Annotated in this window: 39 protein-coding genes (2 of these 39 only partly in view); 20 read left to right on the top strand and 19 right to left on the bottom strand. The window is 45.6% G+C overall.

All coding sequences use genetic code 11. The annotated features are described in order from the left end of the window. Positions 1-177, bottom strand: the beginning of a protein-coding gene (locus HMPREF9448_RS08775; protein ID WP_008862251.1) for a DUF2971 domain-containing protein. Its footprint begins 579 nt before the window's first position; only the first 177 of its 756 coding nucleotides appear in the window; it begins with the start codon at positions 175-177; its stop codon lies beyond the left edge, outside the window. Positions 178-228: 51 nt separating this feature from the next. After that, on the bottom strand, positions 229-1,608 hold the full coding sequence (locus HMPREF9448_RS08770; RefSeq protein ID WP_008862250.1) for an aldehyde dehydrogenase: 1,380 nt from the start codon (positions 1,606-1,608) through the stop codon (positions 229-231). 277 nt (positions 1,609-1,885) lie between these two features. Between HMPREF9448_RS08770 and HMPREF9448_RS08765 the strand changes: the two genes are divergently transcribed. From HMPREF9448_RS08765 to HMPREF9448_RS08755, 3 genes are read left to right on the top strand one after another with little or no spacing between them, the layout of a single operon-like run. Next, positions 1,886-3,316, top strand: a complete 1,431-nt coding sequence (locus HMPREF9448_RS08765; RefSeq protein ID WP_008862249.1) for an efflux transporter outer membrane subunit — start codon at positions 1,886-1,888, stop codon at positions 3,314-3,316. Between the two features lie 18 nt (positions 3,317-3,334). Next, complete coding sequence (locus tag HMPREF9448_RS08760) at positions 3,335-4,471, top strand: efflux RND transporter periplasmic adaptor subunit (RefSeq protein WP_008862248.1); 1,137 nt, start codon at positions 3,335-3,337, stop codon at positions 4,469-4,471. 22 nt (positions 4,472-4,493) lie between these two features. Then, positions 4,494-7,646, top strand: coding sequence for an efflux RND transporter permease subunit (locus HMPREF9448_RS08755; RefSeq protein ID WP_008862247.1), 3,153 nt, complete (start codon positions 4,494-4,496; stop codon positions 7,644-7,646). Between the two features lie 716 nt (positions 7,647-8,362). On the opposite strand, the gene HMPREF9448_RS08750 is transcribed toward HMPREF9448_RS08755, so the two are convergent. The 5 genes from HMPREF9448_RS08750 to purL all read right to left on the bottom strand — a co-directional run bounded on the left by HMPREF9448_RS08750 (position 8,363) and on the right by purL (position 17,523). Continuing rightward, complete coding sequence (locus tag HMPREF9448_RS08750; protein WP_008862246.1) at positions 8,363-10,066, bottom strand: acyl-CoA dehydrogenase family protein; 1,704 nt, start codon at positions 10,064-10,066, stop codon at positions 8,363-8,365. A 90-nt stretch (positions 10,067-10,156) separates the two neighbouring features. Beyond that, the gene (locus HMPREF9448_RS08745) at positions 10,157-11,176 is read right to left on the bottom strand and encodes an electron transfer flavoprotein subunit alpha/FixB family protein (protein ID WP_008862245.1); all 1,020 of its coding nucleotides are present in this window, start codon (positions 11,174-11,176) and stop codon (positions 10,157-10,159) included. Between the two features lie 34 nt (positions 11,177-11,210). Next, positions 11,211-12,083: an electron transfer flavoprotein subunit beta/FixA family protein gene (locus HMPREF9448_RS08740; RefSeq protein ID WP_008862244.1), complete on the bottom strand. Its 873-nt coding sequence runs from the start codon at positions 12,081-12,083 to the stop codon at positions 11,211-11,213. 182 nt (positions 12,084-12,265) lie between these two features. Then, positions 12,266-13,669, bottom strand: a complete 1,404-nt coding sequence (locus HMPREF9448_RS08735) for an amidophosphoribosyltransferase (RefSeq protein ID WP_008862242.1) — start codon at positions 13,667-13,669, stop codon at positions 12,266-12,268. An 89-nt stretch (positions 13,670-13,758) separates the two neighbouring features. Continuing rightward, positions 13,759-17,523, bottom strand: a complete 3,765-nt coding sequence (gene purL, locus HMPREF9448_RS08730) for a phosphoribosylformylglycinamidine synthase (protein ID WP_083855857.1) — start codon at positions 17,521-17,523, stop codon at positions 13,759-13,761. A gap of 617 nt (positions 17,524-18,140) precedes the next feature. Here purL and HMPREF9448_RS08720 point away from each other — a divergent pair. Both HMPREF9448_RS08720 and HMPREF9448_RS08715 read left to right on the top strand, forming a co-directional pair. Continuing rightward, complete coding sequence (locus HMPREF9448_RS08720; protein ID WP_008862239.1) at positions 18,141-18,791, top strand: LysE family translocator; 651 nt, start codon at positions 18,141-18,143, stop codon at positions 18,789-18,791. A gap of 5 nt (positions 18,792-18,796) precedes the next feature. Then, positions 18,797-19,447 (top strand): carbohydrate-binding family 9-like protein, encoded by a 651-nt coding sequence (locus HMPREF9448_RS08715; protein ID WP_008862238.1) that lies wholly within the window; start codon positions 18,797-18,799, stop codon positions 19,445-19,447. Positions 19,448-20,068: 621 nt separating this feature from the next. On the opposite strand, the gene HMPREF9448_RS08710 is transcribed toward HMPREF9448_RS08715, so the two are convergent. The 11 genes from HMPREF9448_RS08710 to HMPREF9448_RS08660 form a co-directional block, all read right to left on the bottom strand. Continuing rightward, on the bottom strand, positions 20,069-22,909 hold the full coding sequence (locus HMPREF9448_RS08710; protein WP_008862237.1) for a M16 family metallopeptidase: 2,841 nt from the start codon (positions 22,907-22,909) through the stop codon (positions 20,069-20,071). Positions 22,910-22,930: 21 nt separating this feature from the next. Then, positions 22,931-23,149 carry a helix-turn-helix domain-containing protein gene (locus tag HMPREF9448_RS08705; RefSeq protein WP_008862236.1) on the bottom strand — a complete coding sequence of 73 codons (219 nt, stop codon included), beginning with the start codon at positions 23,147-23,149 and terminating at the stop codon, positions 22,931-22,933. A 9-nt stretch (positions 23,150-23,158) separates the two neighbouring features. After that, positions 23,159-23,797, bottom strand: coding sequence for a DUF2975 domain-containing protein (locus HMPREF9448_RS08700; RefSeq protein WP_040296053.1), 639 nt, complete (start codon positions 23,795-23,797; stop codon positions 23,159-23,161). 111 nt (positions 23,798-23,908) lie between these two features. After that, positions 23,909-24,463, bottom strand: a complete 555-nt coding sequence (locus tag HMPREF9448_RS08695; RefSeq protein WP_008862234.1) for a LuxR C-terminal-related transcriptional regulator — start codon at positions 24,461-24,463, stop codon at positions 23,909-23,911. A gap of 9 nt (positions 24,464-24,472) precedes the next feature. After that, the gene (locus HMPREF9448_RS08690) at positions 24,473-25,183 is read right to left on the bottom strand and encodes a hypothetical protein (RefSeq protein ID WP_008862233.1); all 711 of its coding nucleotides are present in this window, start codon (positions 25,181-25,183) and stop codon (positions 24,473-24,475) included. Continuing rightward, positions 25,174-25,737 (bottom strand): 5-formyltetrahydrofolate cyclo-ligase, encoded by a 564-nt coding sequence (locus HMPREF9448_RS08685; RefSeq protein WP_008862232.1) that lies wholly within the window; start codon positions 25,735-25,737, stop codon positions 25,174-25,176. The genes HMPREF9448_RS08690 and HMPREF9448_RS08685 overlap by 10 nt, the downstream gene beginning before the upstream one ends. Next, on the bottom strand, positions 25,734-27,371 hold the full coding sequence (locus tag HMPREF9448_RS08680; RefSeq protein ID WP_008862231.1) for a S41 family peptidase: 1,638 nt from the start codon (positions 27,369-27,371) through the stop codon (positions 25,734-25,736). The genes HMPREF9448_RS08685 and HMPREF9448_RS08680 overlap by 4 nt, the downstream gene beginning before the upstream one ends. A gap of 23 nt (positions 27,372-27,394) precedes the next feature. Further along, positions 27,395-27,853 (bottom strand): deoxycytidylate deaminase, encoded by a 459-nt coding sequence (locus HMPREF9448_RS08675; protein ID WP_008862230.1) that lies wholly within the window; start codon positions 27,851-27,853, stop codon positions 27,395-27,397. Positions 27,854-27,992: 139 nt separating this feature from the next. Next, positions 27,993-28,883 (bottom strand): carbon-nitrogen hydrolase, encoded by an 891-nt coding sequence (locus tag HMPREF9448_RS08670; RefSeq protein ID WP_008862229.1) that lies wholly within the window; start codon positions 28,881-28,883, stop codon positions 27,993-27,995. A gap of 12 nt (positions 28,884-28,895) precedes the next feature. Next, positions 28,896-29,927 carry an agmatine deiminase family protein gene (locus HMPREF9448_RS08665; RefSeq protein WP_008862228.1) on the bottom strand — a complete coding sequence of 344 codons (1,032 nt, stop codon included), beginning with the start codon at positions 29,925-29,927 and terminating at the stop codon, positions 28,896-28,898. Further along, a complete protein-coding gene (locus tag HMPREF9448_RS08660) occupies positions 29,924-30,463 on the bottom strand; it encodes a ferredoxin domain-containing protein (protein WP_008862227.1) in 540 nt (179 codons plus the stop codon). Before HMPREF9448_RS08660 ends, HMPREF9448_RS08665 begins: the two co-directional genes overlap by 4 nt. Before the next feature lie 344 nt (positions 30,464-30,807). Here HMPREF9448_RS08660 and HMPREF9448_RS08655 point away from each other — a divergent pair, with 344 nt between their 5' ends. The 13 genes from HMPREF9448_RS08655 to HMPREF9448_RS08590 all read left to right on the top strand — a co-directional run bounded on the left by HMPREF9448_RS08655 (position 30,808) and on the right by HMPREF9448_RS08590 (position 51,962). After that, a complete protein-coding gene (locus HMPREF9448_RS08655; RefSeq protein WP_008862226.1) occupies positions 30,808-31,044 on the top strand; it encodes a hypothetical protein in 237 nt (78 codons plus the stop codon). A 313-nt stretch (positions 31,045-31,357) separates the two neighbouring features. Continuing rightward, the gene (locus HMPREF9448_RS08645; RefSeq protein WP_229036909.1) at positions 31,358-32,290 is read left to right on the top strand and encodes a glycoside hydrolase family 5 protein; all 933 of its coding nucleotides are present in this window, start codon (positions 31,358-31,360) and stop codon (positions 32,288-32,290) included. 85 nt (positions 32,291-32,375) lie between these two features. Further along, the gene (locus HMPREF9448_RS08640; RefSeq protein WP_040296151.1) at positions 32,376-35,564 is read left to right on the top strand and encodes a SusC/RagA family TonB-linked outer membrane protein; all 3,189 of its coding nucleotides are present in this window, start codon (positions 32,376-32,378) and stop codon (positions 35,562-35,564) included. Positions 35,565-35,575: 11 nt separating this feature from the next. Beyond that, a complete protein-coding gene (locus HMPREF9448_RS08635; protein WP_008862223.1) occupies positions 35,576-37,342 on the top strand; it encodes a RagB/SusD family nutrient uptake outer membrane protein in 1,767 nt (588 codons plus the stop codon). 28 nt (positions 37,343-37,370) lie between these two features. Beyond that, positions 37,371-38,561 carry a glycan-binding surface protein gene (locus HMPREF9448_RS08630; protein ID WP_040296051.1) on the top strand — a complete coding sequence of 397 codons (1,191 nt, stop codon included), beginning with the start codon at positions 37,371-37,373 and terminating at the stop codon, positions 38,559-38,561. A gap of 79 nt (positions 38,562-38,640) precedes the next feature. After that, positions 38,641-39,735, top strand: a complete 1,095-nt coding sequence (locus HMPREF9448_RS08625; protein WP_008862221.1) for a glycoside hydrolase family 5 protein — start codon at positions 38,641-38,643, stop codon at positions 39,733-39,735. Positions 39,736-39,743: 8 nt separating this feature from the next. Next, a complete protein-coding gene (locus tag HMPREF9448_RS08620; RefSeq protein ID WP_008862220.1) occupies positions 39,744-42,314 on the top strand; it encodes a glycoside hydrolase family 2 protein in 2,571 nt (856 codons plus the stop codon). 15 nt (positions 42,315-42,329) lie between these two features. Beyond that, positions 42,330-43,355 (top strand): glycoside hydrolase family 5 protein, encoded by a 1,026-nt coding sequence (locus HMPREF9448_RS08615; RefSeq protein WP_008862219.1) that lies wholly within the window; start codon positions 42,330-42,332, stop codon positions 43,353-43,355. A gap of 7 nt (positions 43,356-43,362) precedes the next feature. Then, positions 43,363-44,718, top strand: a complete 1,356-nt coding sequence (locus HMPREF9448_RS08610) for a glycoside hydrolase family 140 protein (RefSeq protein WP_008862218.1) — start codon at positions 43,363-43,365, stop codon at positions 44,716-44,718. Positions 44,719-44,751: 33 nt separating this feature from the next. Further along, positions 44,752-45,915 carry a glycoside hydrolase family 130 protein gene (locus tag HMPREF9448_RS08605; protein WP_008862217.1) on the top strand — a complete coding sequence of 388 codons (1,164 nt, stop codon included), beginning with the start codon at positions 44,752-44,754 and terminating at the stop codon, positions 45,913-45,915. Positions 45,916-45,921: 6 nt separating this feature from the next. After that, positions 45,922-47,337 carry an MFS transporter gene (locus tag HMPREF9448_RS08600; RefSeq protein ID WP_008862216.1) on the top strand — a complete coding sequence of 472 codons (1,416 nt, stop codon included), beginning with the start codon at positions 45,922-45,924 and terminating at the stop codon, positions 47,335-47,337. A gap of 17 nt (positions 47,338-47,354) precedes the next feature. Next, positions 47,355-50,012 (top strand): alpha-L-rhamnosidase, encoded by a 2,658-nt coding sequence (locus HMPREF9448_RS08595; protein WP_008862215.1) that lies wholly within the window; start codon positions 47,355-47,357, stop codon positions 50,010-50,012. Positions 50,013-50,030: 18 nt separating this feature from the next. Beyond that, entirely contained in the window at positions 50,031-51,962 is a 1,932-nt protein-coding gene (locus HMPREF9448_RS08590; protein WP_008862214.1) for a sialate O-acetylesterase, read from the top strand. Positions 51,963-52,035: 73 nt separating this feature from the next. Here HMPREF9448_RS08590 and HMPREF9448_RS08585 read toward each other — a convergent pair whose 3' ends face one another. Further along, a complete protein-coding gene (locus HMPREF9448_RS08585) occupies positions 52,036-53,577 on the bottom strand; it encodes a sulfatase (protein ID WP_008862213.1) in 1,542 nt (513 codons plus the stop codon). Positions 53,578-53,743: 166 nt separating this feature from the next. Between HMPREF9448_RS08585 and HMPREF9448_RS08580 the strand changes: the two genes are divergently transcribed. Together HMPREF9448_RS08580 and HMPREF9448_RS08575 are read left to right on the top strand one after the other, a co-directional pair. Continuing rightward, the gene (locus HMPREF9448_RS08580; RefSeq protein ID WP_008862212.1) at positions 53,744-56,329 is read left to right on the top strand and encodes a glycoside hydrolase family 31 protein; all 2,586 of its coding nucleotides are present in this window, start codon (positions 53,744-53,746) and stop codon (positions 56,327-56,329) included. An 85-nt stretch (positions 56,330-56,414) separates the two neighbouring features. Beyond that, on the top strand, positions 56,415-57,671 hold the 5' portion of the coding sequence (locus HMPREF9448_RS08575) for a choice-of-anchor Q domain-containing protein (protein ID WP_008862211.1). 234 nt of this gene lie beyond the right edge of the window; the window shows 1,257 of its 1,491 coding nt (coding positions 1-1,257); the start codon lies at positions 56,415-56,417; its stop codon lies off the right edge, out of view.

Genomic DNA, 57,671 nt, shown 5'->3' with positions numbered 1-57,671 from the left:
TATATAATTCTTCGTTTGGGCTAATCTTCGTCCGTTGATGAAATAGTAGTGTGGTATATTATTTTCGTTTAAATCGTTAAGTTTTTTAAAATCGGATAATTTTAAACTCATGGTTTCTAAAATACGGATTAAGTTTTCCGATGATGTAAAATGATAGAGGTATTCGTTATTAATCATAGGAGATTTATACGATTATTAATTTGAATAGTAGAATTTTAATGTGGTTAATTATTTCATCAATCGTTTAAGCCATTTGAGTTTGTCGGCATATGGCGGGAATTTGAAATTGGGATAGAGGTGCAGAGAGGAGTTGACGATGCTGCGGCAATGACTGAATGTCTCGAAACTTTCGCGGCCGTGGTAGGCTCCCATTCCGCTGTTCCCGATTCCTCCGAAGGGGAGGTTTCCGTTGGCGGTTTGTACGATGGTGTCGTTGATACAGGCTCCGCCCGATGTGGTGTGTTGTATCATGTAGCGTGCCCGTTTTTTGCTGCGGGTAAAGTAGTAGAGGGCGAGGGGTTTTTCCCTGTCGTTGACGTATTCGACACAGTCGTCGATGTCGTCGAACGGGAGTACGGGGAGTATGGGGCCGAAGATTTCGTCGGTGAGCAGGGGGGATTGCGGGGGTATGTCGGTGAGCAGCGTGGGGGCCATGTATCGGTCGGAGGGATCGTTTGTGCCTCCGCAAAGCATCGTGCCGTGCGAGAGGAGCGCCGACAGGCGGTCGAAATGCCGAGCATTGACGATACGGGGATAATCGGGGCTTTGTTGTGGATTTTCGCCGTATTGACGGGTGATTTCGTCACGAATATGTTCTGTGAGTTTGTCTTGGACTTTGCGATGTACCATGAGGTAGTCGGGGGCTACGCAGGTTTGTCCGCAGTTGAGGAACTTGCCCCATACGATGCGGCGTGCGGCGGCTTTCAAATCGGCATCGTCATCGACGATACAGGGACTTTTTCCTCCCAGTTCGAGTGTGACGGGGGTGAGGTGGCGAGATGCGGCTTGCATGACGTGACGCCCGTATTCGACACTTCCTGTGTAGAAGATGTAATCGAATCGTTCTTGCAGGAGTAGCTCGGTGGTTTCCCGATCGGCATCGGTAACGGCGATGTACTCTTCCTCGAAACATTCGTCGATAAGTTCTTGCAGAGCGGCTGCCGTACGGGGTGCTTCGCCCGATGGTTTGACGATGGCACAGTTACCGGCCGCTATGGCTCCGATAAGGGGGGATAAAGCTAATTGTAGCGGGTAATTCCACGGGGCAATGATGAGTGTACAACCGTATGGCTCGTAGTGAATGCGACTTTTCGAGCCGAAAAGAAAGAGGGGGGTGGGACGATGTCGGTCGCGAGCCCAGCTTTGCAAGTGATTTTTTGTCGTCCGTATTTCGTGAAGTAGGAATCCGATTTCGGTGGCATAGCTTTCGAATGCAGATTTTCCCAAGTCGGCATGCAGGGCTTCACCGAGTTGTTTTTCCCGACTAACGAGAGCTTCGGCCAAGCGGTCGAGAGCACATAGCCGGAATGGAATTTCTCGTGTGATGTGTTCGTTGAAGAATGCTTTTTGAAGTTTTACCAAACGGGTGTATTTATCATTTGTCATCATTCGATTTTTTTGATAAAGATAGCGAATTGTTTCGTAGGAAGGAAAATTCGGAACTGAATCTTTGAGGAGGTCGATTTTCTATGGTGTGACTCGATAAGCGTTTTCCGCTTTCTCTTACAGGTGGGAGAGGTTCGATAAAGGCGGAAGGAGGCAGGAGTTTGGATTTTTGTAAACTATTTCGAATTACGACCGTTATAATTTATTATCGAAAAAGGCGTTGTCTCGAAAATTTATTTCGATTGAACGATATAAATCAATTAAGAAGCTGTTTAACGTTATGTGTAAAGTTTTTTTTATTCGAAGTCGGCTTGTTGCGTCGGTATTGATTCTCCTTTGCGGAGGGGCTGTTTATGCCCAGCAACCGGCTACTCGTTATTTGTCTGACGACATACCGAAGGCGTGGACTCCCGATACATTGTTTTCGCAGCAGTTGCCTCCTGAGGATTTATGGTGGAGCGAATTTAACGATGCTTGTCTCGACACGTTGATTCAAGAGGCGGTGGACAGTAACCATAATTTGTTGGCGGCCGCTGATCGCATACGTATGGCCAGAGCGGCTTGGCGTATGGAACAGAGTGGTTTCTATCCGTCGGTGAATTTTTCGGCCGGTTGGACGAAGACCCGTAATAGCGGTTATCTGGGGCGAGAGGCTGCCGATAACACTTATTCCCAATATGCTTCGGGTGATTTGTCGGTGAGTTGGGAAATCGATTTGTTCGGTTCGATACGTCAGAGGGCCAAAGCGAAGAAAGAGTTGTTCCGTGCTTCCCGGGACGAATATAACGGGACGATGGTGTCTCTGTGTGCCCAAGTGGCGACTGCTTATATGACATTGCGCACGTATCAGCAACAGTATATCGTGGCCGAGAGCAATATCCAATCGCAACGGAGTATCCTGCATATTACGGAGGTGAGGTACGAGACCGGATTGGCGTCGCAACTCGACGTTTCGCAAGCCAAGACGGTTTATTTCAATACAAAGGCTTCTTTGCCGTCTCTTGAAGCGGGTATAGAGAAACAGATCAATATTATCGCTATTTTGTTGGGGAAGTATCCCGATGAGTTGCGTCCGATGCTTCGGACGACAAAGCCGTTGCCCGATTATCAGAGGTTAGTGGGTATAGGTATTCCCATGAATTTGCTCCGCCGCCGTCCTGATGTGAGGCAGGCCGAACGGACGGTAGCATCGTATGCGGCTTCGGTGGGTGCAGCCAAGTCTGATTTTATGCCGAAATTGTATTTGAACGGCAGTATCGGATTCGCTTCCAGAGATATGGACCATTTTTTCAATAAGAGGAGTGTGACCTATCAGTTGGCTCCTACGGTCTCGTGGCCTTTGTTTCAAGGGACACAGCGCATACAGGCTTTGGCATCGGCGAGGGCTCAGCTCGATAGCGGCATAGAGCAGTATAACCAAACCGTGTTGACGGCTGTCCAAGAGGTGGAGAATGCCATGAACAGTTATACGCATATCGTCAAACAAATTTCGATGTTGAAAGAGCTGGTGGCCGAGGGTGAAAAGACGTTGTCGCTCTCGCTCGACTTGTATAAGCGAGGCTTGTCGGGGTTCCAAAATGTACTCGATGCGCAGCGCTCATTGCTTTCGTATCAAAATTCTTATGTGTCGGCGCAGGGAAACGCCATCAATGCGCTTATTCTTTTATATCAATCGCTGGGTGGCGGTTGGATAGATTCGAGTCAACCCTAAAATTAAAATTCATATTTTATGAGACGTTTGTTTTCTTATATGCCGATAGTGGCTGTGGCTGTATTGTTTTCGCTTTTTTCCTGCCAATCGAAAAAGGGGGAGAAGCAAAGTGGCGATGTTCGGCTGCCCGAAATATCGGTGGCTTATCCGGCGGTCGATTCGGTGGTTTTGATAAAGAGTTATCCGGGTTACCTTACTTCGTTACAAACCGTCGATCTGGTGGCTCGTGTAAACGGATATCTGCAACAGGTGGCCTATACGCCGGGTGAGATCGTAAAGAAGGGACAGTTGCTTTTCGTTATCGAACCTTCGCAATACGAGGATGCCGTGGAACAGGCCGAGGCAGCGTTGAAAACGGCTCAGGCACAGTATGATTATGCAGAGAATAATTACACCCGAATGAAAGAGGCGGCGCAAAGCGATGCCATCAGTACGATCGATTTGATACAGGCGGAGTCGAAATTGGAACAAAGTAGGGCCTCTGTTCGGAATGCCGAGGCTGCGTTGTCGACGGCTCGCATACAGTTGGGGTATTGTTATGTGAAAGCCCCGTTCGAGGGCCGGATATCACGCAATTTGTACGATGTGGGTAATTATATCAGCGGGTCTTTGCAATCGACGAAGTTGGCGACTATTTATCAGGATAAGAAAATGTATGCCTATTTCAATATCGAGGATAATCAATATTTGAAAATGTTGCTGAACCAGAGCAAAGGTAAACATTCCGTACCGAGCGACCGTGTGGAGATTCTTTTTCAGGAGCCTACCAGCCGCAGTTATTACGGCAGACTCGATTATTTGTCGCCGAATGTGGACTTGTCGACGGGAACGCTTTCGATACGGGCCGAGGTGGATAATCCTGCCGGCGAGTTGAAGAGTGGTTTGTATATTTCTATCCGGTTGCCGTATGGTAGCCGCGAGCATGCGATATTGGTGAGGGAGGCTTCTATTGCCACAGACCAACTTGGCAAGTATATGTATGTGGTGAGCGATTCTAATGTGGTGGAATATCGCCCTGTGGAGACGGGACAGTTGGTTAACGATACTTTGAGAGTGATCGACAAGGGGATTTCACCTACCGATCGTTATGTTACAAAGGCTTTGTTGAAAGTGAGAGCGGGCATGCCGGTTCGTCCGGTTTTGGAAAAGAATTAATGGTTCCTAAAAATGAATGGGTATGATTTCGAAATTTTTTATTAACAGGCCTATTTTCGCTACGGTCATCGCCATTGTTATGGTGCTGGTGGGATTGGTTACCATCTATACGCTCCCGGTCGCCCAGTTTCCCGATATAACACCTCCTACGGTACAGGTGACCGCTGTATATCCCGGGGCGAGTGCCGAGACGGTGGCGAAAACGGTAGGTGTACCTATCGAGGAGCAGGTGAACGGTGTGGACGGAATGATTTATATGAGTTCATCGTCTTCGTCGTCGGGGCAATATACGCTGACCGTTACTTTCGAGGTGGGAACCGATATAGATATGGCGACCGTGTTGGTACAGAACCGGGTGAACATAGCGCAGGGAAATTTACCGGAGGCTGTCATACAACAGGGAATTATCACGAAGAAGCAGTCTACCAACATCGTCATGTTCTTGGCGTTGGAATCGGATAACCCATTGTATAACAGTTTATATCTGTCGAATTATGCCAAGTTGAACATTACCGACGAGTTGTCCCGTTTGCCGGGAGTAGGCGGTGTGACGGTGTTCGGCGCCGATAATTACAGCATGCGTATCTGGCTCGACCCGGAGTTGATGCGTATACGGAGCCTTACGCCGGCCGATGTCTATTCGGCTATTCAGGCACAAAATATGGAGGTGTCGGCCGGTAGTGTGGGACAACCTCCTACGGATACGGACGAGGCTTTCCAGTTTACATTGGTTTCGAAAGGCCGCCTTTCTACGCCGGAGGAGTTCGGACGGATCATCATCAAGTCGTTGCCCGGCGGGGAATATCTGAGGTTGCGCGACATCGCTACCATAGATTTGGGAAGTGCGACTTACCATACGACATCGACTATTAACGGTAAGGAAACGGCGGCTATCGCCATTTATCAGTTGCCGGGGTCTAATTCTCTCGATGTGGCGAAAGCCGTGAAAGCGAAGATGATGGATTTGAGCCGTTATTTCCCGAACGATGTGCGATATAAGGTGGTGCTCGATACGACTCAATTCGTGAGTGCATCTATCGATGAGGTATTGGTTACGTTTGTGGAGACCTCTCTTATCGTGATGCTGGTCATTCTTATTTTCTTACAAAATTTCAGGGCGATGATTATTCCTTCTCTGACCATACCGGTTTCGCTTATCGCAACATTTGCCGTGATGAAGTTGATGGGATTTTCTATCAATACGCTTACTCTTTTCGGCCTTGTTTTGGCGATAGCTATCGTGGTGGACGATGCGATCGTAGTGGTCGAAAATTCGACCCGGCTTATCGATACGGGAAAGTATAGTCGCAAGGAGGCGGTCGAGAAGGCTATGGAGGAGATTACGAGTCCGGTTATCGGCGTGGTATTGGTGTTATTGGCCGTGTTTATCCCGACAGCTTTTATCGGTGGTATCACAGGAGAACTGTATAAACAATTCGCTTTGACGATCGCTGTCGCTACCGTATTCAGCGGGTTCAATTCGCTGACGTTTACTCCGGCTTTGTGCGCATTGTTTCTCCAACCGACCCGCGAACCTTCGTTTTTCTTGTACAAGTGGTTTAATAAGGGATATGGAGCGACTTTGAACGGATATGTGAAAGTTATCGGCTCGATGTTGCGTAAACCTTTGGTGTCGTTGTCGGCTTTTATCGTGTTGGCTTTGGTTGCTTTCTATGGATTTGCCAAGTGGCCGACTTCGTTTATTCCACAGGAAGATCAAGGTTATTTTATCGTGTCGGTGCAGTTGCCCAATGCCGCATCGATGGAACGGACCCGCAAGGTTTGCGATGATTTGAATCGAATTATACAGTCGTACCCCGAAGTGGAAAATGCCTTGAATATCGTGGGCTTTTCGGCGTTACAGGGTGGAAGTTCGTCCAATTCGGCAACGTTTTTCGTGGTGCTGAAACCCTGGGACGACCGGAAGGGGAAAGAACATAGCGTGTTTAATGTGGTGGAGCGGCTGAACCGGGATGCATCTGTTTTGCAAGAGGCTATCGTGTTTGCCGTCAATCCGCCGGCTATCAGCGGACTGGGTGTTTCGGGCGGTCTCGAAATGCAACTCGAAGATCGTAGCAATTTGGGGGCGGGCGAATTGGAATCCGCAGCGAATGCTTTGATCGGTAATATCGGTAGCGAGCCGGCCTTGATGCAGATAAACTCGATGTTTCAAGGGAATACCCCGCAATATGCATTGAATATAGATCGCGATAAGGTGGAGATGCAGGGGCTTACTCTCAGCAGTGTTTTCTCGGCTTTGTCGTATTATATGGGATCGGCTTATGTGAATGATTTCGTGGAGTTCGGCCGTATCTATCAGGTGAAGTTGGGCGCTCAGGCCGGAGCGAGGGCTCATATCGACGATGTGATGAAACTGAGCGTGCGAAACCGGGACGGTAACATGGTTCCGTTTTCTTCGTTTACACAGGTCGAGGAGACGATGGGACTGAATTTAGTAAGCCGGTACAATATGTATTCATCGGCTGCACTCACGGCGATACCGGCTCCGGGGATAAGTTCGTCGGAGGGTATGGCGGCTATGGAGCGATTGGTCCGGAATACACTGGGTACGAATTTCGGATATAGTTGGACGGGGGAGGCTTATCAAGAGAGTCAGAGCGGTTCTACGGTAGGGCTTATCTTCGGACTTGCGATATTGATCGTGATTCTGGTGCTGGCTGCCCAGTACGAAAGTTGGACTAACCCGATAGCCGTGATACTGAGTTTGCCCACTGCCATATTGGGGACGGTGCTGGGGTGTATTGTCATGAGTTTGTCTATCAGTATTTACAGTCAGATAGGGTTGATTTTGCTTATCGCTTTGTCGGCCAAAAATGCTATCCTCATTATCGAGTTTGCCATGGATTACCGCAAGCAGGGCGAGTCTATCCGGCAATCGGCGATGGAGGCGGGGAGGTTACGCCTGCGACCTATCTTGATGACTTCGTTCGCTTTTATCTTCGGGGTTCTTCCGCTGATGTTCGCGACAGGTGCGGGAGCCGAAAGTCGTATAGCTTTGGGTACGGCTGTCGTGTTCGGTATGGCGATGAATACGGTATTGGGTACGTTGTTTGTTCCTAATTTTTATGAATTGATGGAGACTGTTCAAGAGCGCTGGTTGTCGAAGGTATTCAAAGATAGTGGTGAAAAGGGAACGACTAATTCAGTAGATTAGGATACTATATCTTTATTCCTTTTTGTTATTCTTGCAACCCCTCCGTCTTTCGGACACTTTCTCTATCGGCAGGGGGAGGATTGTGCTACAAAGGACTTTCTTTCTCTGCCAAAGAAAGTCCTTGTTACACTAATTCACTTTATTTGTTCATTCTTCTCAACAGCGAGAAGAACGAACCAAGAAGCGCCGCCGCTGTTATCGGGCTTTTGGGTTCGTCGCTACGGTCGCCGTCGGGGTCTGCGGAACTCGCTTCGCTCGGACAGTCCTCGCCCTTTTTCCTCCGTCTTTCTTACGACTTCACCGACCGATAAAGGCGGGGATTTTGCTCGTGCTTTTGCTAGTCTTTTTAACCCCCTCGCCCTTCGGGCACTCCCCCTATATTCCTTTCAGGAACACAGAGGGAGAGGAGGGTTACCTCTATTATCTCTACTGAGGGTCTTTTTAAGACCTCTCCTCATCGCCATGCTCCTCGGCTCTCCCCTATATTTTGCTGCGCAAAAACACCCCGCCATGCTGCGGGACACAGGGGAGGAGGGTGAGATGTATTTCCCTTTCGCTTCTGCTCCGATTTTATGAGCCACACCCCGCAATGCAGCGGGGCACGGCAGGGAAGAAGTGGAATCATACTGAATTTTCGTTTGGCTTTATTTCCGATATAAAAAAGGAGGTATCCCAGATAAATGGGATACTTCCTCGAATGATATGAAATGTTGCGTTTATTTGCGATAAGCGGCTATCATTTCGGGATTGAAGCGTTCGATAAACGCGGCGTGTTTGGCAACTTCTGCTTCGCCGAAGTTAATGTATACTTCGGCCGACTGCCGGAACGATTCGTTACGAGTGGCATCGTTGAGCAGGAGGTGGCCCATGATGACATGGCCGGCCATTTCGACCATGCGGCGTGCTTGGAAGTCGATGTATTCGTTGTCTTTCGTTGCAGTGACGGTTTCGACAGCTTTTACGTAGGCGGCTTTCATAGCTTTGAGGCGGTCGCGCAGAGGTTCCAGTTCGGGCGCGATTTCAGCAGCTTCGTATGCTTCGATCTGATGCAGATATGTGCCGGTGGTGACGTGGCGAATAGCTGCCACGACTTGCAACTGGGTGGTTCCTTCGTAGATAGAAGTGATGCGGGCATCGCGGTAGATGCGTTCGCAAGCGTAGTCTTTCATGAAACCGGACCCTCCGTGTACTTGCACGCAGTCATAGGCGTTTTGATTGCAGAATTCGCTGGACATGCCTTTCGCCATAGGGGTGAATGCGTCGGCCAGTTTTTGGTAGGCTTTCATTTCGGCACGTTCTTCGGGTTCGAGCGAGCGTTCTTTGGCAATGTCTTCGTATGCTTTGTACATGTCTACGAATCGTGTCGTTTCGTAAAGCAGCGAGCGTGAAGCGTCGAGTTTGGCTTTCATCAAAGAGATCATTTCGAAAACGGCGGGGAACTCGATGATGGCTTGCCCGAATTGTTTGCGGTCGCGTGCATAGGCAATGGCTTCACGGTATGCCGCTTCGGAAACGCCGACAGATTGTGCGGCGATACCAAGACGGGCTCCGTTCATCAATGCCATGACGTATTTGATAAGACCCAATTTGCGGCTTCCGCAGAGTTCGGCTTTGGCATTTTTGAACACCAATTCGCAGGTGGGAGACCCTTTGATACCCATTTTGTTTTCGATACGGCGAACGGTTACACCGCCGTCGTTGCGGTCGTAGATGAACATGGAGAGTCCGCGTCCGTCTTTGGTTCCTTCTTCGGAACGGGCCAGCACGAGTGCAATGTGTCCGTCACCGTTGGTGATGAACCGTTTCACTCCGTTGAGATACCAGCAGCCGTCGGCCTCGCTGTATGTGGCTTTGAGCATGACGGCTTGCAAGTCGGAACCGGCATCGGGTTCGGTGAGGTCCATCGCCATAGTTTCGCCGGCACAAACGCGCGGCAGGTATTTTTGCTTTTGTTCTTCATTGGCAAATTCGTAAATGGTTTCGGCGCAGTCTTGCAATCCCCAGATGTTTACGAATCCGGCATCGGCGCGGCTTACCATGTCGGCAGCCATGATGTAGGGAACCAACGAGAAGTTGAGCCCGTTGTAGCGACGGGGGATAGAGATACCCATCAATCCGGCTTTTACCAGAGCGTCGAGGTTTTTTTGCGTGCCTTTGGCATATACGACATGTCCGTCGACAACGTGCGGACCTTCGTGGTCTACGTCTTCGGCATTGGCTGCAACGATTTCGCCGCTTATCTCGCCTGCTATTTCGAGCACTTTTTCATAACTATCCATGGCGTCTTCGAAATTGAAGGGCGCATAGTCGTATTTTTTGGCATCGGAGTAATTCCGTTCCCGTAAAGCCACCAGCTTCTTCATGAGCGGGTGGTTCAAGTGATGTTTGAGATCACTGTTATCTAAATAAAAATTAGCCATTGTTCTGTATTATTTATTGTATTATAATTTAACTCTCTATCTTTGATTTGTCACAAGACTTTGTCTTATCGACAGAATCGAAAATATGTTTTATTTGGAGTTTTTCTTATAATATTTGATCAGCTTCGGAATTACTTCTTCGACCGTACCCGTGATCACATAGTCGGCTATCGTATTGATAGGTGCGTTAGGATCGCTGTTGATAGAGATGATGATGGAGCTGTCTTGCATACCGGCGATGTGTTGTATCTGTCCAGAGATACCGCAGGCGATATAGAGCTTGGGGCGAACCGTGACACCGGTTTGTCCGATTTGACGTTCGTGCTCGATGTATCCGGCGTCGACCGCAGCGCGGGAAGCTCCTACCTCGGCTCCCAATGTAGCCGCCAAGTCGAACAGCATGTCGAAGTTTTCTTTCGATCCCATACCGTAACCGCCGGCTACGATGATGGATGCGCCTTTGACGTTGGCTTTGGATTTTTCCATCTGGCGATCGATGACTTCTACCACAAAGTCGGTGTCGGAAACGTATTTTTTCGGATCCAGTTTAACAACTTCTCCTTTGTAAGCGGGATCGTAAATTTCTTTTTTCATCACGCCTTCGCGAACCGTCGCCATTTGAGGACGGCATTCGGGGTTAACGATCGTCGCTACGATGTTGCCTCCGAAAGCGGGACGAATCTGATACAACAGATTTTCGTATGTCTTATTGTTCTTTTTGTCCTCGTGGGGACCTATTTCCAACGCGGTGCAGTCGGCCGTGAGTCCGCTGTGCAGCGAAGAGGAAACCCGCGGACCGAGGTCGCGACCGATACTGGTGGCTCCCATCAGGCAAACCTGAGGTTTCTGTTCTTTGAATAAATTTACCAATACCGAGGTATGTGGCAACGAGGTGTAGGGGTAGAGGCGAGGATCGTCTACGGTATAGACGGTATCGACTCCATAGGGGAATACTTGTTTTTCCACACCGTCGAGGTTGCTACCGATCACCAGTGCTTCGAGTTTACAATTCAGTTGATTGGCCAGCGAGCGACCTTTTGTGAGCAGTTCGAGGCTCACATCGGCGATGATGCCGTCTTCTATTTCGCAATATACAATCAGATTGTTCATAATCGTTAGTTTTTTAGTTCATAGTACACGGGCATTAACCAATCGTGTGGTTGGCGATCAATTCTTTGACAAGGTCTTCGATTTCGTTGTCGGCAGCCGTGAGTCGTTTGCTTTCCTTTGCTTGGAATACAACGTTTTGTACGGCTTTTACTTTGGTGGGAGAACCGGCAAGACCTACTTGATCGAGGTCGGCATCGACATCGTTTACACTCCATTCGTAAAGGTTGAGGGCCGGACGCTGTTCATAGAGTTTCAAGCATTCTTCGCTCAGTCCTTGTTTTTCGCTCGGTGTCTTGGCGTATTTGTAACGTTGTATGAGCTTCGCGTTGCGAGGACGGCATTCATCGGCCGAACCGTTGACCGTGATGACTGCGGGCAGGGGAACTACGACGGTTTCTATCCCGCGTTCGAGACGACGTTTCACGGTGGCTTTCCCGTTTTCTATGCTCAGAATTTGCTCGGCATAGGTGACTTGGGGGATTCCCAATTTTTCGGCGATTTGAGGGCCTACCTGAGCCGTGTCGCCATCGATGGCTTGACGACCTCCCAAGATAATATCATAATCTTTGATTTTGCGTACGGCACACGATAGTGCGTAAGACGTAGCCAATGTGTCGGCTCCGGCAAAGGCACGGTCGGTCAATACGATACCTCCGTCCGCTCCACGGAATAAACCTTCCCGAATAATTTCGGCGGCACGAGGAGGACCCATCGTAAGCAGGGTAATCGTCGATCCCGGGTTTTGTTCTTTCAGTTGCAGAGCCTGTTCCAAGGCGTTCAAATCTTCGGGGTTGAAGATAGCAGGCAAGGCGGCACGGTTGATCGTTCCGTCCTCTTTCATGGCATCCTTCCCCACATTTCTGGTATCGGGCACTTGTTTTGCCAATACTACGATTTTAAGACTCATAATTTAATGTGAGATTTATGATTTATAAATATTCGTATATTCTGTGTCGATTCATTGACTCGCAAAATTACAAAAATGATTGTTATTTTCAATCTTTTAGGCGAAAAAACCGTTATGCCGCCCGGCGAGAACAGATGATCGGACGGCATAACGAGCCGGGGTTTTATTCGGTTCTGACGGGCTTATTCGTAGCTGCTGCCGTCGAAACAGTGCGTGCAGATACATTCCTTAGGAAGCCCGATCGATTCGACTAGTGTTTCTAACGGGTTGAATTTTAATGAGGTAATGTTCAGCTTTTTACAAATGCAGTTTACCATACAATTGTATTGGGGCGACCCGGTGCGTGCATAAGCTGCGACATTTTTATCGGGGTTACCCTCTATCTCGGCGATGGTGCGACGGGTAATAAGCTCCATTTCGCTTTTGGAGGCCGTGAAGTTAAGAAACTTACACGGGTACAGGAGAGGGGGACAACTGATGCGCATGTGAACTTCTTTGGCTCCATAGCGGTAGAGATCGGATACATTGTCTCTCAGTTGCGTACCGCGGACGATGGAGTCGTCGCAGAATACGACCCGTTTTCCGTCGAGCATGCTTTTGTTGGGTATGAGTTTCATTTTGGCTACCAGCTCGCGCATGGCTTGATTGGAAGGGGTGAAGCTGCGAGGCCAAGTGGGGGTATATTTGACGATACCTCTCCGGTAGGGAATTTGTTTACCTACGGCATATCCGAGAGCCATGCCTACACCGGAATCGGGGATGCCGGAGACGAAATCGGCTTCGATGTCGTCTTTTTTACCCATTTCGAAGCCAGTGTGAAAGCGCATCTCTTCGACATTCTTCCCTTCGTATTCGCAGGCGGGATATCCGTAATATACCCATAGGAAGGAGCATATCTGCATTTTTTTACCGGGCTGGTTGAGCGATTCATAACCATCGGCTGTCAACCGGACGATTTCTCCGGGACGTATGTCGTAACAGAGTTCGTATCCGAGGTTCGGGAAGCTGCATGTTTCGGACGATACGGCGTAGCCGTTATCTCCCCGTCCGACGAGGATAGGCGAACGACCGTATTTGTCGCGAGCGGCGATAATGCCTTGCTCGGTGAGTAAAAGCATGGAACAAGACCCTTTGATTTTTTCCTGTACCAAGCGGATGCCGTCGACATAGTCTTTTCCTTGACTGATAATCATCGAAACCAATTCGGATTGGTTGATGATATTGTTACTGTGTTCGCTGAAATGGTTTCCGCTCGCCAGTAGTTCTTTTTCGAGTTCTTCTACGTTGTTTATTTTGGCGACGGTAACGATGGCGAATTTTCCCAAATGGCAACTGATGATGATGGGTTGTGCATCGGTATCGCTGATGACACCGATTCCCGAATTACCAGAGAATTCGGGCAGTTCGGCTTCGAATTTCGAGCGGAAGTAGGAGTTTTCTATATTGTGGATCGCCCGTTTGAAAACGCCATTTTCATACGTCACGATACCGGCACGTTTCGTACCTAAGTGCGAGTTGTAATCTACGCCATAAAAAAGGTCGGTAACGCAAGATTCTTTTTTTATGGTACCAAAAAATCCTCCCATAATGTAATGTTGTCGTGTTGATTATTATTTGATTAAACGAACAGAGCGAGAGGGACATTGTTTCCCTCCCGCCCTGCGGAATATACTTTTTATTTGGTGTGGTGTTCAACCCATTTGCGGGCATTGACAAAAGCCTCGATCCACGGGGTAATCTCGTCGGTTTTTCTGTCGGCAGGATAATGTCCGCACTGCCAGGGGAATATGGCTCGTTCGAGGTGGGGCATCATGGCCAAATGGCGGCCGTCGGCCGACGTGATACCGGCTATACCGTAAGGCGATCCGTTGGGATTTGCCGGATAAGCATCGTAGGTGTATTGGGCTACGATATTGTATCTTTCTTTGTCGTAAGGCAACTCGAATTTACCTTCTCCGTGGGCAACCCATATACCGAGTTTCGAACCCGATAACGAGCCGAACATGACAGAGTTGTTTTCGGGAATTGTCAATCCGATGAACTGAGATTCGAATTTGTGCGAATCGTTGTGTCGCATTTTGGGCTTTTGTTCGTGGTCGGGGGTGAGCAGTCCCAATTCTACCATGAGCTGGCAGCCGTTGCAAATACCGAGACTCAGGGTGTCGGGGCGGTTGTAGAAACGGTCGAGTGCAGCTTTGGCTTTTTCGTTCCAAAGGAATCCTCCTGCCCAGCCTTTTGCCGAACCGAGTACATCGGAATTTGAGAATCCACCGCAGTATACAATCATGTTGATATCGTCGAGCGTTTCGCGGCCACTGATGAGGTCGGTCATGTGCACGTCTTTCACATCGAATCCCGCCAAATAGAGCGAATAGGCCATTTCTCTATCTCCATTAACACCCTTCTCACGAATGATGGCTGCTTTCACACCGGATCGTGTGCGACGATCGGCCGAGATACCGTATTGGGCGAGCGTTCCCGTGAACGAATCGGGGAAATGGAATTGCAGCGGTTGTTCCTTGTAGTTGAGGAAGCGGTCTTTGGCTGCTTTTTCTCCGCTTTGTTTGCAGTCGAGCAGATAGGACGACTCGAACCATACGTCGCGCAAATGATCGATGAAGAATTGATAATCGGCTCCGTCTTTGTGTATGAGCAGATGGCGTTCGTCGCAGGGGCGAGCCAGACGAATAAACGCTACGCCGGCTTTTTTCAATATCTTTTCGACTTCGTCGGTTTTTTCTACTTGAATCAAGATACCCGGGTTTTCGCTGAACAATATCTTAACAAGGTCTTTTTCGGGGATTTCGTCCAACGAAACTTCCAAACCGCCTTCGGTATTGGCAAAATTCATTTCGAGCATCGTGGTTATCATACCACCGGCGGAGATATCGTGTCCTGCCAGAATCAACTCTTTGTTAATTAATTCTTGGACGGCATTGAACGCGTTGGCAAAGTATTCGCTGTCTTGTACGGTGGGAACTTCTTTTCCTATTTTGTCGAGCGATTGGGCGAACGCCGATCCTCCTAATTTGAGCTTGTCGAACGAGAAATCGATGTAGTAGACCGTACTGTCGATTCCCGTGCGGAGGACGGGAGATACGACTTTGCGTATATCCGAGACTTCAGCTCCTGCCGAGATGATGACCGTACCGGGCGAATAGACTTTGTCCTTTCCGTATTTCTGAGTCATGGACAGACTGTCTTTTCCGGTGGGGATATTGATTCCGAGCGAGCAGGCAAAATCGCTGCATGCTTCGACTGCCCGATATAGGCGGGCGTCTTCGCCTTCGTTTTTACAGGGCCACATCCAGTTGGCACTAAGCGAAACGCTGTCTAAACCTTCGGAGAGCGGAGCCCAAACGATATTGGTGAGGGCTTCGGCGATGGAGAGAATAGATCCTGCGGCGGGATCGACCAATGCCGCTTGCGGCGCATGGCCGATAGAGGTGGCGATACCGGCGCGTCCCCGATAGTCGAGGGCAACTACTCCGCAGTCGCTCAATGGGAGTTGTATCTCTCCCTGACATTGTTGGCGGGCAATTTTTCCGGTAACGGAACGGTCCACTTTGTTGGTGAGCCAGTCTTTACAAGCGACTGCTTCGAGTTGGAGCACTCGTTCTACGTATTCGTCGAGTTGCGTTTGATCGTATGTTACGTCTTCGTAAGTTTCTTCGACTGTTCTGTCTGTCATGACGGTACGGGGAGCTTTCCCGAACATGTCTTCCATCGCCAAGTCGATGGGCTTAACACCATCGGTCTGTTCGAATACGAAGCGATGGTCGCCTGTGGTTTCGCCAACTACATAGAACGGAGCCCGTTCACGGTCGGCGATTTGACGAATGTGCTCGATGTCTTCTTCCCGAATGACGATACCCATACGTTCCTGACTTTCGTTACCTACGATTTCTTTGGCCGATAGGGTGGGGTCGCCGACGGGCAGTTGATCCATGTGAATCAATCCGCCAGTTTCTTCTACCAACTCGGAAAGTGCGTTCAAATGGCCTCCGGCTCCGTGGTCGTGAATCGAGACGATGGGATTTTCCTCGGCTTCGGACATCGCCCGAATGACGTTGGATACTCGTTTTTGCATTTCAGGATTGGCTCGTTGTACGGCGTTCAGCTCAATGGCATTGTCGTATTGTCCGGTTTCTACCGATGAGACTGCTCCTCCACCCATACCGATACGATAGTTGTCACCACCCATTACCACTACTTTTTCCCCGGCTACGGGCGTGCCTTTAAGTGCGTCGCGCATGTTGGCGAATCCTACACCGCCGGCGAGCATAATGACTTTGTCGAAAGCAAATTTTTTACCGTTCTCGGCGTGCTCGAATGTGAGCAGGGAGCCGCAGATGAGGGGTTGTCCGAATTTGTTTCCGAAATCAGAAGCTCCGTTAGAGGCCTTAATCAATATTTGTTCGGGCGTTTGATAAAGCCACGGACGAGGTTGCATGGAACCTTCTTCCCATTCCCGTCCTTCTTCCGTACGGGGATAGGCCGTCATATAAACTGCCGTTCCTGCAATAGGTAGGCTGGCACGTCCGCCACCGAGTCGGTCGCGTATTTCACCTCCCGTACCGGTGGCAGCTCCGTTGAAGGGCTCTACGGTCGTGGGGAAATTGTGTGTCTCGGCTTTTAACGAGATGACTGTTTTGATATCTTTTATTTCGAAAAAGTCGGGTTGTTGGGGATTTATCGGAGCGAACTGCTCGACGGTAGGTCCGGCATTGAAAGCCACGTTATCTTTGTATGCCGAAACCAACCGATTGGGATTATATTCCGAGGTCTTTTTTATCAATTTAAAAAGAGAACTTTCTTTTTCTTGACCGTCGATGATGAAGACACCGTTGAAAATTTTATGACGGCAGTGCTCGGAATTGACTTGCGAGAATCCGAAAACTTCGCTGTCGGTTAGTTTCCGTCCGATTTTTTTACTTAGGTCGTTCAGATAGTTTATTTCGTCGGGGCTGAGGGCCAGACCTTCCTGTTCGTTATATGCGGCAAGATCGTCGATGTACACAATGGGATCGGGTTGTTTGTCGATGTCGAAAATTTTACCGTCGATACCGTTGTACAACCGTTGTAGCATTTTGTCGAATTCGGCAGAACCGTCTGTTACAGGGAAAAATTCCTCGATGCGAGAGATACCGGTGAGTCCCATGTTTTGAGTAATCTCTACGGCATTGGTGCTCCACGGGGTAATCATCTCTTTACGGGGCCCGATAAACCAGCCCTTCAACGTTGAAGCAGGGAGAAGCTCGGCATTGTCGAAAAGCCACGATAATTTTTTAGTCTCATCTGCCGAAAAGCTGTGATCGGCCTGAACTGCAATAATGTTTTGAACGGAGGTTTTGAAAAAAATGACCATTGTGTCTTGTTTTTTAGTGGCATGTCTGTTTTTCTTTTTCCCGACTGAAAAATCGAGACAAAGAAAACGTATTTATTTTCGTTGCAAAATTAAGGAAAAACCCTCGTCCACTCAAAAAAAATAGGACAAAACAGTTCCTAATTTTTGGATATTATTCCTTGATGTTCGATTTTTCGAGTATAGGGGAGGGGGTGACTCAACGAGACTCTCAAATGAGGGAAGAGGAGGACGAGTCTTTTCTCTGTATTTGGTACGGTCGAATATAGGGGCATTTTTGCGTTGTGGTTGATGTATGCCTTTTTGCTGTGTCCAACCTTGCCTATGTTCGATAAAATAAGATAGGCGGCTGTTCAACAGAACTAAAATAAATTTTGTTCTGTGTTCACCTTTCATTATCTTTGCACAGTATGCGAAAATAGGATGCGGTTCGGCATAGCCAAGTCGGAAATGCGATTTCCGTTTGTCTCTGCGCTCACCTTTCACTATCTTTGCTTCACGAATCGAGAATAGGTTGTGCATAGGCATCTTCAAGAAAATAGGGGTTTGCCTTTTTCTTATGCCGTTTTTGACGGACAATAGAGGTGAGCTTTTGTTTTACAGGAGCAAAAATGAAATTTATTTTGTGTCAATGTCATACTATTTTGTGATTTATACCGTATTTCAATAGAATAAGGTAGTTTTTAGACTTTATGGACTTAACGCTATATACTATAATTCGAGGCTTAGCCATAGGCATATTGGTGTCGGCGCCGATGGGACCGATAGGGATATTGTGTATACAGCGTACGTTGAATAAAGGGCGATGGTCGGGCTTCGTGACAGGATTGGGTGCTGCATTATCCGATTTGATATATGCATTGCTTACGGGCTTAGGCATGTCTATCGTCATCGATTTTATAGAGGCTAATCAAAATATTTTGCAGATTTTGGGCAGTTTGGTTTTGGTGGGGTTCGGGTTGTATCTGTATCGCCAGAATCCGGCCAAGAATATTCGTAAAGCCAATTCTTCCATCAATACGTTTACGCAGGATTTCATTACGGCGTTTTTATTGACTTTTTCCAATCCTCTGATATTATTTCTTTATATAGGCCTATTTGCCCGGTTTAATTTTTTCTTGCCCGAATCACAATTGGGGCATCATGTGGTGGGTTATCTGTCTATTTTGTTAGGAGCTGTCAGTTGGTGGTTCCTGATAACTTACGTCATCAATAAGGTTCGTGCCCGTTTTAATGTGCGTAGTATTTGGTTAATAAATAGGGGAATCGGGATTATCATCATTATTATGTCTATTGTGGGATTTGTTTGGGGAATAAAAGATTATTTTTTGTATAATTTATAAACATCATGAAAAAAGTTATTGAAGTTCCATTTGTTGCCGGATTGTGCGACAAACCTTTGTCGCAGGTTTCCGAGATTTTGGAGGCACAGGGTGTGCGGCAGGCGATAGATTGCGTCGATTGGCCGAACGAGTTTCCGTATAAGCCTATTACCTCTTTTTATATAGCTCGTGATAAGGAGTGTCTCTACATCAATTATTTTGTAAAGGGCAATTATTTGCGGGCTGTGAACAGTACCGATAATTCTCCTGTCTGGGAGGATAGCTGCGTAGAGTTTTTCGTGCAGATACCGGGTGAGAAGTATTATTATAATTTCGAGTTCAACTGTATAGGAACGGCTTTGGCTGCCCGTCGCACCGGGCGGGAAGATGCCGAGCACTTCTCAGCCGATAAAATGGCTAAAATCAAACGTTATTCGTCGGTCGGTAATAAACCGTTTTGTGAGATGGAGGGGCTTTTCTCGTGGAATTTATTGGTCGCCATACCTTTTGAACTTATAGGGCTTGACGGCGGGCAGTTGCCGGAGAGTCTCTCGGCTAATTTCTATAAATGTGCCGACGGATCGTCTTTGCCTCATTATTTGAGCTGGTCGCCGATACCTATCGAAAAGCCCGATTTTCACCGTCCCGATTATTTCGGTGAATTGAGATTCAGATAGAAAATCGATCGTAAATAAAAAAAGCCTCTGTATTCAGAGGCTTTTTTTATTTCGGAAGCCAATCGGGTAGCTATAAGGTTTAGCCATAAATTTCTTTTTAACAAACTCTCTCTGAAAAAACGATAGCTTTTTCGGTTTCTCTTCCATATTCCTTTGCTTGTCGAAGATTCAACAATTTCGATTTAACCCCTCCGTCCTTCGGACACCTCCCCTATATTTTGTGTTGCAAAACACCCCGTAATACTACGGGACACGGCAGGGAGGAGGGTGATAGTAACCTTCCGCTTAAACAGTCCTCGCCCTTTTCCCCCTATTGTTACCGCAACTTCCCGCAATGCTACGAGACACGGCAGGGGAGAGATTGAGGAGTATTTCACTTTTTTCTCTGCTTTGATTTTAAGTGCGATACCCCGCAATGCTATTCTTGCGGAAACATAAGGGGAGTGGTTAGATTAAAATTCGAGTGTAAAGGTGAGAAGAGGGTATCACAAACCAATTTTATCAAAGAAAGAGCCGTATCATTACTCCAAACAGAGTTTGATACGGCTCTTCCTTTTTAGGTTTAGCAGTTACAAGCTGCAATTTTTCGGAACGGTCATTTTAGTTTTGACATTCTCGTTTTTATTTCGTTTCGTCTTCGACAACTCCGGTCATCGTTACTTCGATGATGTTTTTACCGTTGAAGAGTTTCTTTGTGAATTTCTTCATATCGTCGAGCGTAATGCCGTTAACAATGTTTTCGTAATCGGTATTGTTGTCGCCGTAACCGAGAACATCGGATTTGATAATGTTCATCCAATAGGAGTTTTCGCGAAGGTTTTGAGCATGTTGTTTAAGCATATACTCTTTTACTTTGTTGAAGTCTTTTTCGCGAGGGCCTTCGGTAACAACTTTGTTTAGTTCGGCGTGAGCCCGTTCTGTCAAACGTTTTTCGTCTTGCGGGTTGGTATCGAATCCAAATAGGAATAACCATGAGTTGTTGACGGGCGATAAATTAGACGATGTCCCTACGCCGTAGGTTCCGCCTTCTTCTTCACGGATAGTTTCGGTATATACGATGTCCATGATTTGGTCGAGCATACTGAACATAATGTTACTGCGCAAGTCGTATTTTTGTTTTCCCGAATAGACGGCGTACACAGTGGATTTAGCCGTTTGCATGGGCAACGTGAAGTTGTTGTCGATAAGACCCGGTTGTATGGTGGATATTTTACCGATTTTGTCTCTATTCTTGTTTGCAGGCAGCGAAGCGATGTACTTTTCAACAACCGGTTTCAGAGAGTCGATATCGAAATTACCCACGAAGATGAAGGTATAATCGGCTGCATTGGCTGTGCGCTCTTTTGCAATTTCGAGAATGCGGTCGTAGTTAATCAGGTCGATATCTTCGGCTTTCAAGGGTTCCCGCATTATGTTATGATTGTAGAGCGTTGCTGAAAGCGAATCGCTGAAAATGAACTGAGGATCGTTCGCATAGTTTGTCAGTACCGCTTTCATTTGCTCTTTCCATGCGGCGAAGGCATCTTCGTCACGATGTATGTCGGTAAAGGTGAGGTATACCAATTGCATCATGGTTTTGAGGTCTTTGGTCGCGCAGGAGGCATTGATCATTTCCATAGGTTCTCCCAAAGAAAAATAGGTAGATACGGTTTTACCGGCTAATGCTTTCATCAAGTCTGTTCTTCCGTATTTCCCGAGTCCGCTCAATTCAACGATTTCATTGACGGCTTTCAGATTTTTAACCAAAGCACGATCTGTGTAATCATAAAGGGAAAGTCCTCCTTTGCTTACGGCTTGCATAGAGATTTCATCGCTCTTGAAGTCTGTCGGTTTGAGGATAACTTTCACTCCGTTGGAAAGGGTCCATTCGGTTGTTCCAAATTTCTTTCCGGCAGCACTTTTTACAATTTTACCCGCAACCGGTTCGTCGGAAATGAGCGGTTCGTTGGATACATTGTCGACATAGGGAGTAATTTCTTCTGCTTCGACTTCTTTGATAGCGGCAAGAACTTGGTCTTTGTCGGGATAGGATACTCCTTCTTTATCGGGACCGGTCAGTGAAATTACCATATTGTCTTCGCTAATAAGCGTTTTGATGTATTGGTTTACCATATCTACCGTAATGGCCGGAGATATTTGTTTGAGCAGGTTGTATTCCATTTCGATACCCGGAATATATCCGCCGTCGATGAAGTGTCTGATGTACTCTTCGGCGTAGTCGATGTTTTTGTGATTGTTGCGTTCTTTGTACATGTTTTCATACCGAGAAAGTAATGTAGCCCGGGCACGGTCGTATTCGGAAGCTGTGAATCCGAAACGGTCGATACGTTCTGCTTCGCGCATAATACCTTTTATGGCATCGATCGCTCCATTGTCTTTACCCAAAGCGATAAGAGTAAATGCATCTTTGGTTTTGGAAACGAAGAAATCTCCGTCGAAAATCGCTCCGGCAATGAAGGGAGCATCCGGTTTTTGAGTGATTTCGGAGATGCGGTCGTTAAACATGATACCGACAACTTGTCCCATATAGTCATTGATGGCCCCGTTGATAGTTCCTCTCATTTCGCGGGGCATGGGGTCGTGTTTCATATAGATATCCACCCGGGTGTATGTGGCTTCTTTGTCTTTGTGGAATGCAAAGATAGGTTCTTTGTTGTCGGGTACGGTGTAGTAGATACGCTCTGCCGCGTTTTCGGGCATTTTGATTTTACCGAACAGTTCTTTGATCTGAGCTTCCATTTTGTCGGCATCGAAGTCACCGATAACGATAATACCTTGTTGGTCGGGGCGATACCATTTGTGATAGTAGTCGCGTAGTGCCTGATAGGGGAAATTCATGACAACTTCCATTGTTCCGATGGGCATACGGTTGGCATATTGGCTACCGGCAAACATGACAGGAACCGAGACTTCCCATGTACGCCAGTTGGCATCGGCACGAGTTCTCCACTCTTCATGGATAACTCCGCGTTCTTCGTCGATGTCTTTGTCATTCAGAGAGATGGCACAAGCCCAATCGTACAGAACGAGTAGACAGGAGTCTACCAAATTTTGATTTTGAGTGGGGACATTGGATATACGATACACGGTTTCATCGAATCCGGTATAGGCATTGATGTCTACGCCGAATTTGATACCCTTGTTTTCGAGGTAGTTTAACATGTTTTTACCGGGAAAATGTTCTGTCCCGTTGAATGCCATGTGTTCGAGGAAGTGGGCCAATCCGCGTTGGTCTTCGTTTTCGAGAATTGAACCTACCTTTTGTGCAATGTGGAATTCTGCACGATTCTTCGGCGTTTCGTTGTGACGTACATAATAGGTGAGACCATTATCGAGGACTCCGTAGCGTACGTTGGGATCGATGGGCAATGCTTCCATCTGAGGAGCTTGTTGTGCCGATACCCATTGGGCAAGGGCTACACAGGCAAGCACTAATCCCGATTTTACCATTTTTAGATTCATTTTTGTTTGATTTAAAGTGAGTTATATTGTATTTTCTTCGTCTTGGTATTCTAGTATATCTCCCGGTTGGCAATTCAGTTCTTTGCAAATAGCTTCGAGAGTGGAGAAACGTATAGCTTTGGCTTTCCCTGTCTTTAAGATAGAGAGATTGGCCGGAGTGATATCTATTTTGCCCGAAAGTTCATTAAGCGAAATTTTTCGTTTCGCCATCATTACATCGAGATTGACAATAATAGGCATGGTCGTTATTTATATAGTGAGGTCTAATTCTTCGCGTTGTTTATAGGCTATATTCAAAATTTCGGCTAGTAACAGCAAAATAAATGCAATAGTGACCGAAGCGCTCAATTCGGGATAGCAAATTTGATTGTCTCCCAACGAGAGGTGCGAACGATAATAGCTCGTGGTGATAAAGGAATCTATATAGCTAACGAGGTAGAATGTAATCATGAAATAGGAGAGTAATCTCAATCGTTTGATGTTTCTACGGTTCATGAGTCCATCTGAGGCAACCGATTTTATCAATTGCACTAATTTAATAATCATACAAATAAGGGCGATGAAAGAAAGCCCAGTCAGTATTACGGAACTTATACTCAGTGCTACGGGTGTCGTCGATGCCGGAAGGTAGAGAATATTGTCGGACGAGAGATTGAGACTTGGGATCGTTCCTATGTGGTTTAATTGCAATGAGTCCGGTTTGACTGTGCAAATCTGAAAAGTCGATTCTTCCAGCCCATTTTGGAATCCGATGACAGAGGAATTGAGCCCCATCATAAATCCTTTGGAGAAATCGAGAAGTATGGGAATGAGAATGAGTAATGCGATTAGCAAATTCAATAATTGTATTTTTCTCTGTGTTCGTTTGTCGTAAAACATATACGTCATATTCTATATTGTCAGGACAAAGAAATAGAATATTTTCCGAACGAACAAGAAAAACAGTATATTTTTATCGAAAAACGATAAAAATAATTATATTCAAAAAATTGTACGGTGTTATTTATCGTCTATATCCGATATATAACCGTTCATCATTGCATAGAAGCTAAGCCCCGATACGGTCTTGATACCTAATTTGGCCGTTAGATTTTTTCGATGGCTGAGTACTGTGTTTATACTTATATTCAGGCGATCGGCTATTTCTTTATTCATGAGCCCTTTGGCTACCAGCCTCAATACTTCGGTTTCCCGAGGCGATAATTCGTGAGGCAGGATTTCGGATTGTTTGTCTAAATGCTCGATGAACTGTTGTATTTTTTCGAGCAGAGATTCTTCGCTTTCGTGTATGTCTAACGAAGTCATTGAAGTTTCGGGCAGGTGAGACCCTTCGGAGGCGAGGAGTATGATTTTGCTTTTGCGAGGGAGGAAAAAATCGCTGTATCCGATGATTGTATCGGCGAAAAGAATATAGGCATCGAATTGTTCGGGCGCGTTATCGAAAAACTCGGAAATCTCGTTGTATAATATAGGAGTGGTGTCGAAGTATTTTTGTAGTAAATGCTTCAATCCTAAGTTAAGTAACGTGTATGGTGTAACGATGGCGATACGCATGGACTTCGATTACTTGAAACTTTTGTTTCGGCAGGCTTCCAACATACCGTCGGCAATGGGACGGAGTATTCTGTTTCTTATCCGGTTGTGTTGTTTGATATCTTTTTCGAGGCTGTATATTGCGAATATGACACCGTGGCAAAGATTGAGATCGTATTCGCCTTTTAGATGAATAACAAACAGGCTTTTAAGATCGTCTAATTTTTCTTCCAAAGAATCGTTTTCTTCTGTATCGGGTTGAAATTTTTCTCCGTAATATTCCCCGTGCAGGGTTTCGGCAGCGACTTTGATAGAGGGAAACCAGCAATTCTTGTCATTTTCTATGCGCGACAACAATTCTTTTTTCAGTTCGTCGAAGAATTGCTTCATAAGTTCGAGATTGTTGTTCTCGCTGTCGCTTTGGTTTATCAAGAAATTGAAATGTCGTTCTATATTGGGTATCTGGAATTGTTCATAGTAGGCATTCGTTTGGGTGAGGTAGTTTACTATTTGTGTAGCGCAAAATGATTTGAGCCGGTTTTCCGGAAAATAGTCTTCGTTGATAAAGGTGTTGAGTATGGTCACGAAAAACTCGCAGTCTAGATTTTTTTCTTCGCATACGGTACGTATGCTTTTGTCGCCGACCCCCAGAATAATACCGAATCGATTGATAACCGGTATGACGGAGGGTTCGTGCAAGATAACGTCGCAAAGCTTTGTCTCGGCGTTTATTAGTGCCATAATTCGTCCTTTCTATGAATGATATTGTTTTCGGTAATTATAAAGTCCATTTTTATGTCGTGGGGCTCTGCCGGTATTTCGTCGAACAGTTGCAGTTCATAGCAGATTCCAATTTTTGTGGCGGAGGTCTGGACGAGCAGTTTGTCGTAATATCCTTTTCCTCGTCCCAATCGATTCAGCTTTTTGTCGAACGCTACTCCGGGTACGATTATCCAGTCTATCGAACCGGGATCGGTTTCCCGGGTGTTACCCGGTTCCCAAATACCGAAAGCCCCTTGTTTAAGGAACCGAGGATCGTAGGGGCTGACGATGAGATTGTCGCCGTTCACTATGGGTAGGTACAGTTGTTTTTTTTTGCTCCATCTGGATAACATTAAACCGGTATCGACCTCGTCAGTCAAGGCGTGATAAAGCAGTATGCGCGAGACTGTTTCGAAACCGGGTAGCTTTTCTATTGCCGAGCATATATTTTGTGATAAAGCTACTCGCTGTTCCGAGGAGATAGCCTGTTTCAACTGTTTGACCTGTTGCCGCAGTTGTTGTTTTTCGCTCATCGAGGAACTTGATTTTCTGCCGGCAATTCGGGATATCCTTCGCCTTTATTCACTATATCCCGAGCCTTTCGCAAGGTTTCGTCATCTCGTAGTAGCAGTTTGTAAAATGCTTCTTCTCCCAATATGTTCCGGGCTATGTATGCCTGCAACGTGTTTACGATTAATTTTCTTGAAATATTGATGTAAACGGGACGGGGGCGTATTCCTTTTTGGGCGGCGTATTGAACGAAACTGTTTAAGAGAGTGTTGGGTTCAAGTATACTCAATAGGGATTCGACATCTTTTGCTGTTGACAATTTGTCGCGGTATTTATCTGTGTAGTCGAATGCGTATTGATAGAGCAGACCTTCGTTGGCTACGTTGTTGAAGTAGGAGGTGACACCCGTCGTGTCTCGTGGAACGAATATGTCGGGCATAATTCCGCCTCCGCCGTATACTTCACGCCCGTTGACCGTGTGGAACACCAACTCTTTGTTCTGTTTGATACTGTCGGCATTGAAAAATTCACCGTGCATATATCTGTTTACGATATCCATGCTATAATCTTCGGATTTCCCTAATTGATATTCTTTTTGGATACAACGGCCGGAAGGTGTATAGTAACGAGCTACCGTCAGTCGAATGGCCGATCCGTCACGGAAGGGGATTTGTTGTTGTACCAGTCCCTTGCCGAATGTTCGGCGTCCGATTATCAAACCTCTGTCGTTGTCTTGTATGGCTCCTGCGAATATTTCACTGGCCGACGCGGACCATTCGTCCGTGAGAACTACGACTTGTTCTTTTTGGAATGTTCCCGTGCCGTTCGAAACGGCGTCTTCCCGTTCGAATGCTTTTCCTTCGGCATAGACTATTAACCGGTTGGCAGGAAGGAATTCATTCGCCATATTGATTGCAGCGTCCATCAATCCTCCGCTATTGCCACGCAAGTCGATAATGAAGTTTTCGGCTCCTTGATTGTGTAGTTTGGAGAGGGCTGTAATAAATTCGTCGTAAGTGGTTTTGCCGAATTTGCTGATTTTTATATATCCCGATTTGTCGTTGAGCATATAAGCCGCATCAACGCTGTTGACGGGAATATCTCCGCGCGTTACTTCATAAATGAGCGGATTTTTCGCTGTTTTGCGTAAGATTTCGAGTTTCACGGTCGTTCCCTTAGGTCCCCGCAAATTTTTCATGACTTTTTCGTTACTAATGTTTTTACCAACGAAAGCAGAATCGTTGACCGAGATGATGCGGTCTCCGGCCAGTATTCCTACTTTTTCGGAGGGGCCGCCGGAAATGACGCTGACAACGTTGATGGTGTCGTTCAGTATATTGAATTGTATCCCGATTCCACTAAACGAGCCTTCTAACTCTTCATTGACGCTTTCCAGATCTTTTGCCGGAATGTAGGCAGAGTGGGGATCTAACTCTCCTATGACTTTGGGCACGACATTTTCTATGAGATCGTTCCTGTTTACCGTGTCGACGTATTGTTGCTCGATGCATTGCAACAAACTTTCGATTTTGTCATACCTTGCTGTTTTGCCGAAAGAGGTATCGGCAGAGAAAAATCGTCCGATTAAAATTCCCCCGGCGATAGCCACGGCTATTAGTAACGGGACCCAGACGAAACGAGCTTTTTCGTTATTCATATTTAATAGGATAGTTTAGCTTTTTACTTTATAGATTCATCGGCTTGCGGATCAATGAAATCCACTTGTATGCCGGCTTTTTGCAGAAGTTCGATACCGTCTTGGAGCCGGTAGTATTCCGAAAATACGACACGACTGATACCTGCTTGTATAATCAACTTGGAACATTCGATACAAGGCGAGGACGTCACGTATAGAGTCGCTCCGTCGCTGCTGTTGTTGCTGCGAGCGACTTTGGTGATGGCATTTGCCTCGGCATGCAAAACGAAAGGATATGTGTGGCCGTTTTCGTCTTCGCAGCAGTTTTCGAATCCGGCAGGTGTACCGTTGTACCCGTCGGAGATTATCATCTTGTCTTTTACAATTAAAGCTCCGACTTTACGACGCTGGCAGTAAGAGTTTTCAGCCCAGATTTGCGCCATTCGTATATAACGCTTATCCAATGCCAGTTGTTTGTCCGTGATATTTTTTTTTGTGTCCATATCTTGACGCTAATAATTTACAAAAATAGCTGTTTTGCGGAGATTTATGTCCTTTTTTATTATTTTATAACGAAGGTTCGGTTCGGTACATCGGGGAATCGGGTGAAGAGGTTCCGTGCTTTTGTTTTTCGAGATACGGTTAATCGATGAATCTTCGCAATATATCGTTGTACGAGTCGATACGGCGGTCTCGCAAGAACGGCCACCAGCGCCGAACGTTTTCGGAGCGGGTTAAATCTATTTCTACGACTTCACACCATTCGCTGTCGTCGGGAGCGGCGGCCAGTATTTCACCTTGCGGACCGCAGACGAAGCTGTGTCCCCAGAATTGTATGCCGTTGGTTTGTCCAGAGGGATCGGGTTCATGTCCCACACGGTTGACAGCTACAACAGGTAGTCCGTTGGCGACGGCGTGTCCTCGTTGGGAAATAATCCACGCGTCTTGTTGTCGCTTTTGTTCTTGGGGGGTGTCGGAGCTTTCCCAGCCGATGGCCGTAGGGTAGATGAGCATGTCGGCTCTTTGCAGTGCCATGAGGCGGGCTGCTTCGGGATACCATTGATCCCAACATACCAATACCCCCAGTGTACCGATGGAGGTTTTTATGGGGGTGAATCCCAAATCGCCGGGGGTGAAATAGAATTTTTCGTAATAGGCAGGGTCGTCCGGTATGTGCATTTTACGATACTTTCCGGCGATAGAACCATCGGTGTCGAACACGACTGCTGTGTTGTGGTACAATCCGGCTGCGCGTCGTTCGAAAAGAGAGGTTACCAAGACGATGTGCAGCTCACCGGCGATACGACTGTAAAATTCGGTCGATTCTCCCGGTATGGATTCTGCCAAATCGAAGCTATCGGTCGATTCTGTTTGACAGAAATAGAGGCTGTTATGTAGTTCTTGCAGGACTACGAGCTGTGCACCTTTTGCAGCGCATTGTTCGATATGTTGTTTCAGTCTTTTTTTGTTGTCGGCGATGTCGCCGGTATTTTGTTGTTGGATAATTCCGACAGTGATTTTCTTTTCGGTCATGACAGGATATATTTATCGTAATACATTTCGAGGATATTGCATGGTTACGCAATGTAACGAACCATGTTGTCGAATGAGCGGTGAACAGTCTATTCCTACGACTTCCCGATTCGGGAACGCTTGTCGAAGTATTTCAAATGCTTTCTTATCGTTCAAAGGTTGTCGATAAGTGGGGTACAGGATTGCGTCGTTCAAGATGAGAAAGTTGGCATAAGTTGCCGGTAAACGCTCTCCGTTTTCATCGTAAACGGCTTCGGGCATGGGTAGGGGAAGCAGATTATACGGTTTCCCGCCGATCGTTGTGAAGGTTTGAAGTTGTGCTTCCATTTTACGCAATGCTTCGTAGTGCTCGTCTTTCGAATCGGAGCATTGTACGTAAACGATCGTATCTTCGTCTGCAAATCGGGCCAGTGTGTCGATGTGGCTATCGGTGTCGTCTCCGGCGAGATAGCCGTGGTCGAGCCATAGTATGCGTTGCAGCCCGAATGTCCGTTTGAGGTATTCTTCGATAACGGATCGTGTCCATTCCCCATTTCGGTTGGGAGATAGCAGGCATTCGCTCGTGGTGAGCAAGGTTCCGGCTCCGTCGCTTTCGAGGGCTCCCCCTTCCAGTACGAAATTGAGCTTATTTTCGTATAGGGCGTTAAAAACGTTTTCGTTATATAAAGTCGAAGTGATGAGGTTGTCGTAATTAGCTGCGAATTTGAGTCCCCAGCCGTTGAATTTGAAGTCGTATATAACGGGAACTCCGTTTCTGAATACCGTGATACCGCCGTGATCTCGTGCCCATGTATCGTTGGTGAGACATTCTATGAATCGGACGGATTCGATGTCGATCGTATCCTGTAATTGTTTTTTAACTTCGTCGGGGCAGGGGGTGACGATGATGAGCTTTTCCCTTTGGAAAATTTCGCTTGCCAACTTTTTATAACAGTCGGTAACTTCGTCGAGCATGTAGGCCCAATCGGTGTTTGGGTGAGGCCAAGTGAGCTGTATGCCCGATTGGGGATACCATTCTGCCGGAAAGGAAATGTTAGGGGTCATTGTTTCGGAGCTTGAAATTTACGGTCGAAAAAAGGGTTCTTGGACGATACGCTCAATGCCAAAGCGATGATTTGGTTACAGCCGGGCAGGAGATTCATAGATTGTGCGGTTGTGCCTGCCGAGAACATCACCCGGGTGTCGATACGGAGGTCGGCAGCTTTCGAACAAGCCGATCCGATAGCGATTCCCACATCGATAGAGTTAATCGCACAAGGATTGCTTTCAGGATTTTCACCACACGTTTTCGCTCCACAGTATGCGCAATTCAAACCTAAGGGGTGTCGGCGGGTTCCGATGAGGATAACTGCGTCGGCTTGTTCTATATTATCGGCATCGCGCAGAAAAAACATCATGCCGCGTTTTTTCCCTTCGCTGCGCATATTTTCCGATAGAGTCGGAAGGCTATCGTGCGAGAGTGTAATTATTTCGATAATATCCACTCCTTTACCTTTGGGTGCTGTGCGGGCCGCCATCATGATTTGTTTAGCGGCTTCCAGCACAATCTCTTTTCGAATGTTCCGTTCGTTGTAAATCATGTTCGTATTTTCGCATTTTATGCAAAGATAGCGCAAAAGAAGGCAGAAACAAATTTATTTGATTGTGCGGTGCGCTGCTCTTTTGCTTCTGAAACAAAGATAATCATTCTTTTATGAAGTAACGATTCCTATATTCGGGAAATTTTGAACTTTTTAATCGAAAGTTCTACTTTTTTCTTGGTAAAGGGAATAATTTTTCTTATCGGTTTGCGTTTATATATTGTAATGGCTGCATTCCGGGGAGTGATTAATTTTACATTTTTGTTTTTTGTAGAACTTTTTTTATGAAAGAATAGTTATATTTGTAAATACGAAGATATATTAATTGATAAATAGAAAAAGCCATGAGTAATGATATTACCATAACATTTGATGATATTATTAAACAGTATCGGACCCTCGATCTATCGGAAGATATATTCCGGTCGATGATGGCGGAGGATAAGCAATTGGAGGCCGATTATAAAGAATGGTGCGATACGTTGGGTATTCCAGAAAGAAAGGGGTTCGCTTATTACTATGAAGAATATATAGAACAACAGGACTCTATTTGGGATAGTTTAGATGATCATGATGAATAAATGGCTTTTGAATACCGTTCGAAAAATTTTAAATAAATCTTGAATGCTTTTTATATAAAACATTTTATCGGGGCGGTCGTCTATTATAGTTTTTGTTGATAAACAGGTGCTTAGATCAATTGCAGATTTCTTGATTCGCTTCTCCTTTATTGAAAAATCACATTTGAGGTAAAAAAGTATCATTATCGGATAATAAAGTACTTTTTTGCGCTATTTTTTTACTATTATTTTGTAACGTAAATTTAATATCATGGTTATGCTTAAAAAACAGCTATTCATTATTTCGTTATTATTCGGTGTTATATCATCTGCTATGGCGGCTGATCCGGTAAAATTATACGGTCAGCTTCAAGTAAATGGAAATCAACTTTGCAGTGAGCAGGGAGAGCCTGTCGTATTGCGTGGCGTTAGTTATGGTTGGCACAATTTGTGGCCTCGATTTTATAATAAAAAGTCGGTAAAGTGGCTGAAAGAAGATTGGAAATGCACTGTATTGCGTGCTGCGATGGGAACTTGCATAGAAGATAATTATATAGAGAACCCCGAACACGCTCTTAATTGTATAAATGCGGTTGTAAAGGCTGCGATTAAAAATAATGTGTATGTAATCATAGATTGGCATACTTATTATCCTCAGAAAGAAGAGGCAAAGGCTTTCTTTTCGATGATGGCTCAGAAGTACGGAAAGTATCCTCATGTGATTTATGAGATTTACAACGAACCTATGGAAGATACTTGGGAGAGCGTGAAAGAGTATGCTACCGACATTATCACCGAAATAAGGAAATATGACCCCGATAATATAATATTGGTAGGAAGTCCGCATTGGGATCAAGATTTACATTTGGTTGCAGCCGACCCTTTGCAGGGTTTCAATAATATAATGTATACGCTCCATTTTTATGCGGCTACCCATAAACAGGAATTGAGAGATAGAGCTACTGCTGCTTGGGAGCAGGGGATCCCTATTTTCGTATCGGAATGTGCCGGTATGGAATGTACAGGTGACGGTCCATTGGACATTGAAGAGTGGACTCGCTGGGTAGAGTGGATGGAAGCTCATAAAATCAGTTGGGTGAATTGGTCAATTTCGGACAAAAACGAGACTTGTTCGATGTTGTTACCGAGAGCCGACAAAAACGGTGGTTGGGACGAATCTCTCATTAAGCCGGCCGGTCGCCAAAGTCGCAAGTTTATACGGCAATATAACGAGGCTGTATATCGCACAAAGAAAGAGAAGAAATAATATCAAAATAAGATTGTTAATTTTAAATTTATTACAAATGAAAAGAAACCTGTTTTCTTTCCCACGTTCTCAAATGGTGGGTAAAATGCTCAGAGCTATGTCGTTTGTAGTGGCTGTGTTTTGGGCAACGACCGCTATGGCGGACATAGTGGTGAAGGGAGTAGTAGCCGATGATTCGGGCTTACCTATTCCCGGCGCTAATGTTACCGAGTTGAATTCGAAAGGTAACGGAACAATTACCAATGTAGACGGACAATATTCGATTGTGGTGAAAGGTCCTAAATCGGTGTTACGTTTTTCATTTATCGGATATACAAAGGAAGACGTAACCGTGGGCAATAAAACACAGATCGACGTGCAGTTGAGTGAGGATTCAAAATCGCTCGATGAGGTTGTTGTCATCGGTTATGGTACGATGCGTAAGAAGGATTTGTCGGGAGCCGTCGCTTCTATCAAAAGCGAGGATTTAATGATCGGTAATCCGACAAGTTTCAGCCAAGCCCTACAAGGAAAATTGGCTGGTGTGCAAGTTAATTCTAACGATGGTGCTCCCGGTTCGGGTATGAGTATTACCATTCGTGGTGCAAACTCGTTTTCGACCAGTTCACAACCATTGTATATCGTAGATGGTATTCCTTTCGATGCGGGTAGCGCACCGACGAGCGGCGCAAACGAAAACAACAACACCACTTCCAATCCGTTGTCGTTGATTAACCCCAACGATATCGAGTCGATCGATGTTCTTAAAGATGCTTCGGCAACGGCTATCTACGGTTCTCGTGGAGCCAACGGTGTTGTCTTGATTACAACGAAAAAAGGTAAATCGGGAGCTGCCAAAGTTGAATTCTCGGCGAACTTCGGTCTTTCGAAGATCTCGAAAATCGTGGAGAGCCTCAATGCTTATGAGTATGCCAACTTCGTGAACGAAGCTACGATCAACAACGCTTTGTACGACAACACTCCGTATGCTTACCTGCCTTACCGGGGTGACTGGAATTATCGTCGTGACCCGCAGAACAACATTATACCTGAGTCGGGTACGTATGAGCCCGCACCCGAAGACTTCTTGAATCCGGGTTGGCACGAGGACGAGTATGGAAACCGTGAGTGGGTCGAAGGTACTAACTGGTTGGACGAAATCTTGCAAGACGCCTTTACCCAAGAGTACAACATCAGCGTATCGGGTGGTAACGATAAATCGCACTATGCTTTCTCGGGTAACTATACCGACCAAACCGGTATTATACGCAACTCGGGTTACGACCGTTTAGCTGTGCGCGCCAACGTGGGTAGTCAAGTAAAATCGTGGTTAAATACCGGCTTGAATATCAACTTTACCAAGTCGAATACCCGTTTTGCCAAATCTAATTCCTATGATTACAGTATCATTCGTTCGGCCATGTTGTATCCTCCCACGATTTATGTGGGCGACCATACACAAGACGATGAATACTTCTGGCTGTCGGCCAACCCCCGTACCTATGTAAATACGGCTAAGGACGAATTGAAATCGATCAATGTCTTTACCTCGGCTTTCTTGGAGATTAAATTTACCGATTGGTTGCGCTTCCGTCAGAACTTCGGTATGAGCTATACCGACAACGAGCGTTCTACCTACTATCCCCGTGAAACAGGTGAAGGTAAAAACTACAACGGTCGTGCCGGTAAGAGTGATAACTTCTACCAAAATATAACGGCCGAGTCTGTGTTGACCTTCGACAAAACTTTTGCCGATATTCATCACTTGAATGTAGTAGCCGGTTTCACTTATGAAAATACCAACTGGGGTGGCAAGGCTATCAACGCCTCAAATTTCCCTACCGACATTACCGAAGACTACAACCTTTCGCAAGCGTTGACCATCGACGCTCCCACCAGTAATCGTGGCGAGGCTACATTGGTTTCATTGCTGGGTCGTGCCAACTATGTGTTGAAAGATCGTTACATCTTTACTGCTTCGTATCGTCGGGACGGTTCGAGCCGCTTCGCTCCCGGAAACAAATTTGCCAACTTTGCTTCGGGTGCTGTCGCTTGGGTGCTTTCGGAAGAAGATTTTATTAAAAACTTGAACATATTCAGCAACTTGAAATTACGTGCCAGTTACGGGCAGACCGGTAACCAGGGTATCAATAGCTATCAGACGATGGTTTCGTTGGGTTCGGCAAACTATCCTTTCGGAGGTATTACCGACAGCGGTTTCGCCGGAGATACTAGTAAAGGCCCGTTGAATAAAGATTTGAAATGGGAGACTACCGACCAATATAACGTAGGTTTGGACTTCGGTTTCTTGAAAAACCGTATCGCCCTCTCGGTGAACTACTACTATAAGAAGACCAGAGATTTGTTGCAATACGTGTCGATTCCCTCCTCGACTGGTTTTTCCAATATGTGGACCAACTTCGGCCATGTGACGAACGAAGGTATCGAACTTACCGGTCAATTCTATGCCATAGATACCAAAGACTGGGGATTGGATTTCGACGCCAACATCGCGTTCAACCGTAATCGCATCGGTGGTCTCACCGCCGACCAATATGCCAACAATCTGTGGTATAGTGCCAAAGAGGTGTTTATTCAACGTAACGGATTGCCCATCGGTGCAATATTGGGTTATGTAGAAGATGGCTTTTATGATAATCTTGCCGAGGTGCGCGCCGATCCTCTCTATGCTAACGTCTCTGACGTAGAGGCTCAACGTATGGTGGGTGAAATCAAATATCTCGATGTAAACGGTGACGGTAAACTTACGACCGAGGATCGTGCTATTATCGGTGATACTAACCCCGATTTTACGTATGGTCTTACGGGTAATTTCCGTTGGAAAAACTTGACTCTGAGCTTGTTCTTCCAGGGAACTTATGGCAACGACATCTTCAATGCCAACCTTACCAACATTTCCATGCAGAGTGTGAGCAACATTCCCAAGTTTGCGTATGAAAGTCGTTGGACGCCTGATAACACCGAGAATGCTAAATGGCCTCGTGCCACGATGGCTCAGACTCGTGAATGGAGAATTTCGGATCGTCACGTCGAAGATGGCTCTTATTTGAAACTTAAAACCATCAACTTGGCTTATAACTTCGGTTCTCCTTGCAAAGGAATAGAGAATTTGACAGTATTCGGTACGGTGAACAATGTGTTTACGATTACCGGTTACAGTTGGTATGATCCAGATGTGAATACGTTTGGCCAGGATGCTTCCCGCCGTGGTGTGGATATCTATTCTTATCCTGCAAGCCGGACATTCAGTTTAGGTGTAAAAGTAACGTTATAATTTGCAAGACAATGAAAAAGAAAAGATTATCGATATATGTGACCATGTTGGGGTTGGCGATGGCGACAGCGCCGGTCTTCACTTCGTGCGAAGATATGCTCGAAGAAAAACCCTACGATTTTATCTCTCCCGACGATGTGCCCGATTCCGACGACGGAGCCGATATGTGGACGACCGGTGTGTACGAAACGTTGCACTCCTCCATGTTCCGTTACGGGAATATGCCCCGTCCTTTCGACTACGATTGCGACAATGTGTCGGGTGCTACTTGGCAGTTCGACCAGTTCGGTAACGGTAACTTTCAGGGTTCGAACAACCATTGTGACGTAGTATGGACGGGTATGTACTCGGTGATCAATCGGGCCAACGAAGCCATCGAGCAAATCAATGAGATGAAGAACCTCACTGCCAGACACCGAGATAATGTGCTGGGCGAGTGCTATTTTTTGAAAGCTTGGGCCTATTTCATGCTGGTGCGCGCCTATGGCGATATACCCGTTTATTCGGTGAGTGTGAACCAGTCGCAACAATACACGAATAGCCCTCGTATACCTATTAAAGATGTCTATACGCAAACTATCATTCCGCTGTTGGACGATGCCAAAGACATGCTTTATAAAAACACTGACACCAATTTCCAAGCCGGTCGCGTGTGTGCTGCTTCGGCTGCCGGTCTGTTGGCAAAGGTATATGCTACGATTGCTTCGGCTGCCATGCCTGAGGGTGAAATCGTAACGGTGAAAACCGGTCCGCAATTTGTGATGCAGAACATCAACGGGACCAACACGAAAGTGTATACCGAGCCGGTTCCTATGGATTTCGCCAAAGACCAAGTGGCCGGTTACGAGTCGTTCAATTCGCAAGAGTATTATCAACTGGCCTACGATGTGGCCAAGGATGTGAAAGACGGCGTTTACGGTACGCACAACTTGGAATCCTATGACCTGATTTGGTCACCCAGCGGTAAAACGTGCAGCGAGCATCTATTCAGCCTGCAATCCAAGTCGGGCGACGAGTTGTACGGAACCCTCTTTACCTACCACTATTGCGGTATGACAAACGAAAAAGGGCACATTGAAAACAGCCTCACAGTGGGTAACAGCAAACATTGGTACCTCCTCTTCGAAGAAGACGACTACCGGGTAGACAAAGGTGTGCTGCACTGCTGGATTCGCGAAGGCTCCGATACCAGCTGGGGCGGCGGTTCCTACTTCCCCAACTTCGGTAAATGGCAAGAGATGGTAACAAATCTCGAATCTCCATTCGACAATCCTGAGGTGACTGCCGGGTGGCGTTGCGACGAGGGCGGTTCGGAGCAGTTCTTCGCTTTCACGACAAAATACAGTCAGCAAGTGACCGATCAAACCCTGCAACGTACCGATGCCAACTATCCGTTCTTGCGTTATGCCGATGTTATTCTGATTATGGCAGAGGCTTCGAACGAGTTGAAAGGCCCGAATGACGAGGCTATCGGTTTGCTCAACGACGTGCGTAAGAGAAGTAATGCTACGCCGCGCGAACTCAAAAATTATTCGACCAAATCGGCTTTGCGCTCGGCTATCTTGGAAGAGCGTTCCATGGAGTTTGCCATGGAAGGCGATCGCCGTTGGGACTTGATTCGCTGGGGTATTTATTTGCAAGCGATGAATGCACTGGGTGGAACTGACGTGTGCGGAAACGTGAAGAGCCGTTCCGAGAAACATCTGCTTTTCCCCATTCCTACGCTCGAAGTTCTCACGAACCAAGCTATTTCGAGCAATAATCCCGGTTGGAGTTAATTAGTGTATAACCGAAAAATTGATAAAAATGAAAAATATAAAATATATGGCTGCGTGGGCGGCAGTGCTGTTTGCCTTTTCCGCCTGTCAGGACGTTGTGGAAGTGGAAGATCTCAAAGCAAAAGACGATATTCCTTCCAACGGAGCTCCTGAGATTACGAAAATCGTGCTGGCCAACGATAAAGAGTTTGAAATCGATGGCGCCGACTTTGAGGACATGGTGCGCATCGAAGGTAAAAATCTCGGTAATGTAGTGTCGGTCAAATTCAATGATGTGGAGGTCGACCCCAAAGAGATTTATGCTCGTTACGACATGTTGTTGGCTCCGGTTCCCCGTCAGTTGCCGGGCGAGGTGACCGATATGCTTTACATCACGACCAAGAACGGTTCGGTATCGAGACCTTTCACGGTATCGATACCTGAGTTGAAAATCGACGGTTTGCAAAATGAGTTTACCAATCCCGGCGATACGACGGTGATTTCGGGCGATAACTTCGACCTTTACGGTATTACCGTCGAACAGGCCGATGTGCGCATAGGCAATGCGATTTGTACCGTAATCGACGCTACCCGCTCGGATATTACGCTGCAAATCCCCGCCAACGCCCAGCCCAATACCGACCTGACCATTCAGGGCGGTGAGATGGCTGAGCCGGTGGCTATCCCGTATATGAATACTGGACATCAAATCTTCGATTTCAACGATTGGCCGGGTTCTGGTGGATTTACTCATTCTAGCCAATTCCCCGATAATACTCTCAACTTTTTGTGTGATGGTACAGAGGGAGATGGTTACCCCGAACCGTTGAATGAGGGTATGAAATACTTGCGTTTCCACGGGAATGTGGGCGCTTGGGGTTGGATGGTGTTGTGGGCAGGCTACATTCAAGTGCCGGCCGATGTGGCTGCCGATCCTGCTGCGTATAACCTATGCTTCGAGGTTTGTACGAATGCTTCCTATCCATTGAACTCGACCACGCGGATAGCTTTGGGTAATTTCATGTGGATGCCTGGTGCGAGTGGAATTCCTGTCAATACCTATGGCGGGTGGCGTACTATGCGCATAGGCTTGGACGAGGTAAGTGAAAATACGATTCTTCCCGATGGCTGTAGCCCGGCACCGGATAACACGGAGTGGAAAATTGTATTCACGCCGACCGATGCCATGGATTTCGACCTGAGCATGTGCAACTTCCGCTTTTCTAAAAAAATAGGCTGAGAATAACTGTGATAAGTCGGGTAGGACAACGTCCTGCCCCGGCTTATCGCTTTAATTAAACTATACACTATTTATTTCTATGAAGATTAAAAAAATTTTGACATTTGTTTTTGCCGCTGCATTGATGACTTCTTGCGGCAATGAAGATGGCCCCGGGGGAGACGGCGGTAATGGTGGTGGAACCGAACATACCGAATACTTCGGTGTGAATATGTCGGGAGCCGAGTTTGGTAATGTATATCCCGGTGTTGACGGCACGCACTATGGCTATCCCACCAAAAAAGACTTGGAGTATTTCAAGGAGAAGGGACTGCGTATGATTCGTTTCCCGTTTCGTTGGGAGCGTATCCAAAGCGAAATGAATGGCCCGCTTATCACTACGGAATTGGCCAAGATGAAAGAATTCGTGCAAGCAGCCGAGGACTTGAACATGAAAGTCTTGCTCGATATGCACAACTTCGGTCGTTATTGCGTCTATTCCAATGGTGTGAACTCTGACGATAATCAGTTCGTTGTTATCGGCAATGCTCAATGTACGGTTGAGAACTTCTGCGATGTATGGAAAAAATTGGCTGCGGAGTTCAAAGATTACAAATGTATCTGGGGTTATGATATCATGAATGAGCCGAATGCCATGCTGAAAACGACACCGTGGGTGAAGATTGCACAAGCCTGTATCAATGCCATTCGCGAAGTCGATACCGAGACTATGCTGGTTATCAGTGGTGATGAATTCAGTTCTGCGAGCCGTTGGAAAGAGGTGAGCGATAATTTGAAGACTTTGGTCGATCCCTGTGACAACATGATTTTCCAAGCTCACGTGTATTTTGATTCGGATGCATCTGGAAATTATTCTAAGTCGTATGATGAAGACGGTGCGACTATTCAAACCGGTGTGGTTCGTTTGCGGCCTTTCGTCGAATGGTTGAAAGAAAACGGCAAACGTGGTTTTGTAGGGGAGTATGGTGTGCCCGATGACGACGGTCGTTGGCTGGATATTCTCGATTCCGCTTTGAAGTATTTGCAGGAAAACGGTGTGAATGGCACTTATTGGTCGGCCGGCCCTCGTTGGGGCAATTATAAATTGGCTGTACAACCTACCGATAATTATACGGTAGATCGTCCTCAGTTGGCAACGTTGTTGAAATATAAGACTACGGTACAAGTATATTAATCAGAGATATGAAAAGATTCATCACAGGTAGTTTTCTTGTTTTAATGTCTATTTTGTCAGGATTTCCCGTTCAAGCCGGGAAATCCTTAGACGAAATAGATAGGGAAAGTTTTGCTGCGAAATATACTCTCTCGGAGTTGCCGGGAATCTCGATGATTCCGGTTTTGTCGGTCGATACAGTTCGAAGTCCAGAGTCTCTCTCTCTCGATGGAATATGGCTCATGGCCGAAGGCGGCGATGAAAAATTCCGTCTTAAAGACGTTTGGACCGATGCCGTGGAGGCTGTTGTACCGGGAAGTGTACATACTGCATTGTTGATGAATCGTATTATCCCCGATCCTTATATCGGGCAAAATGACTCGATCGCCGAGCAACAGAGTTACAAGACATGGTGGTTTAGTAAAAAATTTACATTGAATGAACCGCTTGAAAATCCTATTCTTTCATTCGGCGGTGTAGCGAATCGTTGTACCGTTTGGCTGAATGGGAAAAAACTGGGTTCTCACGAGGGAATGTTCGGAGGACCCGATTTCGCTGTGAAGAAATATTTGAAAAAGGAAAACACGCTTGTGGTGAAACTCGATCCGATTCCTCAGATGTTTTTAGGGAATTGGCCTCCTAACGCTAATGAAAGTTGGAAGTATACCGTGGTGTTTAATTGTGTTTATGGTTGGCACTATGCTCAAATTCCGTCATTGGGAATTTGGCGTTCGGTAAAATTGGAATCACAGGCTCCGGTGGAAATAGAGGCGCCTTTTGTATCGACCCGTTCTTTGCAGGGCGATATGCGGTTGGCAGTGACTCTCAAAAAAATAAATGCACCGCTAAAAGGTAAATTACAAATTAGGGTCGTGCCTAAAAATTTTGAAGGTGCTCCTCAATTCTTTGAACATGAAATTAATTCGTCGAAGAAAACCGAACAGTTTTCATTCGATTTCAAAATAGATGCTCCCCGCCTTTGGTGGCCTAATGATATGGGAGAACAGTCTCTTTACGATATGACAGTCGCATTTATTCCTCGTAACGGAGCTCGCCCCGATGTGGAAAAGACATCGTTCGGTATTCGTACGATCGACATGGCTCCGTTTCCGGGAGGCGAGCGAGAAGACCGTTATAATTGGACTTTCGTCATTAATGGTAAACCTATGTTTGTGAAGGGAACCGGTTGGTGTACGATGGATGCTTTGATGGATTTTTCGCGAGAAAAATATGACCGCTTGTTAAGTATCGCTAAAAGTCAGCATATTCAGATGATGAGAGCGTGGGGTGGAGGATTGCCCGAAACCGATGATTTTTATGAATTGTGCGATAAGTATGGCATTATGGTGATACAAGAGTGGCCTACGGCGTGGAACAGCCATAATACGCAACCGTTCGATATGTTACAGGAGACGGTAGTGAGGAATATGAAACGTATCCGAAACCACCCCTCTTTGGTTATGTGGGGCGCCGGTAACGAATCGGATAAACCTTTCGGGCCGGCTATCGATATGATGGGGCGTTTGAGCTTGGAGCTCGACGGTTCCCGCCCGTTTCACCGAGGAGAGGCATGGGGCGGCAGCGATCATAATTACAATTGCTGGTGGGACGATGCTCATTTGAATCATAATTTAAATATGACTTCTCCGTTTTGGGGAGAGTTCGGAATTGCTTCTCTACCGCATATAGAGAGTGTGAGACGTTATTTGGCCGAAGAGAAAGATAGATGGCCGTCTCGTCCGGGCGATCATTTCCGTCATCATACTCCTATTTTCGGGACAATGGGAGAGTTTGGCAAGCTCTCGCAATATTCGGGATACTTCATGCCCGATACCACATTGGCCGAATTTATTACGGGGTCTCAGCTCGCACAAGTTGTCGGAGTAAGGCATACGTTGGAACGGGCTCGTACTTTGTGGCCCGAAACAACCGGAGCTCTTTATTACAAGATGAACGATAATTATCCGGGTGTCTCTTGGTCGAGTGTCGATTACTACGGAGCGATTAAACCGGTACATTATTTCGTGCAGAAATCTTTTGCACCATTGACGGGAGTTTTGCTTTTCGACCGGACGAATTTGTCGAGCCAAGAAGTATCGTTGCCGTTGTATTTACTCGACGACTGCCGTCAGTTGAACGGTAAAGATTACACGGTATCGGTGACAGTTTATAATGATCGATTGGATACTGTCGTATGTCGGGACTTCGATGGGCATAGCGAATTGGAAACCGTAAAAAAATTGGGTAATCTCAATTTGAATCGAGCACAGACGAAATCGACCATGCTGTTTTTTGTTGTCGATGTTTGTTCGGAGGGTAAACGATTATCTCGTAATTATTATTTTACCAATTATGAAGTTCGTCGAGGGATAATTATGTCGATGCCTCGTACAGAGATTACTATGAAGAGAGATGGGCGACAGATAACGGTGACGAATGTCGGGAAACTGCCGGCCATAGGTGTTTATGTGGAATCCCCCAGATATGCTCATGAATTTATTGCGTCGAAAAACTATTTGTGGCTCGATCCGGGAGAGTCGCAAATTATCGAGGTGAATGTCGATTATCCGGTTTGTGTGAAAGGTTGGAATATAAATTAGGAAAACAGATATTGTATGAAAAGAGTAGTTTTTGTAGTTGCGTTAGGTTTGTTATTGTGCAGTTGTAGCAATAAGGTAGCTAAAACGGAAGGTAAACCTTATGGTGTAAATATGGCTTGTGCCGACTTCGGTTCTAATTTCCCGGGTGTATATAATACCGATTATACCTATCCTCAGGCTTCCGATTTGGATTATTGGAATGAGAAGGGATTGAAATTAGTGCGTTTCCCATTTAAATGGGAACGTTTACAATATGAATTGAACGGAGAACTGAATCGTCATGATCTCGACAAAATGAAAGATTTTGTTGCTGCGGCAGCAGAGCGAGACATGGTTGTCATGTTGGACTTGCATAACTATTGTCGTCGTTATATGAATGGCGAGCATACGATTATCGGGACAAACGGGTTGACACCGGAACATTTGGCTTCGTTCTGGAAATCGCTGGCTACGGAATTTAAATCATTTGACAATATTTATGCTTATGGGTTGATGAACGAACCTCATGATTTGGATTCTTGCACAACTTGGTTCGAGATGGCGCAATTGTGTATAGACTCCATTCGTACGGTCGATATGGATACTCGTATTATGGTGGGGGGCAATCATTGGAGTTCGGCTGAACGTTGGGTTGAACTTAGCGATACGTTGAAATATTTGAAAGATCCTGCCGATAAGTTGGCATTCGAGGCACATGTCTATTTCGATGCAGATGCTTCTGGTACTTACAAACGTGGATATGATGAAGATTCTTGCTATCTTGAAAAGGGTATAGACCGTGTGCGTCCCTTTGTGGAATGGCTGAAAGCCAATAAATTCGAAGGCATGGTCGGTGAGTATGGTATTCCCGATAGTGATTCGCGTTGGAACCTTGTATTGGATAAATTTCTGTCTTACTTGCAGGAAAACGATATAAACGGTTGTTATTGGGCTGCCGGACCGTGGTGGCCGAAAGACGAATTTATGGCGATTACTCCGGTAGACGGGAAAGACCGTCCGCAGATGGAAGTAGTGGGTAAATATTTGACAACGCAAAAATAAGATCAATATGCCCCGGCATGTATTCATATTGTTTCTTGCATGGATTGTCCCGGCTCTTGTCGAAGTACGAGCGGATAGTTGGTCGGGTAAATCGGTCGATTTTTCTCACGGAGACTTGTGTGTGTCTCCCAACGGGCGTTTTTTGCAACATACCGATGGAACTCCGTTTCTCTATTTGGGAGATACGGCTTGGGAGTTGATTTATCGATTGAACGAACCAGAGGTGGAACTGTATATGGAAAATCGTCGAACCAAAGGGTTTACGGTGATTCAAACGGTTATATTGTCCGAGCTCGATGGTTCGGACGGGATTAACAGGCCATTGATAAACGGTTCTCCGTCTACTCCCGATCCTGATTATTTCAAGTGGGTAGATCGTGTTTTAGAAATAGCCGGGGAGAAAGGGCTTTATGTGGGATTACTTCCTACGTGGGGTGATAAAGTGGATAAACAATGGGGTGCGGGACCAGAGATATTCGACGAGGCGAATGCTCGTGAGTACGGCCGATGGCTCGGACGTCGATATGCCGACACTCCCAATATTATATGGATTATCGGCGGAGACCGTAGCGGAGAGGGTAAGAACTTTACCGTTTGGAAAGCGATGGCCGAGGGCATTAAGGAGTGTGATAAACGGCATTTAATGACTTATCACCCGCAAGGAGAACATTCTTCTTCTTTTTGGTTCCATGATGAGACTTGGCTCGATTTCAATATGTTCCAAAGCGGACATGCTCAACGCGATTATGCCATATATAGGCGATTGCTACTGAACGATTTACAGAAACAGCCGATCAAACCGGTCTTAGATGGGGAGCCTCGGTATGAGAATATACCTATCGATTTTAAATCGGAGAATGGTAGATTCGATGATTTCGATGTCCGTATGACATTGTATCAAAGTATGTTTAGCGGAGCTTGCGGATATACTTACGGTTGTAATGAAGTGTGGCAGATGTATTCCGATAAGTATTCTCCGATGATAGATGCGCAAACAACTTGGAAAGAAAGCCTGGATTTAGCCGGGGCTTGCGATATGATACATTTTAGAAAATTGTGTGAGGCTATCGATTTTTTCCGAGGAAGACCATTGCAACATTTGATAGAACGACCGGAACAGACCGATGACGATTATGCTGTGGCATACGGTGGAAAAGATTATGTTTTATTTTATATGCCTTATGGTCACAGCATAACGGTAAATCTGTCCGGTTGGACTCAACGAAAAAACGTTCGGTTGGAGTGGTTTAATCCGCGTAACGGGGAACTAATATTTTATAAAAATATCGAGACAAGTGAGGCTTTTGAAGTCGTATCGCCAACACAAGGACGAGGAAATGACTGGGTTTTGATAGCCCGTTGATTATAAGATTATTTATTAAGATATTATATGGTTATGGTACAAGAGTTAGAGAGATTGAGAAAAGAGTATGAGGCTCTTATTTCAAGAAAAAACGAGAAATGCAATAAAAACAACGGGGTTTACGTTCGATATAAGTATCCTGTGTTGACTGCCGAACATGCTCCTTTGATTTGGAGATATGACTTCGACGAGAAGACCAATCCCTATATGGAGGAGCGTATCGGTATCAATGCGACGATGAATTCGGGTGCTATTAAATTGAACGGAAAGTATTACTTGGTGGTGCGAGTGGAAGGCGATGATCGTAAGTCTTTCTTTGCAGTGGCCGAGAGTGATAGCCCGGTGGACGGATTTCGTTTTTGGGACTATCCTATTTTGATGCCCGAAACAGATATTCCCGATACCAATATGTATGACATGCGTCTTACTGCACATGAAGATGGCTGGATTTACGGTATCTTTTGTGCCGAACGCAAAGATCCCAATGCACGTCCGGGAGATTTGTCGGCAGCAGTTGCTTCGGCCGGAATCGCTCGTACGAAAGATTTGAAAACGTGGGAGCGTCTTCCCGATTTAAAGACTCGTAGCCAGCAGCGTAATGTCGTTTTGCATCCCGAGTTCGTGAATGGGAAATATGCTCTTTATACCCGTCCGCAAGACGGTTTCATCGATACGGGAAACGGTGGAGGCATAGGCTGGGCTTTGGTCGATGATATTTGCCATGCAGAGGTACACGACGAAGTAATTATCAATAAACGGGAATATCATACGATTAAAGAAGTGAAAAATGGAGAGGGTCCTCACCCGATTAAGACTGAAAAAGGGTGGTTGCATCTTGCTCATGGGGTTCGTTGTTGTGCTGCCGGATTGCGCTATGTGCTCTATCTTTACATGACTTCTTTGGAGGATCCGACCAAAATGATTGCAGAGCCTGCCGGATATTTCATGGCCCCGGTCGATGAAGAACGCATAGGAGATGTTTCGAATGTTTTGTTTTCCAATGGTTGGATTGCCGATGAAGACGGGAAAGTGTACATATACTATGCTTCGTCCGATACGCGTATGCACGTTGCCGAATCGACAGTAGACCGTTTGGTGGATTATTGCTTGCATACGCCTGTCGACGGATTGCGTTCGATAGAATCGGTACGGACTATTATCGCTATGGTCGATCATAATAAAAAAATATTGAAATAAGATATCATGGAACACGTAAAATTAAGGGAAAAAATAGGGTATGGTCTGGGTGATGCCGCCTCTTCCATGTTTTGGAAGCTCTTCACCATGTATTTGTTATTTTTCTATACCGACGTGGTGGGAATCTCGGCAGCGGTAGTGGGAACCATGTTCTTGATTACCCGTATCTGGGATACATTCCTCGATCCTTTTATCGGGATTTTAGGCGATCGTACGCACTCTCGTTTCGGAAAATTCCGCCCTTATTTGTTATGGGGAGCCATACCTTTCGGGTTATGCGGCATATTGACTTTTTCGTCATGGGGTGGAGATTCCGAAATATCGAAAATCGTATATGCTTATGTCACTTATACGCTCATGATGATGGTGTACTCGTTTGTCAATGTGCCATACGCTTCGTTGTTAGGGGTAATGTCGCCCGACCCGCAGACTCGTACATCATTGTCTTCATACCGAATGACTTTTGCATTCGGGGGGAGTATTTTGGTGTTGTTCCTGATAGAGCCGTTGGTCGATATATTCAGTAAAATGAAAATAGTCGACGGCGTTCCGTCACAGGCATTCGGTTGGCAAATGGCTGCCGTCGTTTTTGCCATATTGGCGGCTATTATGTTTTTCCTTACTTTTTCGTGGACAAAAGAACGGATAAAGCCTATCAAAGAAGAGAAAACATCTTTGAAAGACGATGTGAAAGATTTGGCTACGAACAAACCGTGGTGGATTCTTTTGGTGGCCGGTATCATGGTTATCGGGTTTAATTCTTTACGAGACGGTTCGGCAGTCTATTATTTCAAATATTATGTAGAGGCCTCCGACACGTTCTCTTTTACCTTTATGAGTGCTTCGGTTACGCTCATCACCATTTATCTTGTTTTGGGACAAGCTGCTAACATATTGGGTATTATGTTGGTTCCTACGTTTACACGGTTGATGGGTAAAAAATATACTTTTTTGACGGCGACGGTAGGGGCTACCATATTCAGTATCCTATTCTATTTCTTACCCAAAGACGGCATTTATGGAATATTGGCGTTGCAAATCATCATTAGTATTTGTGCCGGTATTGTTTCTCCGTTGTTGTGGTCGATGTATGCCGATATATCGGATTACTCGGAATGGAAGACCGGGCGTCGGGCTACGGGCCTTATCTTTTCATCGTCGTCGATGTCTCAGAAATTGGGGTGGACATTGGGTGGCTCTTTGACCGGTTGGCTGTTGTTCTATTTCGGGTTCGAGGCCAATACAATACAATCAGAATCGGCATTGACCGGGATTTGTTTGATGATGAGTATATTCCCGGCCATAGCGACCGGAATATCGGCACTTTTTATTTCGAGGTATCCTTTGAGCGAAAAACGATTGTCCGAGATTTCTTCCGATTTGGAGAATCGTCGTGAGAGTGCCGAACAAAATAAAATCTAATTATATAGATATAAGCGATGATGAACAGGGTATTTAGTTACGGATTGAGCATATTATCCGGTTGTATATTGGCGGCTTGCAGTACAAGTCCTGAGGTTCCGTATTCCTTAATGTGTGAATATTTGTCGGAACCGTTGGGAATCGATATGTCTTCGCCGAGATTGTCGTGGAAAATCCCGGTTGTGGAGACAGATTCGATAGAGTCTTGTCGGGTATGGGTCTCTGCCGATAGTATGGCAGTGATAGACGGCTCTGGCCAATGTTGGGATAGCGGCGAGCTTCCGAGTGATATCCGCAGGATTGTTTACGCCGGCGATTCGCTGCAATCTTGGACTAAATATTATTGGAAAGTCGGATATAAAACGAAAAGAGAGGATCGCTTTGTTTGCTCACCGCTGTCGTCGTTCACCACAGGTATGATGTCTCCCCAAGAATGGGGCGATGCACGATGGATTAGCGATGGCCATGATAAGGATTATCGCCCGTCTCCTTATTTCCGAAAGGATTTCGAAGTGAGGAGAAACGTAAAACATGCTTATGCGGTTATCGCCGCTGCCGGTTTATATGAACTTTCTGTGAATGGTTCACGCATAGGGGACCATTTCTTGGATCCTATGTACACTCATTTCGACAAAAGGGTATTATCGGTTATGTATGATATAACGCCCAATTTGTCGGAGGGAGAGAACGTCATCGGGGTACAATTGGGAAACGGGTGGTATAATCATCAATCCACGGCAGTTTGGTTTTTCGATAAAGCCTCGTGGCGTAACCGCCCTGCATTTATTATGCAAGTACGAGTCGAGTATGCCGACGGAAGTATCGAAACTATATCGACCGATAGTAGCTGGGTAACGACCGACAGTCCTGTGATATTCAACAGCATTTATACGGCGGAACACTACGATGCACGGCAGGAAATCGAGGGTTGGAATACATCGGGAATCGATGTTTCACAATGGAAAAATGCTAAGGAAGTATCTGCTCCTACCCAGCGAATAGAGGCTCAATTAACTGTGCCGGTGAAGGAAATCGTCCGTCACAACGCTTCACGGTTTGTAAAAATAAACGATACTTGTTTTGTCTATCATTTCCCTGAGAATATGGCGGGAACGGTGGAACTTTCGGTAGAGGGGAAAGCGGGCATTGTTTTACGATTGAAACATGGGGAGATGCTGAATGAAGACGGTACGGTGAATTTAGCGAATATCGATTACCATTATCGTCCGACCGACGACAGCGACCCGTTTCAAACGGATATCGTCATATTGAGGGACGGGGAGACTCGATTTACTCCTAAGTTCAATTATAAGGGTTTCCAATATGTAGAGGTGACTTCGTCCGAACCGATAGCTCTCGACGAAAATAGTATCGTAGCATTGAAGATGCACAGCGATGTGCCGGAGATAGGACGGTTTCGTTCTTCGTCCGATTTGTTGAACAAAATATGGACGGCCACCAATAATTCCTATTTGGATAATTTGTTCGGTTATCCTACGGATTGTCCGCAACGGGAGAAAAATGGTTGGACGGGCGATGCACACATTGCCATAGAGACGGCTTTGTATAATTTCGATGCGATTACGGTTTATGAGAAGTGGTTACTCGATTTTATAGACGAGCAACGTGAAAATGGTGTTTATCCTTGTATCGTACCGACTTCGGTATGGGGATTCGATTGGGCGAACGGCGTGGATTGGACAAGTGCGTCTATCATTATCCCGTGGGAAATTTACCGGTTTTATGGTGATGAGACTCTTATGCGGCGTATGTATCCTTCGGCGAAGAAATATGTAGCTTATATCGAGTCTATTTCCAAAGATAACTTGACCGATTGGGGACTTGGCGATTGGATCCCGGTGAGAAGTAAAAGCGATGTGACTTTGACTACTTCTATTTATTATTATACCGATGTATCTATTATGGCGAAAGCTGCTAAACTCTTCGGTTATGTCGATGATGCGGTTTATTACGAAGCGCTTGCCAATAGGATAAAAGAATCGATCAACGACCGTTATTTGGACAAAGAGACCGGTCTTTATGCATCGGGTACTCAAACAGAGTTGGCTATGCCTCTTTATTGGAATATTGTTCCCGATGGATATAGGGAGAAAGTGGCAGAGCAGTTGAACCGCAGAGTCGTACAGGATTCGTGTCATATCGATGTAGGGTTGCTGGGTAGTAAAGCTCTCCTCGGAGCCTTATCTGATAACGGTTATCCCGAAACAGCCTATCGGGTGGCTACACAAGAAACATATCCTTCTTGGGGGTATTGGATAAAGAACGGGGCGACGACCTTACATGAAAATTGGCGAATCGATGTCGTTATCGATAATTCGTTGAATCATATCATGTTCGGTGAGATCGGGGCATGGTTGTATAAAACGTTGGGAGGTTTGAGAATCGATGAATCGAACCCGGCTTTCCGGCATGTTTCACTACGTCCGTATTTCCCCGAAAATTTGGACTATCTCGAAATCGAACATGAGACACCTTACGGTTGCATTTCGACTTCGTGGAAACGGGACGACGAGGGTAATATTCTTTATGAGTTCGATTTGCCCGAATGTGTGTCGGCGACGTTTACCCCGTTGGGAGACAATGTGACGTATAACGGCGATACCATCTTCTTTGCGGGGAGTCATAAACTTAAATTAGAAACCGCAACACATTAATCTTTAATCGATATTTATATGAAAAAGGCTTTCTCGTTTTTGATATTGGTTTTCCTATGTGGAATGTTTTCTGCAAGGCTTTCGGCCGAACTTTCCATGCCTCACATCTTTGCCGACCACATGGTTTTACAGCGAAACGAGGCAATCAATTTATGGGGGAGTGCGAGCCCGAAAGAAAAAGTTACTGTCGAACTGAATGGGCAGAAGACGAGTGTCCGTGCCGATGCATCGGGTAAATGGTACGCAACTTTGCGTCCTATGGAGGCCGGTGGCCCTTATACGTTAATCGTGAAAGGGGAAAAAGAGCGCCTCGCTTTCGACGATGTTTTGCTGGGTGAAGTTTGGATATGTAGCGGGCAATCCAATATGGAATTCCGTTTACATGCTGCGATGAATGCCGAAAAAGAGATTGCAGACGCCGAGAATTATTCTTTTTTGCGTTCGTTTAATGTGAAGCAAGAGATGTCGCATCGTCCGCTTTCCGATTTGCAGGGTGAGTGGAGAGTATGTGATTCGGGGAGTGCCGGTGATTTTTCGGCAGTAGGTTATTTCTTCGCCCGTGAGTTATATCGAAAATTGGGTGTTCCTATCGGTTTTATCAATACTTCGTGGGGTGGAACCGATATTGAAAGCTGGATGAGTATGGATGCTATCGACAAGTTCCCCAAATATAAACGATTGCAAGATCGTATGCGTTCTTCGCAATTCGAGGAATACGTTCGCCGTAGCGATGAAAATCGAGCCAAATTTGTCGAATCGATGAAAGCCGAACCGGGTATTTCTGAAAAGTGGTATTTGCCTTCGTATTCCAAAGACGATTGGAAAGAAGTAAGTGTTCCCGGACTATGGTCCGAAGAAGGACTGGTCTCTCTCGATGGAGTGGTGTGGCAAACCTGTCGTTTTACATTGTCGGAGAATTATATAGGGAAAGAGGCGGTTTTGAGTTTGCATGTGATTGACGATGACGATATTACATGGATTAATGGACAAAAAATAGGAGAGACCGTCGGTTACGACGTGCGACGCCTATACAGTGTTCCTGCCGGTGTCTTGAAAGAATCGAATGAGATTACTTTAAAAATATCGGATTATAGAGGCGGTGGAGGTTTGTATGGCCCGGCGAATGAAATTTATTTGAAGGTCGGGGATAAGACTATTCCTTTATCCGGAAAATGGAAATATAAAATTTCAGCTTCAAATTCCGATTTCGATTTTGTAGAATATGGGCCTAATGCTTATCCCTCATTACTTTATAATGCTATGGTTAATCCTTTGGTGGGATTGAGTATGCGAGGAGTTATATGGTATCAGGGTGAAAATAATACCAATCGAGCCAAAGAGTATTACCACCTGTTCCCTGCTATGATTAATGATTGGAGAAAAAAATGGGGGAAAGACTTTCCATTTTATTGGGTTCAACTTGCTAATTATATGGATGCAGTTGAAGTCCCTTCGGAAAGTTTGTGGGCGCAAGTTCGTGAAGCCCAAACGCAAACACTTTCTTTATCTCATACCGGTCAGGCCGTAATTATCGATATAGGAGAAGCAAAAGACATTCACCCTAAAAATAAACAGGAGGTAGGACGTAGATTGGCTTTGCATGCCCTTCATAATGATTATGGATTTTCCGATGTGGTTTGTGAAAGTCCTATGCCTAAGACCGTTCGTCGGGTGCAAGACAAAATTGCCGTACAATTCGACAATGTAGCTGATGGGCTGATTGTAAAAAACAAATATGGATATTTAATGAGTTTCGCCGTTGCCGGAAATGATGGAGTATATAAATGGGTGCAGGCTAAGGTGGCGGGGAAAGATCGGGTTGTTCTTTCATGTCCCGATGTGATAGACCCGGTGTCGGTGCGGTATGCATGGGGCGATAATCCCGATGATGCCAATTTATATAATTCGGTAGGACTTCCGGCTACACCTTTTGAAATCAAGATAGAATAATATTTCCGTTAGAAAACATGAAGGGCAATAGACATCTATCTATTGCCCTTGTTAATAGTCCTGTAATTATGTCTTAAATTTCGTCCGGCCAGGGACAAGGTTTCCCTGTTTTTTTAAAAGAGGGGCGTTGTCCGTTCGTTTGTCGTAAGAATTTGCCGAGCTCTTTGGATAACTTGTTTATTATTTGAGGATATAAAGCTGCCACGTTGTTATTCTCCTCTGTATCGTTCGGTATGTCGTATAGTTCTTTTTCTCCGGTTTCGTAGAAGTAAATCATTTTCCAATTGTCTTTTCGAATGGTACAGGACGGTCCTATTCCCGGTCCTTTTTCTCCCCATATATTCGGACAATTCCAATAAAGGCTGCGTCCCTGCGAATGATTTTTGGTCTGTTTTAGCAGAGGAACAAAACTGATACCATCAATTTCTTGTGGAACATCGTAATCGTCGATACCGGCCATTTCGAGAATGGAAGGATAGAAATCTTCTATAATCAAATAGTCGTTGCACCGTGTGCCGGGTTGTACCGTGCCGGGCCAACGGACGATCATAGGTTCGCGTATTCCTCCTTCGTATGCAGAGCCCTTTCCACATTTTAACGGGAAATTTTGGGTATACAGAGGTTCGTCCCTCCAACCGCTTCCTGTCGCATATCCTCCATTGTCACTCATGAATATAACGATGGTATTGTCGGCTTCACCATTCTTTTCCAGCCAATCCATAATATCTCCTAAACTTTTGTCCATTCCTTCGATGAGCGAAGCATAAGCCGCTTCTTTGTCCGACAATCCTTTCTTTTTGTATTTGTCGTAGAAACGGACATCTTTGTCTATGGGAACATGAATGGCATAATGCGACATGTAGAGGTAAAACGGTTGATTGTATTTTTTAGCTTTATCGAGGGCTTTTAAGGCTTCTTGGGTGAGAGCTTCTGTCATAAATGTGCCTGTTCCCCAATATTTTTCTAATCCCGGGACGGAGAACAGCGATGTAGAATTGCCTGCTTCGTCGTATCCATAATTACGCTCGCTCAGGTAAGTTGCCGGGCCACCGGCCGCATGTCCTGCAATGTTGGTCTCGAATCCGAAATGGTAGGGACTCTCTCCGGGAGTATCTATTGCACCCCAATGGGCTTTCCCGCAGTGGATCGTGTGGTAACCGTTGTCTTTTAACAATTGCACGAAAGAAGTAGCAATAAAGGTATTGTTTGTTCCATGAACTTGTGCTATGCCGTTGTAGTTCCAATCGGGAACTTCCAGAGTATTGCTGACGGCATCGGTTTTCGTGTTTTTCCGTAGAGTCCAGTTCGTGACTCGATGGCGCGAGGCATTACACCCGGTCATCAAGCTGCATCGGGTGGGAGAACTTATACTGGAAGCATAGGCCTGAGTGAACATCATACCCTGCTGAGCCAATTTTTCCATATTGGGCGTTTCATAACGCTCGTTATACATGGTTCTTTGGGTCCAAAAGGGGAGAGACGTATCTTGCCACCCCATATCGTCTACCAAAAATAAAATGATATTCGGACGGTTATCGGGTACATGGCTTGTACCGTATGTATGCATTACCGAGGCTATGGGTATTAAACTTAGTGTCAATAATGATTTATTCATGGTTATTCATTTTGTAAATACAAAGATAGATAAAAAAGGGATTATTAAAAATGGCAGTTGTTATTCGGTTGAATCATATTGATAAATTGAATATATAAAGTTGGGTATATTTTTCTGGTTTTATCGTCTTAACTCATAAAAACTGTTATAGCTTAAATTGATATCCATGAAAAAAAATGTTTTGTTTTTCTTTTTCGTGATTTTATTTCCCTTAGTCGCTTATAGTTCAGGTAACGATGCTGTTGCTAATCCGGCAGCCGTAGTCGAGGAAGGTGATGTGCGATTTACCGTTTTGACACCGCGTGTTATCCGTATGGAGTGGGATTCTTTGCATAGGTTCACCGATGAGCGTTCGTTTATTGTGATTAATCGGAATTTGCCGGTCCCTGAGTTTAAGAAAATTATAAGGGGAGGTAAATTGACGATTCGAACGGACGAATTGGAACTGACATATAAATTGAATACAGGGAAATTTTCAAAAGAAAATTTAGAGATAAAATATCTGAACAAAAAAAGAGCCTTTACGTGGAATCCGAGTGTTACTCAAAAGCAGAATTTGAAAGGGACTGCCCGCACATTGGATCGTATGGACGGTACGACCTTTATTAAGAGGAACGAACCGAGGCACGAGTTACAGTTGGAGGACGGTATTTTGTCTCGTGACGGTTGGACTCTTATCAACGATTCGTCCGGTTTGTTGTTCGATAATAGCGATTTTTCGTGGGTAAAAGAGCGGGAGAACAGAACGGTACAAGATTGGTATTTTATGGCTTATGGTTCGGATTATAAAGCTGCCCTCAAAGATTTTACTCTTTTTGCCGGAAAAGTACCACTGCCTCCTCGTTTCGTATTCGGGTATTGGTGGTCGCGTTATTGGGCATATTCCGACAATGAGATGAGAGATGTGGTTTCGCAATTCGAGAAATTCAATATTCCGTTAGATGTGTTGGTTGTCGATATGGATTGGCATGAGACCGATAGTTTATTCGCCAAACCGGACAAATGGGGACAACGTAAACATTGGACCGGTTATACATGGGAGAAGCGTTTGTTTCCCGATCCCGATCAATTTTTTGACTGGGCCAAGTCGAAGCATCTGAAAACGACCTTGAATTTGCATCCGGCATCGGGTATCGCTCCCTTTGAAAGCCAATACAAAGATTTTGCGAAACGTATGAATTTCGATATATCTACTCATGAAAATATTCCGTGGCAAGGCTCTAATAAGAAGTTTATGAGTACGTTGTTCGATGTCGTGTTGCATCCTATTGAACAGCAAGGTGTGGATTTTTGGTGGCTCGATTGGCAGCAATGGGTTTTCGATAAGGATATAGAGAAACTGAATAACACTTGGTGGCTCAATTATACTTTCTTTGAAGATATGGAACGCAATACCGATAAGCGTCCATTGATTTATCACCGTTGGGGAGGCTTGGGAAATCATCGTTATCAAATAGGTTTTTCGGGAGATGCTTATATTACGTGGAATACGCTCGAATATCAGCCCTATTTTACCAATACGGCTTCGAATGTTCTTTATGGATATTGGAGTCACGATATAGGAGGGCATAAGTTCATCGAAGACGATAATATTTATCAATTTGATCCTGAGATGTATGTCCGTTGGGTACAATATGGCGCTTTGAGCCCGATTTTGAGAACGCACTCAAATAAGGATCCATCGTTGGTAAAAGAGATATGGAGATACCGCGACGAATATTTCGACGCATTGTATAACGCTGTAAGATTGCGTTATCAATTAGTCCCTTATATCTATACGATGGCAAGGGAGACTTATGAAACAGGAGTTTCGCTGTGCCGCCCGATGTATTATGATTATCCCGAAGACGAGCGGGCATATACTTATTCTCGCCAGTACATGTTCGGGGATAATATTTTGGTAGCTCCAATCGGGGCTCCGATGGAGAATGGGGTATCTGATGTGAAGGTTTGGCTTCCGGCCGGTAACGACTGGTATGAATGGCATACGGGTACGTTATTGAACGGCGGACAGGAACTTATCCGACAATTTTCTATCGAAGAATATCCTATTTATGTTAAAGCCGGTGCTGTAATTCCCATGTATGGAAAAGAGGTGAATAGTTTGGACGATAATCCGAAGAAACAAATTATCGGTATTTTCCCGGGTGCGGCGGGTGAGTTTTCTATTTATGAAGATGCAGGTAATGATCAGAGATATGCTGCGGAGTATGCTACAACACGGGTAACGTCGCAATTGGAAAATCGTATTCAACGGATTAAGATTGCTCCGAGAGAGGGTCATTATCGAGGAATGAACCATTCGAAAGATTATCTCGTCCGGTTGTATGGAGCCGAAATGCCTCGATCGGTTAGCTTAAATGGCATGAAGGTAAATTATACGGTGTTGCCCAATTCCAGTGAATGGTCATATTGCGGTAAAGAGTTCATGGTTTCGATTCCTATATCGAATGCCGATTGTAATAAGTCGTACGAAATTGTGGTTGAGTTTGATAAAGCGAATGTTGTTGATGTAAACGATGGAATGATTAAACAATTGAAAACTTTGCATCGAGCTATCGCCAATCGAAAATTTAAATATGCCGGTAATTATGTCGTGCCCGAAGTTACCGGTTTCTGTTCCGAAACGAATTTGAAGGTTTCGTATGACCCTGACAATTTCTGTCATTATATAAATTATTTCAAGACCCATTTTCAAGAAGCTATGGAAATCACGTTAAAAGATGATTTGGTAAGTCCTTTTGCCAAATGAGTAATACTTTAATAGGGAGAAGTGGGTATAAAATTGCGAATATATCGTCTTTACAACATAATTATTAATCTTAAATTTTAGTGACATGAAAAGGCTTTTTTTACTTGCGGGTGTATTGATGTTGATCGGAGGTTTGTCAACAATGAATGCCGAAGTTATTTATGTGACCGAAAACGGCGTGGGTGACGGTATGTCGTGGAATAGTGCCGCTCCTTTGGCGGATGCTCTTTCATGGGCTGCGAAAGGAGATGAGATTTATGTGGCAAAAGGTACTTATACCGGTAGTTTTGCGTTGAAAGTGGCAGCAACCGTATATGGTAACTGTGAGGGGACTGAAACCGAACCGCCTACATATACTTCGGCCGAAGGTCTTGAAACTTTTTTGAAAGGCGATGGTAAACGTGTCGTCCTTTTGGACGGAGGGGCAGCGATTTATGGCTTTGATATATCTGGCGGGGACGCTTCGGAAGAGACTACCGGTGTAGCTCGTGGCGGCGGACTTTATATCAATAGCGGGGGCGGTGTGGCCAAGTATTGTCGCATACACGATAATAAAGCTATCGACGGGACTAAACGTTTGTTGGAGGGAAATCGTATTCCACAGAGAGGTGTTGGCGGTGGTGCTTATGTGTGGAACGGTCGGTTGGAAAACTGTATCGTTGAGAATAACATCGCGACGACAGATCCGTGGCTGAAAGAAGATAATTCCGTATGGTCAATGGGTGTTGGCGGTGGTGTTTGCTTGGAATCTTCTGGCGATCCGGGAGATGCCGTAGTCGTTAATTGTATAATACGGAATAATTATACAACTCCAGATGATGACGAAAGTTCTTATTATCATCAAGGGGGTGGTATTGCCATTAAGTCGGGGTATTTGATTAATAGTCTTATCGTAGGGAATAGGGTGAATGGATCGAATAATAACCAAAATGTCGGCGGTGGTGTGTGTACTACCGAAAAGGAGGCTTATATAATTAATTGTACAGCCTATGACAATCATGTAAAAGGATTGGGTGGCGGTTTCGGATTCCAGTCTCAAAATGCAGATGGAATGAGGGCTGTCGTATCAAACTGTATCGCATGGGGTAACACTTGTCGAGATGACGATTATGGTACAGGTAATGCCAATATTCGTTACGGAAACGCTCAAACCGACGGAGAACTTCCCAACCGAGTAACCATCAATGTGGTATGTGTTCCAGAGAATACAGTAAGTGCCAGTGCAATTACCTCCGATCCTATGTTTGTTGATGCAGCGAACGGTAATTTCCGTTTAGCTGAGGGTAGCCCCTGTATCGATGCCGGCGATGATCCCGCTATCGAAGGGTATGATACCGATTTG

The sequence above is a fragment of the Barnesiella intestinihominis YIT 11860 genome, from assembly GCF_000296465.1.
Lineage (GTDB): Bacteria > Bacteroidota > Bacteroidia > Bacteroidales > Barnesiellaceae > Barnesiella > Barnesiella intestinihominis.
This window is presented reverse-complemented; position numbering and strand designations above follow the sequence as displayed.

Bases quoted from the DNA above. Each gene is read 5' to 3' on its own strand.
- HMPREF9448_RS08635 (WP_008862223.1), top strand. From the start codon at position 35,576: ATGAAAAAGAAAAGATTATCGATATATGTGACCATGTTGGGGTTGGCG.
- HMPREF9448_RS08610 (WP_008862218.1), top strand. From the start codon at position 43,363: ATGCCCCGGCATGTATTCATATTGTTTCTTGCATGGATTGTCCCGGCT.
- HMPREF9448_RS08695 (WP_008862234.1), bottom strand. From the start codon at position 24,463: ATGCGTATCGCCATCGTTACACCATACACGTTACTTAACTTAGGATTG.
- HMPREF9448_RS08710 (WP_008862237.1), bottom strand. From the start codon at position 22,909: ATGAATCTAAAAATGGTAAAATCGGGATTAGTGCTTGCCTGTGTAGCC.
- HMPREF9448_RS08740 (WP_008862244.1), bottom strand. From the start codon at position 12,083: ATGAGTCTTAAAATCGTAGTATTGGCAAAACAAGTGCCCGATACCAGA.
- HMPREF9448_RS08580 (WP_008862212.1), top strand. From the start codon at position 53,744: ATGAAAAAAAATGTTTTGTTTTTCTTTTTCGTGATTTTATTTCCCTTA.
- HMPREF9448_RS08585 (WP_008862213.1), bottom strand. From the start codon at position 53,577: ATGAATAAATCATTATTGACACTAAGTTTAATACCCATAGCCTCGGTA.
- HMPREF9448_RS08750 (WP_008862246.1), bottom strand. From the start codon at position 10,066: ATGGCTAATTTTTATTTAGATAACAGTGATCTCAAACATCACTTGAAC.
- HMPREF9448_RS08670 (WP_008862229.1), bottom strand. From the start codon at position 28,883: ATGACCGAAAAGAAAATCACTGTCGGAATTATCCAACAACAAAATACC.
- HMPREF9448_RS08605 (WP_008862217.1), top strand. From the start codon at position 44,752: ATGGTACAAGAGTTAGAGAGATTGAGAAAAGAGTATGAGGCTCTTATT.
- HMPREF9448_RS08595 (WP_008862215.1), top strand. From the start codon at position 47,355: ATGATGAACAGGGTATTTAGTTACGGATTGAGCATATTATCCGGTTGT.
- HMPREF9448_RS08755 (WP_008862247.1), top strand. From the start codon at position 4,494: ATGATTTCGAAATTTTTTATTAACAGGCCTATTTTCGCTACGGTCATC.
- HMPREF9448_RS08745 (WP_008862245.1), bottom strand. From the start codon at position 11,176: ATGAACAATCTGATTGTATATTGCGAAATAGAAGACGGCATCATCGCC.
- HMPREF9448_RS08660 (WP_008862227.1), bottom strand. From the start codon at position 30,463: ATGATTTACAACGAACGGAACATTCGAAAAGAGATTGTGCTGGAAGCC.
- HMPREF9448_RS08765 (WP_008862249.1), top strand. From the start codon at position 1,886: ATGTGTAAAGTTTTTTTTATTCGAAGTCGGCTTGTTGCGTCGGTATTG.
- HMPREF9448_RS08770 (WP_008862250.1), bottom strand. From the start codon at position 1,608: ATGATGACAAATGATAAATACACCCGTTTGGTAAAACTTCAAAAAGCA.
- HMPREF9448_RS08715 (WP_008862238.1), top strand. From the start codon at position 18,797: ATGAAAAAAGTTATTGAAGTTCCATTTGTTGCCGGATTGTGCGACAAA.
- HMPREF9448_RS08700 (WP_040296053.1), bottom strand. From the start codon at position 23,797: ATGACGTATATGTTTTACGACAAACGAACACAGAGAAAAATACAATTA.
- HMPREF9448_RS08705 (WP_008862236.1), bottom strand. From the start codon at position 23,149: ATGCCTATTATTGTCAATCTCGATGTAATGATGGCGAAACGAAAAATT.
- HMPREF9448_RS08675 (WP_008862230.1), bottom strand. From the start codon at position 27,853: ATGGACACAAAAAAAAATATCACGGACAAACAACTGGCATTGGATAAG.
- HMPREF9448_RS08720 (WP_008862239.1), top strand. From the start codon at position 18,141: ATGGACTTAACGCTATATACTATAATTCGAGGCTTAGCCATAGGCATA.
- HMPREF9448_RS08620 (WP_008862220.1), top strand. From the start codon at position 39,744: ATGAAAAGATTCATCACAGGTAGTTTTCTTGTTTTAATGTCTATTTTG.
- HMPREF9448_RS08760 (WP_008862248.1), top strand. From the start codon at position 3,335: ATGAGACGTTTGTTTTCTTATATGCCGATAGTGGCTGTGGCTGTATTG.
- HMPREF9448_RS08625 (WP_008862221.1), top strand. From the start codon at position 38,641: ATGAAGATTAAAAAAATTTTGACATTTGTTTTTGCCGCTGCATTGATG.
- HMPREF9448_RS08665 (WP_008862228.1), bottom strand. From the start codon at position 29,927: ATGACCCCTAACATTTCCTTTCCGGCAGAATGGTATCCCCAATCGGGC.
- HMPREF9448_RS08685 (WP_008862232.1), bottom strand. From the start codon at position 25,737: ATGAGCGAAAAACAACAACTGCGGCAACAGGTCAAACAGTTGAAACAG.
- HMPREF9448_RS08655 (WP_008862226.1), top strand. From the start codon at position 30,808: ATGAGTAATGATATTACCATAACATTTGATGATATTATTAAACAGTAT.
- HMPREF9448_RS08645 (WP_229036909.1), top strand. From the start codon at position 31,358: ATGGCGGCTGATCCGGTAAAATTATACGGTCAGCTTCAAGTAAATGGA.
- HMPREF9448_RS08615 (WP_008862219.1), top strand. From the start codon at position 42,330: ATGAAAAGAGTAGTTTTTGTAGTTGCGTTAGGTTTGTTATTGTGCAGT.
- HMPREF9448_RS08680 (WP_008862231.1), bottom strand. From the start codon at position 27,371: ATGAATAACGAAAAAGCTCGTTTCGTCTGGGTCCCGTTACTAATAGCC.
- HMPREF9448_RS08590 (WP_008862214.1), top strand. From the start codon at position 50,031: ATGAAAAAGGCTTTCTCGTTTTTGATATTGGTTTTCCTATGTGGAATG.
- HMPREF9448_RS08690 (WP_008862233.1), bottom strand. From the start codon at position 25,183: ATGGCACTAATAAACGCCGAGACAAAGCTTTGCGACGTTATCTTGCAC.
- HMPREF9448_RS08630 (WP_040296051.1), top strand. From the start codon at position 37,371: ATGAAAAATATAAAATATATGGCTGCGTGGGCGGCAGTGCTGTTTGCC.
- HMPREF9448_RS08735 (WP_008862242.1), bottom strand. From the start codon at position 13,669: ATGGGAGGATTTTTTGGTACCATAAAAAAAGAATCTTGCGTTACCGAC.
- HMPREF9448_RS08640 (WP_040296151.1), top strand. From the start codon at position 32,376: ATGCTCAGAGCTATGTCGTTTGTAGTGGCTGTGTTTTGGGCAACGACC.
- HMPREF9448_RS08600 (WP_008862216.1), top strand. From the start codon at position 45,922: ATGGAACACGTAAAATTAAGGGAAAAAATAGGGTATGGTCTGGGTGAT.